At 71.2% G+C, this 56753-nt stretch carries 52 protein-coding genes and 3 tRNA genes (2 of these 55 only partly in view); 42 read left to right on the top strand and 13 right to left on the bottom strand.

All coding sequences use genetic code 11. The annotated features are described in order from the left end of the window. Window positions 1-356 carry the 3' portion of a TetR/AcrR family transcriptional regulator gene (locus tag JNB62_RS01170; RefSeq protein WP_220299041.1) on the top strand. The gene continues 283 nt to the left of window position 1, outside the view, so the window shows 356 of its 639 coding nt (coding positions 284-639); its start codon lies beyond the left edge, outside the window; the stop codon is at window positions 354-356. Window positions 357-508: 152 nt separating this feature from the next. Here JNB62_RS01170 and JNB62_RS01175 read toward each other — a convergent pair whose 3' ends face one another. After that, window positions 509-1510: an o-succinylbenzoate synthase gene (locus tag JNB62_RS01175; protein ID WP_308291692.1), complete on the bottom strand. Its 1002-nt coding sequence runs from the start codon at window positions 1508-1510 to the stop codon at window positions 509-511. A 138-nt stretch (window positions 1511-1648) separates the two neighbouring features. Between JNB62_RS01175 and JNB62_RS01180 the strand changes: the two genes are divergently transcribed. From JNB62_RS01180 to metH, 4 genes are all read left to right on the top strand, one after another. Beyond that, on the top strand, window positions 1649-1984 hold the full coding sequence (locus JNB62_RS01180; protein ID WP_220299043.1) for a PadR family transcriptional regulator: 336 nt from the start codon (window positions 1649-1651) through the stop codon (window positions 1982-1984). 17 nt (window positions 1985-2001) lie between these two features. Next, on the top strand, window positions 2002-2976 hold the full coding sequence (locus JNB62_RS01185; protein ID WP_220299044.1) for a permease prefix domain 1-containing protein: 975 nt from the start codon (window positions 2002-2004) through the stop codon (window positions 2974-2976). 103 nt (window positions 2977-3079) lie between these two features. Further along, a complete protein-coding gene (locus JNB62_RS01190) occupies window positions 3080-3880 on the top strand; it encodes an LLM class F420-dependent oxidoreductase (RefSeq protein WP_220299045.1) in 801 nt (266 codons plus the stop codon). A gap of 190 nt (window positions 3881-4070) precedes the next feature. Beyond that, the gene (gene metH / locus JNB62_RS01195; protein ID WP_220299046.1) at window positions 4071-7703 is read left to right on the top strand and encodes a methionine synthase; all 3633 of its coding nucleotides are present in this window, start codon (window positions 4071-4073) and stop codon (window positions 7701-7703) included. A 203-nt stretch (window positions 7704-7906) separates the two neighbouring features. On the opposite strand, the gene JNB62_RS01200 is transcribed toward metH, so the two are convergent. Together JNB62_RS01200 and JNB62_RS01205 are read right to left on the bottom strand one after the other, a co-directional pair. Next, window positions 7907-10915, bottom strand: a complete 3009-nt coding sequence (locus JNB62_RS01200; protein WP_220299047.1) for an ATP-binding cassette domain-containing protein — start codon at window positions 10913-10915, stop codon at window positions 7907-7909. Continuing rightward, complete coding sequence (locus JNB62_RS01205) at window positions 10912-11475, bottom strand: hypothetical protein (RefSeq protein ID WP_220299048.1); 564 nt, start codon at window positions 11473-11475, stop codon at window positions 10912-10914. The genes JNB62_RS01200 and JNB62_RS01205 overlap by 4 nt, the downstream gene beginning before the upstream one ends. An 87-nt stretch (window positions 11476-11562) precedes the next feature. Here JNB62_RS01205 and JNB62_RS01210 point away from each other — a divergent pair, with 87 nt between their 5' ends. Continuing rightward, window positions 11563-12468 carry a 1,4-dihydroxy-2-naphthoyl-CoA synthase gene (locus JNB62_RS01210; RefSeq protein ID WP_220299049.1) on the top strand — a complete coding sequence of 302 codons (906 nt, stop codon included), beginning with the start codon at window positions 11563-11565 and terminating at the stop codon, window positions 12466-12468. Window positions 12469-12562: 94 nt separating this feature from the next. Beyond that, window positions 12563-13717: an AMP-binding protein gene (locus tag JNB62_RS01215; RefSeq protein ID WP_220299050.1), complete on the top strand. Its 1155-nt coding sequence runs from the start codon at window positions 12563-12565 to the stop codon at window positions 13715-13717. 3 nt (window positions 13718-13720) lie between these two features. Here the strand turns inward: JNB62_RS01215 and JNB62_RS01220 are convergent, their stop codons facing one another. Next, entirely contained in the window at window positions 13721-14104 is a 384-nt protein-coding gene (locus JNB62_RS01220) for a VOC family protein (RefSeq protein ID WP_220299051.1), read from the bottom strand. 124 nt (window positions 14105-14228) lie between these two features. On the opposite strand from JNB62_RS01220, the gene JNB62_RS01225 reads away from it, so the two are divergent. Then, the gene (locus JNB62_RS01225) at window positions 14229-15212 is read left to right on the top strand and encodes a 1,4-dihydroxy-2-naphthoate polyprenyltransferase (RefSeq protein ID WP_220299052.1); all 984 of its coding nucleotides are present in this window, start codon (window positions 14229-14231) and stop codon (window positions 15210-15212) included. Between the two features lie 369 nt (window positions 15213-15581). Here the strand turns inward: JNB62_RS01225 and JNB62_RS01230 are convergent, their stop codons facing one another. Beyond that, entirely contained in the window at window positions 15582-15881 is a 300-nt protein-coding gene (locus JNB62_RS01230) for a DUF4229 domain-containing protein (RefSeq protein ID WP_220299053.1), read from the bottom strand. 75 nt (window positions 15882-15956) lie between these two features. Here JNB62_RS01230 and JNB62_RS01235 point away from each other — a divergent pair, with 75 nt between their 5' ends. From JNB62_RS01235 to JNB62_RS01270, 8 genes are all read left to right on the top strand, one after another. After that, window positions 15957-16439 (top strand): PLD nuclease N-terminal domain-containing protein, encoded by a 483-nt coding sequence (locus tag JNB62_RS01235; protein ID WP_220299054.1) that lies wholly within the window; start codon window positions 15957-15959, stop codon window positions 16437-16439. 1 nt (window position 16440) lies between these two features. Beyond that, window positions 16441-18264 (top strand): 2-succinyl-5-enolpyruvyl-6-hydroxy-3-cyclohexene-1-carboxylic-acid synthase, encoded by a 1824-nt coding sequence (gene menD, locus JNB62_RS01240; RefSeq protein WP_220299055.1) that lies wholly within the window; start codon window positions 16441-16443, stop codon window positions 18262-18264. Between the two features lie 127 nt (window positions 18265-18391). Beyond that, window positions 18392-19255: a polyphosphate kinase 2 family protein gene (locus tag JNB62_RS01245; protein ID WP_220299056.1), complete on the top strand. Its 864-nt coding sequence runs from the start codon at window positions 18392-18394 to the stop codon at window positions 19253-19255. 197 nt (window positions 19256-19452) lie between these two features. After that, window positions 19453-19806, top strand: coding sequence for a PadR family transcriptional regulator (locus JNB62_RS01250; protein WP_018172905.1), 354 nt, complete (start codon window positions 19453-19455; stop codon window positions 19804-19806). Then, on the top strand, window positions 19803-20705 hold the full coding sequence (locus JNB62_RS01255; RefSeq protein ID WP_220299057.1) for a permease prefix domain 1-containing protein: 903 nt from the start codon (window positions 19803-19805) through the stop codon (window positions 20703-20705). Before JNB62_RS01250 ends, JNB62_RS01255 begins: the two co-directional genes overlap by 4 nt. 142 nt (window positions 20706-20847) lie before the next feature. Next, window positions 20848-21861, top strand: coding sequence for an ABC transporter ATP-binding protein (locus JNB62_RS01260; RefSeq protein WP_220299058.1), 1014 nt, complete (start codon window positions 20848-20850; stop codon window positions 21859-21861). Beyond that, the gene (locus JNB62_RS01265; RefSeq protein WP_220299059.1) at window positions 21858-22673 is read left to right on the top strand and encodes an ABC transporter permease; all 816 of its coding nucleotides are present in this window, start codon (window positions 21858-21860) and stop codon (window positions 22671-22673) included. Before JNB62_RS01260 ends, JNB62_RS01265 begins: the two co-directional genes overlap by 4 nt. A 182-nt stretch (window positions 22674-22855) precedes the next feature. Next, window positions 22856-24514 (top strand): DUF885 domain-containing protein, encoded by a 1659-nt coding sequence (locus JNB62_RS01270; protein ID WP_220299060.1) that lies wholly within the window; start codon window positions 22856-22858, stop codon window positions 24512-24514. Window positions 24515-24771: 257 nt separating this feature from the next. Here JNB62_RS01270 and JNB62_RS01275 read toward each other — a convergent pair whose 3' ends face one another. Beyond that, the gene (locus JNB62_RS01275) at window positions 24772-26070 is read right to left on the bottom strand and encodes an isochorismate synthase (protein ID WP_308291693.1); all 1299 of its coding nucleotides are present in this window, start codon (window positions 26068-26070) and stop codon (window positions 24772-24774) included. Between the two features lie 22 nt (window positions 26071-26092). Here JNB62_RS01275 and JNB62_RS01280 point away from each other — a divergent pair, with 22 nt between their 5' ends. From JNB62_RS01280 to JNB62_RS01300, 5 genes are all read left to right on the top strand, one after another. Then, a complete protein-coding gene (locus JNB62_RS01280) occupies window positions 26093-26827 on the top strand; it encodes a DUF402 domain-containing protein (RefSeq protein ID WP_220299061.1) in 735 nt (244 codons plus the stop codon). A gap of 82 nt (window positions 26828-26909) precedes the next feature. Further along, window positions 26910-27632 carry a class I SAM-dependent methyltransferase gene (locus tag JNB62_RS01285; protein WP_374449983.1) on the top strand — a complete coding sequence of 241 codons (723 nt, stop codon included), beginning with the start codon at window positions 26910-26912 and terminating at the stop codon, window positions 27630-27632. Between the two features lie 9 nt (window positions 27633-27641). After that, complete coding sequence (locus JNB62_RS01290; RefSeq protein WP_220299063.1) at window positions 27642-28697, top strand: polyprenyl synthetase family protein; 1056 nt, start codon at window positions 27642-27644, stop codon at window positions 28695-28697. An 80-nt stretch (window positions 28698-28777) separates the two neighbouring features. Beyond that, entirely contained in the window at window positions 28778-30151 is a 1374-nt protein-coding gene (locus tag JNB62_RS01295; RefSeq protein ID WP_220299064.1) for an FAD-dependent oxidoreductase, read from the top strand. Between the two features lie 23 nt (window positions 30152-30174). Next, the gene (locus JNB62_RS01300; RefSeq protein WP_220299065.1) at window positions 30175-31179 is read left to right on the top strand and encodes an alpha/beta hydrolase; all 1005 of its coding nucleotides are present in this window, start codon (window positions 30175-30177) and stop codon (window positions 31177-31179) included. A gap of 261 nt (window positions 31180-31440) precedes the next feature. Here JNB62_RS01300 and JNB62_RS01305 read toward each other — a convergent pair whose 3' ends face one another. Beyond that, the gene (locus JNB62_RS01305) at window positions 31441-31932 is read right to left on the bottom strand and encodes a hypothetical protein (protein ID WP_220299066.1); all 492 of its coding nucleotides are present in this window, start codon (window positions 31930-31932) and stop codon (window positions 31441-31443) included. Window positions 31933-32170: 238 nt separating this feature from the next. Here JNB62_RS01305 and JNB62_RS19100 point away from each other — a divergent pair, with 238 nt between their 5' ends. Then, entirely contained in the window at window positions 32171-34258 is a 2088-nt protein-coding gene (locus tag JNB62_RS19100) for a LuxR C-terminal-related transcriptional regulator (protein WP_308291694.1), read from the top strand. 9 nt (window positions 34259-34267) lie between these two features. On the opposite strand, the gene JNB62_RS01315 is transcribed toward JNB62_RS19100, so the two are convergent. Next, on the bottom strand, window positions 34268-34597 hold the full coding sequence (locus JNB62_RS01315; protein ID WP_220299067.1) for a carboxymuconolactone decarboxylase family protein: 330 nt from the start codon (window positions 34595-34597) through the stop codon (window positions 34268-34270). Between the two features lie 218 nt (window positions 34598-34815). Between JNB62_RS01315 and JNB62_RS01320 the strand changes: the two genes are divergently transcribed. From JNB62_RS01320 to JNB62_RS01335, 4 genes are read left to right on the top strand one after another with little or no spacing between them, the layout of a single operon-like run. Beyond that, window positions 34816-35202, top strand: coding sequence for an SHOCT domain-containing protein (locus JNB62_RS01320; RefSeq protein WP_220299068.1), 387 nt, complete (start codon window positions 34816-34818; stop codon window positions 35200-35202). A gap of 33 nt (window positions 35203-35235) precedes the next feature. Then, on the top strand, window positions 35236-35649 hold the full coding sequence (locus JNB62_RS01325) for a DUF7144 family membrane protein (RefSeq protein ID WP_220299069.1): 414 nt from the start codon (window positions 35236-35238) through the stop codon (window positions 35647-35649). 11 nt (window positions 35650-35660) lie between these two features. Continuing rightward, window positions 35661-36110 (top strand): DUF6325 family protein, encoded by a 450-nt coding sequence (locus JNB62_RS01330; RefSeq protein ID WP_220299070.1) that lies wholly within the window; start codon window positions 35661-35663, stop codon window positions 36108-36110. Between the two features lie 2 nt (window positions 36111-36112). Next, window positions 36113-36262: a hypothetical protein gene (locus JNB62_RS01335; RefSeq protein WP_191169946.1), complete on the top strand. Its 150-nt coding sequence runs from the start codon at window positions 36113-36115 to the stop codon at window positions 36260-36262. A gap of 53 nt (window positions 36263-36315) precedes the next feature. Here JNB62_RS01335 and JNB62_RS01340 read toward each other — a convergent pair whose 3' ends face one another. Continuing rightward, window positions 36316-36792 (bottom strand): CinA family protein, encoded by a 477-nt coding sequence (locus JNB62_RS01340; RefSeq protein WP_220299071.1) that lies wholly within the window; start codon window positions 36790-36792, stop codon window positions 36316-36318. A 121-nt stretch (window positions 36793-36913) separates the two neighbouring features. Here JNB62_RS01340 and JNB62_RS01345 point away from each other — a divergent pair, with 121 nt between their 5' ends. Further along, entirely contained in the window at window positions 36914-37396 is a 483-nt protein-coding gene (locus tag JNB62_RS01345; protein ID WP_220299072.1) for a GNAT family N-acetyltransferase, read from the top strand. A 16-nt stretch (window positions 37397-37412) separates the two neighbouring features. Here the strand turns inward: JNB62_RS01345 and JNB62_RS01350 are convergent, their stop codons facing one another. From JNB62_RS01350 to JNB62_RS01360, 3 genes are all read right to left on the bottom strand, one after another. Further along, window positions 37413-38753 (bottom strand): cytochrome P450, encoded by a 1341-nt coding sequence (locus tag JNB62_RS01350; protein ID WP_308291695.1) that lies wholly within the window; start codon window positions 38751-38753, stop codon window positions 37413-37415. Next, on the bottom strand, window positions 38750-39925 hold the full coding sequence (locus JNB62_RS01355) for a zinc-dependent alcohol dehydrogenase (protein WP_220299074.1): 1176 nt from the start codon (window positions 39923-39925) through the stop codon (window positions 38750-38752). The genes JNB62_RS01350 and JNB62_RS01355 overlap by 4 nt, the downstream gene beginning before the upstream one ends. 147 nt (window positions 39926-40072) lie before the next feature. Beyond that, window positions 40073-40561: a YajQ family cyclic di-GMP-binding protein gene (locus tag JNB62_RS01360; protein WP_220299075.1), complete on the bottom strand. Its 489-nt coding sequence runs from the start codon at window positions 40559-40561 to the stop codon at window positions 40073-40075. 267 nt (window positions 40562-40828) lie between these two features. On the opposite strand from JNB62_RS01360, the gene JNB62_RS01365 reads away from it, so the two are divergent. From JNB62_RS01365 to JNB62_RS01395, 7 genes are all read left to right on the top strand, one after another. Further along, entirely contained in the window at window positions 40829-42055 is a 1227-nt protein-coding gene (locus tag JNB62_RS01365) for a sugar ABC transporter substrate-binding protein (RefSeq protein ID WP_220299076.1), read from the top strand. A gap of 81 nt (window positions 42056-42136) precedes the next feature. Further along, window positions 42137-43744, top strand: coding sequence for an ABC transporter permease subunit (locus JNB62_RS01370; protein WP_220299077.1), 1608 nt, complete (start codon window positions 42137-42139; stop codon window positions 43742-43744). A gap of 1 nt (window position 43745) precedes the next feature. Then, window positions 43746-44675, top strand: a complete 930-nt coding sequence (locus tag JNB62_RS01375; protein ID WP_220299078.1) for a sugar ABC transporter permease — start codon at window positions 43746-43748, stop codon at window positions 44673-44675. A 101-nt stretch (window positions 44676-44776) separates the two neighbouring features. Beyond that, the gene (locus JNB62_RS01380; protein ID WP_220299079.1) at window positions 44777-46666 is read left to right on the top strand and encodes an alpha-amylase family glycosyl hydrolase; all 1890 of its coding nucleotides are present in this window, start codon (window positions 44777-44779) and stop codon (window positions 46664-46666) included. Window positions 46667-46737: 71 nt separating this feature from the next. Further along, window positions 46738-47238 carry an FBP domain-containing protein gene (locus JNB62_RS01385; RefSeq protein ID WP_220299080.1) on the top strand — a complete coding sequence of 167 codons (501 nt, stop codon included), beginning with the start codon at window positions 46738-46740 and terminating at the stop codon, window positions 47236-47238. Beyond that, window positions 47235-48176 carry a PfkB family carbohydrate kinase gene (locus tag JNB62_RS01390; RefSeq protein WP_220299081.1) on the top strand — a complete coding sequence of 314 codons (942 nt, stop codon included), beginning with the start codon at window positions 47235-47237 and terminating at the stop codon, window positions 48174-48176. The genes JNB62_RS01385 and JNB62_RS01390 overlap by 4 nt, the downstream gene beginning before the upstream one ends. Window positions 48177-48265: 89 nt before the next feature. After that, window positions 48266-48350: transfer RNA gene (locus tag JNB62_RS01395), tRNA-Tyr, on the top strand. Window positions 48351-48698: 348 nt separating this feature from the next. On the opposite strand, the gene JNB62_RS01400 is transcribed toward JNB62_RS01395, so the two are convergent. Continuing rightward, window positions 48699-50297 (bottom strand): phytoene desaturase family protein, encoded by a 1599-nt coding sequence (locus JNB62_RS01400; RefSeq protein WP_220299082.1) that lies wholly within the window; start codon window positions 50295-50297, stop codon window positions 48699-48701. Window positions 50298-50446: 149 nt separating this feature from the next. Between JNB62_RS01400 and JNB62_RS01405 the strand changes: the two genes are divergently transcribed. The 8 genes from JNB62_RS01405 to JNB62_RS01440 all read left to right on the top strand — a co-directional run. Then, complete coding sequence (locus JNB62_RS01405) at window positions 50447-51487, top strand: hypothetical protein (protein ID WP_220299083.1); 1041 nt, start codon at window positions 50447-50449, stop codon at window positions 51485-51487. A gap of 35 nt (window positions 51488-51522) precedes the next feature. Further along, on the top strand, window positions 51523-52326 hold the full coding sequence (locus JNB62_RS01410; protein ID WP_220299084.1) for an inositol monophosphatase family protein: 804 nt from the start codon (window positions 51523-51525) through the stop codon (window positions 52324-52326). 380 nt (window positions 52327-52706) lie between these two features. Further along, entirely contained in the window at window positions 52707-54446 is a 1740-nt protein-coding gene (locus JNB62_RS19510) for a M23 family metallopeptidase (RefSeq protein WP_308291696.1), read from the top strand. Window positions 54447-54508: 62 nt separating this feature from the next. Beyond that, window positions 54509-54580: transfer RNA gene (locus tag JNB62_RS01420), tRNA-Thr, on the top strand. 34 nt (window positions 54581-54614) lie between these two features. Beyond that, window positions 54615-54688 (top strand) — tRNA-Met (locus tag JNB62_RS01425). A 120-nt stretch (window positions 54689-54808) separates the two neighbouring features. Continuing rightward, entirely contained in the window at window positions 54809-55468 is a 660-nt protein-coding gene (locus JNB62_RS01430) for a hypothetical protein (RefSeq protein WP_220299085.1), read from the top strand. A gap of 26 nt (window positions 55469-55494) precedes the next feature. Then, window positions 55495-56100, top strand: coding sequence for a hypothetical protein (locus tag JNB62_RS01435; RefSeq protein WP_220299086.1), 606 nt, complete (start codon window positions 55495-55497; stop codon window positions 56098-56100). A gap of 88 nt (window positions 56101-56188) precedes the next feature. Continuing rightward, on the top strand, window positions 56189-56753 hold the 5' portion of the coding sequence (locus JNB62_RS01440; protein WP_220299087.1) for a LacI family DNA-binding transcriptional regulator. It continues 455 nt past the right edge of the window; 565 of the gene's 1020 nt are visible here — the first part of the coding sequence; the start codon lies at window positions 56189-56191; the stop codon falls past the right edge of the window.

A 56753-nucleotide genomic window follows, 5' to 3' on the forward strand; every position in this document is an offset into this window, starting at 1 on the left:
TCGAACCGGGCGACCTCGTGCGACGGCTCCTCGATGCAGCCTTCGACAAGAAGCAGGGCATCCTGCTCACGAGCGAGATCCGCACGCGGGCCATGCGCGACCCGCGCCTCGCGAAGACCTACATCGAATGGCAGTCGGGCCTCGTGGAGCGCGTCGGCTCGTTCATCGAGAACCTCGCGCAGACGTACGGCTTCCGCCTGCGCGTGCCCGCGACCGAGTTCGCGGGTCTCATCCTGCAGACGTGGGAAGACACTGCGGCGTTCGCGGTGATGAGCGGCCTCGGCGCCGAAGAGACCCACACCCTCGTCAACGAGCGCACCGCGCGCCTCGCGACGGCTCTGGTCGATCCCGTCTGACGCCGCGTTTCGTCTTCGCGCGCCAGAGCGCGCTCCGCTCAACGACCGTTGCCCCCGGGTCGTCGAGCGCCCGACGAGCCACCTTCCCCGGTCGTTGAGCGAGCGACGAAGGAGCGAGACGAAACGCCCCCACCGCACGGTCGGCCCGGGTGTCAGCTCCCGCTGCTCAGCACCTCGTAGCACCGCGCCGCGCGGTCCAGCCACCACTGCCGGCGCTCGGCGCTCGCCGCGTGCTCGGCCAGCAGTGCCGCGTCGGGGGTGACCCGCCCGGCCGCCAGCATCCCGTTCCGCGGCGTGAGCGGCGGGTCGGCGACGTCGGCGGTGAACAGCGACGCGGTGCCCAGGCCGCAGTCGTAGTCGAGGCGGGGGAGGGATGCCGCCAGCGCGACGCCCATCGACAGTCCGACCGAGGTGTCCAACGCGCTGGAGACGACCGCCGGCAGTCCGGCCTCGGCGACGATCTGCAGCGCGCGCCGCACGCCGCCGAGGGGCTGCGCCTTCACGACGAGCAGGTCGGCGGCGCCGGCGCGCGCGACAGCGAGCGGGTCGGTGGCCTTGCGGACGCTCTCGTCTGCGGCGATGGGGATGTCCATGTACTTCACCTGTCGACGCAGCTCCGCGAGCTCGTCGACGGTCGCACAGGGCTGCTCGACGTACTCGAGGTCGAACTCGGCGAGGGCGTGCAGCGCCCGTTCGGCCTCGTCGACGTTCCAGGCGCCGTTCGCGTCGACGCGCACGCGGCCCTCGGCTCCCATGGCCTCGCGCACCGCCCGCACGCGCGCCACGTCGTCGATGAGGCGCTGACCGGCCTCGGCGACCTTGACCTTGGCGGTGCGGCATCCGTCGAACCGGGCCAGCACGCCCGGCACGGCCTCGGCGGCGACCGCGGGCACCGTCGCGTTGACACCGACCGTGTCGCGGACGGCCTCGGGCCGCGGCATCCACGCGTCCTCGATCGCGGCCGCCAGCCATGTGGACGACTCGATGTCGTCGTACTCGGCGAAGGGCGAGAACTCGGCCCACCCCTCCGGCCCCTCGAACACCAGCGCCTCGCGCACCTCGATACCCCGGAATCGTGTCGCGAGCGGCAGCGCCACGACGTGCGCCATGTCGAGGATCTCGCCGAGCGGAGGGAAGGGTGCGTCGCTGCTCACCTCCCCATCCTCCGCCTCCACCCGGTGACTTGCCTCAGATGTACGCGCCACGCCGGGCGTGTCGTGCATCTGAGGCAAGTCACGCGAACAACGATGTGCTGTTGACGATAGTGTGTGCCACACAGTACAGTGTGGGACATGAGCGAAACCGAGACCCTCGAGACGCACCTGCAGGAGCTGCGGCGCGGCACGGTCGTGCTGGCGTGCCTGCGGCTGCTCGAGACGCCCGGGTACGGCTACGGACTGCTCGAAGAGCTGGGGGAGCGCGGCTTCCCCACCGACGCCAACACCCTCTACCCCCTGCTGCGCCGCCTCGAGAAGCAGGGGTTCCTCACCAGCGAGTGGAACACCGACGAGGCGCGGCCCCGCAAGTTCTACCGCACGAGCGAGGCGGGCATCCGGCTCGCCGGCGCCCTGACCGCCGACTTCCGCGCGATCGCGACCGCGGTCGACGGACTCGACACCGAACTGTGAAACCCACGGAGAACGCCATGACCTTCACCGCCACCCTCACCGACCGCTACGTCGACGCCGCGATGCGCACCGTCCCCGAGGCGCAGCGCGACGACCTCGCCACCGAGCTGCGCGGGTCGATCGACGACCAGATCGAGGCGCGCATCGCCGACGGCGCCGACCCCGAGTCCGCCGAGCGCGCCGTACTCACCGATCTCGGCGACCCCGACGTGCTCGCCGCCGGGTACACGGGCCGGCAGCTGCACCTCATCGGTCCGCGCTACTACCTCGACTGGTGGCGTCTGCTCAAGCTGCTGCTGTGGATCGTTCTGCCCTGCGTCGCCTTCGCCGTCGCGCTCGCGCAGGTGCTCAACGGAGCGACCATCGGCGAGGTCATCGGGTCTGCCGTCGTCACGGTGCTGACGGCCGCCCTGCACATCGCCTTCTGGGTGACGCTGGTCTTCGTCGTGCTGGAGCGCACCGGCCACCAGACGATGACCTCCGGCCCGTGGACGCCCGAGCGACTGCCCGAGCCGCGCCAGCGCGGGGCCGGCCTCGGCGACATGATCGCCTCGATCGGGTTCCTCCTGATCATGGCCGGTGTCATCCTGTGGGACCACTTCATCGGCCTCGTGCCGACGCAGCGCGGGCTGTCGTTCCTGAACGAGGATCTGTGGCCGTGGTGGATCATGGCGCTGTTCCTGGTGATGGCCATGGAGGCTGTGCTGGCGATCGCGGTGTACGGCGTCGGACGCTGGACCGTGCCGCTGGCCGTGGCCAACGGCATCCTCAACCTCATCATCGCGGTGCCCGCGCTGTGGCTGCTCGCGGAGGGCCGCCTGATCAACCCGGACTTCTTCCCGTCGATCATCGACGGCGCCGAGGGCGAGACCGTGCAGACGATCATCGTCACGATCGTCGCGTTCGTGATCGTCGGCGTCGCGATCTGGGATACGACGGATGCCGCACTGAAGGCCGCCCGCTCGCGTAGCGCCGCGCACGCCCTCGTCTGAGGGCCGCAGCCGGGATGCGGATCCGATCGCGTGGTCGGGTCCGCATCTCAGCGCGTGTCCTCAAATGAGGATGCACGCCTCGGCGCGGCCCTAGTCTTTCCCCATGGCCCTCCTCGATACTCCCGTGCGCTTCGGCGTGCAGATCCAGCCCCAGCACACCCCGTACGACGGGATCCGCGACGCGGTCCGCCGGCTCGAAGACCTCGGCGTCGACATCCTGTTCAACTGGGACCACTTCTTCCCCCTGTCGGGCGAGCCCGACGGACTCCACTTCGAGTCGTGGACGATGCTCGGTGCGTGGGCCGAGCAGACCGAGCGCGTCGAGTTCGGCGCCCTCGTCAACTGCAACAGCTACCGGAATGCCGACCTGCAGGCCGACATGGCCCGCACGATCGACCACATCTCGGCGAAGGGCGGCGACACCGGCCGCTTCATCTTCGGCACCGGCGCGGGATGGTTCCAGCGCGACTACGACGAGTACGGGTATGAGTTCGGGACTCCCGGATCGCGGCTCGACGACCTGGCCGCCGGCCTGGAGCGCATCGAGGCCCGCTGGGCCAAGCTCAACCCCGCGCCGACGCGCAGGATCCCCGTGATGATCGGCGGCAAGGGCGAGCAGAAGACGCTGCGCCTCGTCGCGCGTCACGCCGACATCTGGCACAGCTTCGTCGCCCCCGACGAGATCGCCCGCAAGGTCGAGGTCATCGAGCGGTGGGCCGAGCGCGAGGAGCGCGACACCTCGAACCTCGTGATCTCGAACGAGGTGTACGGCCACGGCGTCGAGCACGCCGACGCGCTCTACGACGCCGGTGCGCGCCTCATCACCTTCGGCTTCCGCGGCCCGGACTTCGACTTCGACCTCGTCGAGTCCTGGCTGCGCTGGCGCGACAGCAAGAACGCCTGACCGCCGCCGGTCGCGCCCGGCGCCTCGCGCCCGGCCCTTCCTGACGCTGAGACCGGACCGGACGGACGAGACCGTGGGGTTCACCCAGGGTCTCGTCCGTCCCGACCGGCCTCAGTGTGAGATGGCGGCTGCGCGCGCTGCGTCCGTCACGAACGGGGTCGGCCCTGGACCCGGCGACTAAAATCGCGGGGTGACCGCCGTTTCCGCCGCGCCCCGCTTCGCCCTCGACATCGACGGCGTGCCGCGCCCGGAGCGTGCCCAGCGGCTGCTCGACGCGGTGCGCGATCGCGTGGTGATCGCCGACGGTGCGATGGGCACGATGCTGCAGCGCCACGACCTCACGATCGAGGGCGACTTCCAGGGGCTGGAGGGCTGCAACGAGATCCTCAACGTCTCGCGCCCCGACGTCGTCGGCGCCATCCACGACGCCTACCTCGAGGTGGGGGTGGATGCCGTCGAGACGAACACCTTCGGCGCCAACTGGTCGAACCTCGATGACTACGGCATCGTCGACCGCATCGCCGAGCTCGCCGAGGCCGGGGCGCGCATCGCGCGCGACCGTGTCGAGGCGGCCGAGGCGACGGACGGCCGCGAGCGCTGGGTGCTCGGCTCGATGGGACCGGGCACGAAGCTCCCGAGCCTCGGTCACACCACGTACGACAACCTCAAGCAGACGTTCGCGCTGCAGGCCGAGGGACTCATCGACGGCGGCGCCGACGCGTTCCTGGTCGAGACGAGCCAGGACCTGTTGCAGACCAAGGCCGCCATCAACGGCTGTCGCCAGGCGATCGTGAGCCGCGGCATCCGTCTTCCGATCTTCGTCGAGGTGACCGTCGAGACCACCGGCACCATGCTGATGGGATCCGAGATCGGCGCCGCGCTGACCGCCATCGAGCCGCTGGGCGTCGACGCCATCGGCCTCAACTGCGCCACCGGGCCGGCCGAGATGAGTGAGCACCTGCGGCACCTCTCCAAGCACGCCACGGTGCCGATCGCCTGCATGCCCAACGCCGGGCTGCCCGTCCTCGGCGCGGACGGCGCGCACTACCCGCTGTCGCCCGCAGAGCTCGCCACCGCGCATGAGCAGTTCGTGCGCGAGTTCGGTCTGGGGCTGATCGGCGGCTGCTGCGGCACGACGCCCGAGCACCTCGCTGCCGTCGTAGAGCGCCTGCGCCCGCTGCGCAGCGCGGGGGAGCGGCACCCGGCCGTGGAGCCCGGCGTCGCGTCCCTGTACCAGCACGTGTCGTTCCAGCAGGATGCCTCGTACCTCGCGATCGGCGAGCGCACCAACGCCAACGGCTCGAAGGCGTTCCGCGAGGCGATGCTCGAGGGTCGCTGGGACGACTGCGTCGAGATCGCCCGCGACCAGATCCGGGTCGGCGCCCACCTGCTCGACGTGTGCGTCGACTACGTGGGCCGCGACGGCGTCGCCGACATCCGCGAGGTCGTCTCGCGCTTCGCGTCCGCCTCGACGCTGCCGCTCGTCGTGGACTCCACGGAGCCTGCCGTCATCCGGGCCGGCCTGGAGCTCATCGGCGGACGTCCGGTCGTGAACTCCGTGAATTACGAGGACGGCGATGGTGCGGCATCCCGATTCGGTCGCATCATGCCGCTCGTCAAGGAGCACGGCACCGCCGTCATCGCCCTCACGATCGACGAGCAGGGGCAGGCGCGCACGGCCGACGACAAGGTGCGGATCGCCACGCGGCTCGTGGACGAGCTGGTGGGCGACTGGGGGATGCGGGTCAGCGACATCATCGTCGACTGCCTGACCTTCCCCATCGCGACCGGTCAGGAAGAGACCCGCCGCGACGCCATCGAGACGATCGAGGCCATCCGCCGCATCACCGCGAAGTACCCGGGCATCAACACGACCCTCGGCGTCTCCAACGTGTCGTTCGGCCTCAACCCCGCCGCCCGCAGCGTGCTGAACTCGGCGTTCCTCCACGAAGCGGTGGAAGCCGGGCTCACGAGCGGCATCATCGACGCCGCCAAGATCGTGCCGCTCGCGTCGATCTCGGACGAGCAGCGCAAGGTCGCGCTCGACCTCGTGTGGGACCGCCGCGAGTACGACGCCGACGGCAACGTCACGTACGACCCGCTGGCGCGCATGCTCGACCTGTTCGCCGGCGTCGACACGGCGGCCCTGCGCAACCAGCGCGCAGCCGAGCTCGCGGCGCTGCCGACGGGCGAGCGCCTGCAGCGGCGCATCATCGACGGCGAGGGCAAAGGCCTTGAGGCCGACCTCGACCTCGCGCGCGCCGAGGGCATGGCCCCGCTCGCCATCATCAACGACCACCTGCTCGAGGGCATGAAGGTCGTCGGCGAGCGGTTCGGCGCGGGCGAGATGCAGCTGCCGTTCGTGCTGCAGTCGGCCGAGGTCATGAAGAACGCCGTGGCGCTGCTCGAGCCTCACATGGAGAAGTCGGATGCCTCGGGCAAGGGTCGCATCGTGCTCGCGACCGTCCGCGGCGATGTGCACGACATCGGCAAGAACCTCGTCGACATCATCCTCACGAACAACGGCTACGAGGTGATCAACCTCGGCATCAAGCAGCCGATCGCCGACATCATCGCCGCCGCCGAGGAGCACGACGCGGACGTCATCGGCATGTCGGGCCTCCTCGTGAAGTCGACGGTCGTCATGAAGGAGAACCTCGAAGAGCTCACCGCCCGTGGTCTCGGCAAGAGGTGGCCGGTCATCCTCGGCGGCGCCGCGCTGACCCGCGCGTACGTCGAGGACGACCTCGCGTCGCTGTTCGACGGCGAGGTGCGCTACGCCCGCGACGCCTTCGAGGGGCTCGCGCTGATGGAGCCGCTCGTCAAGATCGCTCGCGGCGCCGATCCGGCGTCGGTGGGCCTTCCCGCGCTCAAGAAGCGCCGTCACGCGGCCGGCTCCAAGCTCACGCTGACCGAGCCCGAGGCCATGCCGGCACGGTCGGACGTGGCATCCGACAACCCTGTTCCAGCGCCGCCGTTCTGGGGCACCCGCATCGTTCGCGGCATCGCCCTGCACGACTACGCCGCCTTCCTCGACGAGCGTGCGACGTTCATGGGCCAGTGGGGCCTGAAGCCCGGCCGCGGCGAGGACGGGCTGTCGTACGAGCAGCTCGTCGAGACCGAGGGGCGCCCACGTCTGCGGTACTGGCTCGACCGCATCCTGGCCGAGGGCATGCTCGACGCGTCGGTCGCTTACGGCTACTTCCCCGTCGTGTCCGAGGGCGACGACGTCGTCGTGCTGCATCACGCCGACGATCCGACCGGGGTGCTGGGCGCGCCGGGTCTGCTCGCGCCCGACGGAGGCAGCGGTGGCCCGATCGGCACCGACCGGCTGCGCTTTCACTTCCCGCGCCAGCGCCGCGACCGCCATCTGAACCTCGCGGACTTCGTGCGCTCGCGCTCGTCGGGTGAGGTGGACGTCCTCCCGGTGCAGCTCGTGACCGCGGGAGCCGCGATCGACGGCGTCACCGCGAAGCTCTTCGCCGAAGACAGGTACCGCGACTACTACGAGCTCAACGGCCTCGTGATGCAGCTGACCGAGGCGCTCGCCGAGTTCTGGCACGCCCGCATCCGCTCCGAGCTCGGCTTCGCGGACGAAGACCCGGCCGACACAGCAGGCCTGTTCAAGCTGGAGTACCGCGGCGCCCGCTTCTCGCTCGGCTACCCCGCCTGCCCCGACATGGAGGATCGTCGCAAGGTCGTCGAGCTCCTCCGCCCCGAGCGCATGGGCGTCGAGCTCAGCGAGGAGCTGCAGCTGCATCCCGAGCAATCCACCGACGCCTTCGTCTTCCACCACCCCGAGGCGAAGTACTTCTCGGTCTGACGCGTCGACATCGGATGAGTGGATGCCGGGCGCCCGGCATCCACTCTCCCGCGGGGTTCGCGCCGTCGGCGGCGGGGCGGGTGCGCGCTGTCGATAATGGCTTCTGCGCCGGGCAAACCTCTCGCGCTGTCGATACCGTCATGCGCGGTCGTCTTGTTCTGGCGCGGATGCCGGTTTCGGCAGCGCGGACTGAGAGCCCAGTCTCAGCGGCGAACGGATGCCGGCGTCGTGACACGGCGCGCGACGGGCGTGCCCGTCCATGGCTGCTGCAGCGGCTTGGCGCGACGCAGCGCGGCGAGCACCGGCCGCCCGATGACCACCAGGCCGACGACCGTGGTGATGGCGCGCAGGGTGTCCCAGCTGAGGGTCGACGTGACGAGCGAGTACACCAGGAAGCTCGACAGGTTGACGCCCAGCGGTGCCGCCGCGTCATACGAGATGCCGGTGCCGTAGCCCACCACGAAGGGCCAGTACCAGAGGTTCATGAGCAGGCCGAAGCTGTACGACGCCACGACGCCGTAGACGGCGAGCATCGCGATCTCGCCAGCGCGCGAGCGCAGCCGGGGGAGCAGCCCGGCGCCTGCGCCCACCCACGCGCACGCGAACATCTGGAACGGCGTCCACGGGCCGAACGTGCCCGTCACGAGCGTCGACAGGGCGATCGAGGCCATGCCCAGCAGCATGCCGAATCGGGCACCGAAGGCGCGGCCGGCGAGGATCAGCAGCACGAAGACCGCCTCGACTCCGCCGACGCCCGTGCTCGCGATGCGCACCGCCGCGCCGATGGCCGCGAGGGTGCCGAGAAGCGCGAGCAGGTGCGCCGACCGCACCGTGCTGTCGAGCGTCGCGATCACGACGAGCACGGCGAGCGGCGCGATTGCGAGCGCGACGACCGGCACGGCCGCGTGCGCCTGCGCGGGCACGGCGGTCGCGACGAGCGGCCAGCAGAACGCGCCGAGCGCCACGAGGTTCGCCGCGACGAGCGCCGCAGCCGGCAGCAGGGTGCGGGATGCCGGCGGCCGGGCGGGCAGGGTCGAGTAATCGGGAGTTTCGGCTCGCGGCGCGGCGGCCGCTGCGGGAATCCGGGCCTCACGCACCGCCGGTGTGCGGATCTCCTGGATTCTCGACGCGACTGGCCGGTCTTGCAGCATCCCGTTCCGCATCGCGAGTACCCGGTCGGCGCCGGCGGCGATCTCGGGCTCGTGCGACGCGACGAGCACCGCGGTGCCCTCGTCGGCGAGTGACACGAGCGCTGCCCACACGACCGCGCGGGCCGCCGCGTCGAGGCCGCGCGTCGGCTCGTCGACCAGCATCACGCGGGGAGCGGTCGCGAGCTGGATCGCCAGCGCCAGGCAGCGGCGCTCGCCGGCGGAGAGATCGAGGGGATGCCGCGCCAGCCGCTCGGCCATCTCGGGGCCGTCGGGATCGAGGCCGAGGAACCCGGCGAGGCGCTCGGCGGTGCCGGGGTGCCCCGGATCGCCGGGGTTGCGCTTCGTCTCGCTCGTTCCTCGCTCGCTCAGCGTCCGGGTTCCGGGCTCGGGGGCGCTGAGGCTCCGGGCTGCGGCCTCCGGGTCGTTGAGGCTCCGGGGTGCGGGCTCACCGGGCCCGGGGTTCCGGTCGCTGAGCGAGCGCCAGCGAGACGAAGCGTGGCGCGTCGACCTGTGCCGGTCCGCGCGGGCGCACTCCGCCGCCACGGTGTCGTACACGAACAGGTCGTCGGAGGCGTCCGGGACGAGCGCCACCCGCCCGGCCGTCGCGACGTCCATGTCGCGCGCGGGGAGGGCGAGCGCCGCGAGCAGACTCGACTTGCCGGCGCCGTTGGGTCCCGTGAGCGCGACGATCTCGCCGGCGCGCAGCTCGAGGTCGGCACCGGCGACGGCCACCGTGTCACCGTGGGTGACGGTGATGCCGCGGGCTCGCAGCATCCACTCTCCAGCCGGCCGGGCCGCGCGCGCGACGGCGACGTCCGCGGCGCGCGTCGCCTCGACCGCCGGGCCGGGCCCGACGACGCCGTCGTCGATGCGCAGCACCCCGTCGGCCACCCCGGCGAGGGCGTCGACGCGGTGCTCGGCCACGACGACGCACATGCCCGCCTCGTGCGCGAGCGCGCCGAGCAGTTCTGCGATCCGCACGCGGGCGCCGGCGTCGAGGTCGGCGAGCGGCTCGTCCACGAGCAGCAGGATCGGGTGCTCGACGATCGCCGCGGCGATCGCCACGAGGGTCGCCTCGCCCGCCGACAGCCCGCGCGTGGTCCGGTCGAGCAGCGCGGTCACGCCCACCCGCTCGGCGGTCTCGGCGACGCGTGCGTCCACGATCACGCGGGCGACGCCGCGCAGCTCGAGCGCCAGGCCGATCTCGTCACGCACGCGCTCGGTCGCGAACGCCTCGCGAGGATGCTGCAGCACGACCCCCACGCGCTGCGCCAGATCGCGCGGTGCGACCGCGGCACGGTCGTGTCCGACCACCCGCAGCGCCCCGGCCAGCCATCCGCCGTCGGTGTGCGTGTGCAGGCCGGCGACCGCGCGCAGCAGCGTCGATTTGCCCGACCCGGTGGCGCCGGTCACGAGGGTGAGCGTGCCCGATTCAAGAGTGAGGACGGGGGGAAGATGGATGCCGCCGGCCGCGGCATCTCCGGCGACCGCGCCGAATCCCGCCGAGACTCCGTGCGCCTCGACCGGCGCCAGGCAGTCGCCGTCGAGGCCGCGCCCGGCGAAGCCGCGCAGCTCGAGCGCGGCCGCGACGTGTCCCGCCCGCTCCAGGGTGCGCTGCAGCAGGGGCAGCAGCAGGCGGACGCCGCCGCGTTCCCCGCGCAGCCGCTGCGCGAACCGCACGGCCCGGGCGCCGTCGGCGAGCGAGGGGAGCGTCGCCCATGCGATCGCGAGGGCTCGGGCGATCCCGCGCAGCGGGCCGCGCCGCGACGCGCGCGCGAACACGCGGTGCAGGTCGACGAACGCGTTCAGCACCCCGAACGCGAGGATCGCCAGAGCGATCGGGAGTGCGCTGGCCGCGGCATCCACGAGTCCGTCGGTCGTGACGGGACCGAGCAGCACGACGTGCGCGAACGGCGGGGCGAGGCGCACCTGCGGCAGCGGCAGCAGGACTGCTCCGGAACCGTCGGCCCCGTGGAACAGGACGCGGTAGACGACCCGGGCCGCCACGAAGCCGGCGGCGAGCACCGCCGCCGCCCGCAGGGGCCCGGGCCGGAGGATCATGACGCGGGCGCCGCCGGTTCGCCGTTGAGGGTGAACAGCAGCTCGACGGCGTCGCCGGGCTCGAGCTGCTGCGTCGCGAGGCCCTCCTGCGCGTACGCCCACTCGCCGCCGGCGGGCTTGACCCACAGCGCCCAGTACGCGAAGGCGGCGGGCATGGACTCGCACTTCTCGAAGTAGTCCGAGCCGTCCTCGGCGGGGAGCGCGTCGTCCTCGGCGGGCACGCCGTTGACGCGGCACACGACCTGGTCGCCGTACTGGTCGGTGCCCTCGGTGGTGACGTTCGCGGCGAGCAGGGCGTCCGCCGCGACGATCGCCTCGTCCGTGCTCACGCACCAGGTGTCCGACACGTCGTCGGCGTCGCCGAGCGCGGTCGCGTCGACGACGACGGTCACGCCCTCGTCGCCCTCGCACGGGCTGTTCACGGCGACCGACGCCACAGCGTCCTCGGTCGCGGTCGCGGTCGCGGTCGGGTCGGGAGTCGGCGTCGAGCAGGCGGAGAGGGTGATCAGCAGAGCGGCGGATGCCGCGGCCACGGCCAGGGTGCGAAGAGTCGAGGTCACCGGTCAAGGGTAGTCGGCGGCATCCACTGTCCGGTTCTCGATGACGCCCAGATGACGTCTGCTTCCGGCCCGCCGTAGGCTGGGCGCGTGAGTGTCTCGGAACTGTTCGACGAAGACGAGTGGATGCCGGCACCCGGCGCCCCCGACGGCGGTTACACCGACATCACCTCACACGTCTCGAAGGACGGCCGCATCGCCCGCATCGCGTTCGACCGGCCGGAGGTGCGCAACGCGTTCCGTCCGCACACGGTCGACGAGCTCTACCGGGCGCTCGACATCGCGCGGCAGGACCCGCGCATCGGCGTCGTGCTGCTGACCGGCAACGGCCCGAGTCCGAAGGACGGCGGCTGGGCGTTCTGCTCGGGCGGAGACCAGCGCATCCGCGGACGCGACGGGTACAAGTATTCCGAGACCGATGCCGTCACGGATCCCGCCCGTGCCGGGCGCCTGCACATCCTCGAGGTGCAGCGGCTGATCCGGTTCATGCCGAAGGTCGTGATCGCCGTCATCCCCGGGTGGGCGGCCGGCGGCGGGCACTCGCTGCACGTCGTGTGCGACCTGTCCATCGCCTCGGCCGAGCACGGCCGGTTCAAGCAGACCGACGCCGACGTGGGCTCGTTCGACGCCGGCTACGGCTCCGCCTACTTCGCGCGGCAGATCGGGCAGAAGTTCGCGCGCGAGGTGTTCTTCCTCGCGGAGGAGTACTCGGCGCAGCGCGCGTACGAGATGGGCGCCGTCAACCGCGTGGTGCCGCACGCCGACCTGGAGACTGAGGCGGTGGCGATGGCGCGCACGATCCTCACCAAGTCGCCGACCGCGATCCGCATGCTGAAGTTCGCCTTCAACGCCGTCGACGACGGCATGGTGGGCCAGCAGGTGTTCGCAGGCGAGGCCACGCGCCTCGCCTACGGCACCGACGAGGCGGTCGAGGGCCGCGACGCCTTTCTCGAGAAGCGCGACCCCGACTGGTCGCCGTACCCCTGGCACTACTGATGCGCACGTCCGGCTGGCGGGATCGTATCCTTTCGCGGCGCCCGAGCCCCGGGAACCGCGAAAGGATATGTCTCCACCGAACCGGGGGCGCAGCATGAAGCTCGAACCGGTCGTCGGCGACGATCCGCGCCAGATCCTGCGGGCACTGCGCAGCGCCCTGCACGGCGCAGGTCCGGCCCTCGGCCTCGGCATGGTGCACGGATTCCCGTCCGAGGTGCGACCCGGCACGGCCGTGGTGGTCACGACGTCCGGATCCACGGGCGTGCCCAAGAGCGTCGTGCTGAGCCGCGACGCCCTGACCGCGAGCGCCCTGGCGACCGCCGACCGCATCGGCGACGGCGCGTGGCTGCTCGCACTGCCGGCCAGCTACGTCGCCGGCCTGCAGGTGCTGGTGCGCTCGCTCGTGGCCGACCGCGAGCCCGCGATCCTGTCGGGCTCGTTCACGCCGCAGGCGTTCTCGGCGGCGGCGCTGACGATGACCTCGTCGGTGGGCGGACAACGCGTGCCCACATACACGTCCCTGGTGCCCGCGCAGCTGTCGAAGCTGCTGGACGCGGCCGACCACGACCCCCAGGTCCTGGCCGCGCTGCGCTCGTTCGAGCGCATCCTCGTCGGCGGTCAGGCGCTGCCGGCGGCGACGCTCGAGCGTGCCGAAGCCGCGGGAGCCCGCATCGCCCGCACGTACGGCTCCACCGAGACCAGCGGCGGCTGCGTGTACGACGGCGTGCCGTTGCGCGGGGTCCAGGTGCGCATCGTCCGCGGCGAGGTGCAGATCTCGGGGCCGACGCTCGCCGACGGCTACCTCGGCGATCGGGAGTCGACGGATGCCGTCTTCCTGCGCGAACCCGACGGCACCCGCTGGTACCGCACGGGCGACGCGGGCCTGTTCGAGGACGGCGTGCTGCGTGTCCGGGGCCGCATCGACAACGTCATCGTCTCGGGCGGGATCAACATCTCGCTCGACCGCGTCGAGCGCATCGTGCGGTCGGTTCCCGGCCTCGACACCGCCGTCGTCGTGGGCGTTCCGGACGAGCGCTGGGGCGAGGCATCCGTCATCGTCGCCTCACGCGGAGAGGCCCTCCGCCGCAGCGAGGCCGTGCAGCTGGACGAGGCGCGCGCCGCCGTGCAGGCCGAGATCGGGCCGCACGCCCGCCCGACGCGGCTCGTGCTGGTCGACGAGCTGGCGACGCTGCCGTCGGGCAAACCCGACCGCGAGGCGATCCGCCGCGCCGTCGCCGCGCTGCACTGACGCTCAGGCCGCAGGATACGGACCCGTCTGCACGACGCAGAAGCGGTTGCCCTCGGTGTCTTCGAGCACGATCCAGTCGGCGTCATCGGGGTAGTGGTCCCAGTCGACCTCACGCGCGCCGAGGCCGAGCAGCCGCTGTACCTCGGCGGCCTGATCCTCGGCGTACAGGTCGAGGTGGATGCGCGGCGGGTAGTGCTGCGGATACCCCGTCACCGACAGTGCGAGGCTTGCACCGGGCGCCGCCCAGTGCGCCTTGCCCGGCGGATCCAGGATCCCCCAGTCCTCGCTCGGCTCGCGCCGGTTGACGTACCCGAGCGCGGCGCGCCAGAAGTCGCCGGCGCGCCCGATGTCTTCGACGGTCAGGACGGTCGATCCGATGCTCAGCATGCCGCCCATCCTGCGCGTGGCCGCCGACACGCACCACGGGGTTGCGCGGGCCGCTGATCCATGAGGCGCCGCACCCGCGTGCGGGCGCCACGTCCCATCACGGCGCCCTCTAGGATGTGCTCTCGTGGCAGGAACCCCGAGCAAGAAGCGCAAGACCGCGGGCCCGAAGAAGCAGCGCCCGCGCGGCAACCCGCAGAAGTCGCACATCTCGCGCGATCCCGCGCACGTCGAGAAGGCGACGGCGCGCGACTGGATCGGCGCCGCCCGCCTGCGCACGCTGCCGCTCGCGATCACTCCCATCCTGATCGGCACGGGTGCGGCGATCATCGTGACGGACGTGTTCCACTGGGTGATCGCGCTGTTCTGCCTCATCGTGTCGGTGTCGCTGCAGATCGGCGTCAACTACGCCAACGACTACAGCGACGGCATCCGCGGCACCGACGACTTCCGCGTCGGGCCGTCGCGCCTCACCGCGAGCCGCCGCGCGAAGCCGCGCACAGTCCTGCTCGTCGCGCTGGCGTTCTTCGCGATCGCCGCGCTCGCGGGCCTCGCGATCACGATCCGCACGCAGCAGTGGTGGCTCATCGCCGTCGGCGCGGTGTGCATCATCGCCGCCTGGTTCTACACGGGCGGCAAGCGCCCGTACGGGTACTACGGCCTCGGCGAGCTGTTCGTCTTTGTCTTCTTCGGTCTCGTCGCCACCCTCGGCACGACGTGGGTGCAGGCGCTCGCGCTTCCGCAGGAGGCCTGGTTCGGCGCCGTCGGCGCCGGCCTCATCGCGTGCGCCGTGCTGCTCGCGAACAACCTGCGCGACATCGATCAGGACCGCGCCGCCGGCAAGAAGACCCTCACGGTGCTGATCGGTCGCCGCGCGACGCAGGTGCTGTTCACGGTGTTCCTCGTCGTGGCCTTCCTCATCGCGGTGTTCCTCGCGTGGATCGGCTACCCGATCGCGTGGCTCACGCTCCTGGCGCTGCTGGCGGGGCTTCCCGCGATGCTCATCGTCTGGACCTACCGCGCCCCGCGCGAGCTTGTCATCGCCCTCGGCCTCACGTCGCTGACGTCGGTCGCCTACGGCGCGTTCCTCATGTGGGCCTTCATCGGCTGACACCCGCGTGATGTGGATGCCGCGGCCGCCGGCATCCCGTCATCACGGGCTCGTGAGCTCACTGCGGCGATCCGAATATCGGAGTTCTGCGGGTTTTCCGGAGTCTTCGGGGCGGATGGTCCGGAAAGGGCGGGATTGTCCGATTTCCGGAGTCGCGGGAGGGAGCGGGTGGATGCGTGGATGCCGGGCGCCCGGCATCCCGTCATCACCGGTTCGTGCGCTCTGCGGCGATCCGAATATCGGGGTTTCGCGGGCTTTCCGGACTCTGCTGCGCACGAGGTCCGGAAAGCGCGGGATTGTCCGATCTTCGGAGTCGCGGGACGGGTGGATGCCGCGGCCGCCGGCATCCCGGCGGTCCGAGGGCGGGCGTCAGGCCTTGGGAGCCTCGGGGGAGTCCGTGCCGGCGGCGGCGTCGGCCGCGGCATCCTCGGCGTCCTCGTCCGAGACCGATGTGCGCGCCTTGGCGCGGCGGTCGGCGAGGCCCGACGTGACGTCGTCGAGCGGCTTGCGCAGGAACAGCACCGACAGGCTGAGGCCGATGAGCGCGGCGAAGATCGCGGCGAGCCAGTAGTACTCGCGCATGATCGGGAACAGCATCATGATGCCGAAGGGCACGAGGAACGCCAGCAGTCGCAGGACCGAGTAGACGATGGCGGAGCGTGCTTTCACCCGTCCATCCTACGTTTGCGTCACGGAGCGACCCCTCGCCGCCCGGATCGGCCCCGTCCCGCCTAGGATGGAGGCATGGCTCGTGGGCTGCTCATTCTGGCCCTGGTGGCGACAGTGTTCTGGGTCTTCACCATCGTCGACTGCGCCATCCAGCCTCCGATCCGCCACCGCGGTGTGAGCAAGCCCGTATGGGTGGCCATCGTGGTGCTGCTGCCGGTGCTCGGCGGCATCCTGTGGCTCGCGGTGGGCCGTGCCCGCGGCTCCGTCGCGGTGCTGCGCCGCGCGCCCGATGACGACCCCGAGTTCCTCGGCACCCTCGGCTCGATCAGCGACCAGGACGAGCGCATCCGCCGTCTGGAAGAGGAGCTCGCGGCGCTGGACTCCGAGGACGACGACCCGAAGTGGAACCCGCCGGCCCGGCCGGCGGCATCCGACGATCCCGCCGCTTCCGGAACCGCGACGCCCGGCAGTGCCGCCGCCGGCGGAACGCCTCCCACGCCGCCGGCCCGCCCCGAGGGGGACGACGACGCCCGCGGTCAGCGCGGAGCCATCGGCTGACGTGACCGACCCGCACCGCGCCGAGGGCGCCGACGACTTCGCGCCCGCCACCGACGCCGCCGCCGCTCTGCTCTGCCGGCTGGTCGAACTCGGCGTCCGGCACATCGTGGTGAGCCCCGGCTCGCGGTCGCAGGCGCTCGCCCTCGTCGCCGCCGAACTCGAACGCCGCGGTGCGATCCGCCTCCACGTGCGCATCGACGAGCGTGTCGCGGGCTTCACGGCGCTCGGCATCGGGCGGGAGTCCGGGATGCCGGCGGCCGTCGTCTGCACGTCCGGCACCGCCGTCGCCAACCTGGTGCCGGCCGCACTCGAGGCGCACCACGCCGGCGTGCCGCTGCTGCTGCTGACCGCCGACCGGCCGCCCGAGCTGCGCGGCGTCGGGGCCAACCAGACCACCCGGCAGCCCGGCCTGTTCGCGCCGACGGTGCGGTTCGAGGCCGACCTGCCCGTGCCCGAGGCACTCGACCCCGACGGTGCGCACGAACAGAGTGTGATGCTGCGCGCGGTCGCCGAGTCGGCCGTCGCCGCCGCGCTCGGGGAGGGTACGTGGTCGCCCGGGCCCGTGCACCTGAACCTGCCGTACCGCGAGCCGCTCGCCGGCGCGGTGCCGGCGTGGTTCGGCGTTCCGGCCGCCGAGCTGCGCACGGCGCCCGAGACCGACCCCGATGGACCCCCGGCCGATGGGGAACCGGAGGACGAGGCATCCGGCGCCCTGTATCAAGGCGGGGGAGGCATCGGCGAGTCCGACGTCCCGACTGAGCCGGAGGACGCGCCGTACGTGCTCGAGCGCGGACCGCGCACCGTCGTGCTCGCCGGCGCCGACGCCGGACCGGACGCAGAGGCCCTCGCTCACGCGGGCGGCTGGCCGCTCGTCGCCGAGATCGTCAGCGGCGCGCGCTTCGGCCGACAGCTCGTCCACGGCTACCGCGCGCTGCTGCGCGACCCCGAGCTGGGCGGACGCATCGAGCGCGTCGTCGTGCTCGGGCATCCGACGCTCAGCCGTGAGGCGGCGCGCCTGCTGTCGGACCCCGACGTCGAGGTCGTCGCGGTGCGCGGACCCGGCGAGCCGCTCAACCTCAACGGCGCGACCATCCCGGTCGACCGCATCGCCGTCGCGACGGGCGCCGCGGATCGGGAGTGGCTCGGCGAGTGGATGCTGGCGTCCCGTGCCGCGGCCGTCGACCTCACTCCTCCGGCGCCCGACGCCGACGGACTGTCGTCCGCCGAGCCTGCCGAGCGGCTCGGGGCCATCGCGGCCGAGCTGCAGGTGATCCGCGCACCACTGGACCGGATCGCCCTCGTCGACGCGGTGTGGCGCGCGACCTGGCCGCACGACCGGCTCGTGTTCGGGTCGTCGCGTCTGGTCCGCGTCGCCGACGAGGTGCTCCCCGGCAAGAAGGTGCCGGTGCACGCCAACCGCGGACTCGCCGGCATCGACGGCACGATCGCCACGGCCACCGGCATCGCCCTCGCGAGCCAGGCCGGTACCGGCGCCGGGGTCACCCGCGTGCTGCTCGGCGACCTCGCGCTGCTGCACGACGTCGGGGCACTGCTGCTGCCGCCGCACGAGGACGAGCCCCGCATTCAGCTCATCGTCGGCAACGACGGAGGCGGCACGATCTTCGACGGGCTCGAGGTGGCCGGCGTCGCCGGCGCCGACGCCATGGATCGGGTGCTGTACACCCCGCACGCCGTGCGACTGGAACAGCTCGCCCTCGCCTACGGCTGGGAGTACCACCGGGTCACCACGCGCTCCGCGCTCGACCAGGCGCTCACGTCGCCCGTCGGCGGCCGCCAGCTCATCGAGGTTCCGCTGGAGCGCTGAGCGCCGGCATCCGGATCTCCGTCGCAAGGGCGCCACGTCGCTGCTGGGCACCGCAGATCGCGTGCGCCGCAACGGCGAACTGGCGCCGCAACGATGCGCGCCGCCGGATCTGGGCCATGATGGGCGCATGATCGCCACGAGTCAGAAGCACTGGAGCGGCGATGTCGCCGACCTCCTGCGCGTCGGTGACGGGTTCGTCCTGGCCGACGTCGACCCCCGCTCCACGCCCGGATACGAGCACGACAAGCACGCCGCCGCCGAGGACCTGAAGGCCGGGGCGCAGCAGCTGGACGAGTTCCAGGAGCGCCTGTTCGCGCAGAGCCGCGTGGACGCGACGGATGCCTCGGTGCTGCTCGTGCTGCAGGCCATGGACTCCGCCGGCAAGGGCGGGATCATCCGGCACGTGGTCGGGTCGACCGACCCGCAGGGCATCGCGCTCGCCGCGTTCAAGAAGCCCACCGCGGAGGAACTCGAGCACGACTTCCTGTGGCGGGTCGAGAAGCGGCTGCCCGAGCCCGGACTCATCGGGGTGTTCGACCGGTCGCACTACGAGGACGTGCTCATCGGCCGGGTGCGCTCGCTCGCACCCGCCGAAGAGATCGAGCGCCGGTACGGCGCCATCAACGACTTCGAGAAGCGGGTGGCCGAGTCCGGCACGCGCATCATCAAGGTCATGCTGCACATCTCGCCCGATGAGCAGAAGGAGCGGCTCATGGAGCGGCTCGACCGCCCCGACAAGCACTGGAAGTACAACCCCGGCGACGTCGACGAGCGCGAGCTGTGGCCGTCGTACATGGCCGCGTACCAGACGGTGTTCGAACGCACCTCGACCGACCACGCCCCGTGGTACGTCGTGCCCGCTGACCGCAAGTGGTACGCGCGGCTCGCTGTGCAGCACCTGCTGCTCGAGACGCTGGAGTCGATCGATCCGCATTGGCCGGCCGCGACCTTCGACGTCGCCGCCGAGAAGGTGCGGCTCGCGGCGAGCTGAGCGCGCGCCCCGCTGCTCGTTGAGCGAGCGGAGCGAGTCGAAACGCAGTGAGCCGCTCTCCGGAATCAGCCGCCTCGGCTCACTGCGTTTCGTCTTCGCTCGTTCCTCGCTCCGCTAAACGACCGGCGGGGTGCGATGTTCTCGATCTGTCCGAGTAGTTGATGCTCGTGGGTACTTGATGTGATACAGTACTTGACATGACACAAGACGACGCGTTCGCGGCCGATCTGCTGCGCGGGCACACCGACACGATCGTGCTCGGCGTTCTCCGGCGCGGCGATGCGTACGGCTTCGAGATCTACAAGGCGATCCGCGACGCGACCGGGGGCCAGTACGAGATCAAGGAGGCGACGCTGTACGCCACGTACCGCCGTCTCGAGAAGGACGGCCTGGCCGAGTCCTACTGGGGCGACGAGTCGCAGGGCGGCCGCCGCAAGTACTACCGCATCACCGACGCCGGCAGAGCGGTGTACCGCGGCAATGTCGCGGCCTGGACCGCGACCCGGCGCATCATCGACGAACTGCTCGACGTGAAGGAGAGCCAGCAATGAACACCGACATCCATCGCCTTCTCGACGAGGCGTTCCAGGGCATCGAGATGACGCCCGAGGCGCAGGACCTGAAAGAAGAGGTGCGCGCCAACCTGATGTCGCGCGCCGACGAGCTCGAAGCTGCCGGAGTGGCGCCGGGCGACGCCGCGCGACAGGCGATCGCCGAGCTCGGCGACGTGCGCGCGCTGCTCGAAGAGACGGGGGATGCCGCACCCCAGCGCTCGACCGACGCCTATGTCGCGCTCGTCCAGCGCCATCGCGTGCGCCCGAAGCCGGGCTTCGTGGTGCGGGTCGTGGTGTGGTCGATCGTCGCCGTCGTGGGGATCACGCTCGGGATCCTCGGGGCGAGCGGGGTGCTGCAGATCCCGCTCGGTGCGCAGATCGGGCTCTTCGGCCTCGCCTCGACGGGCATCGCGCTGCTCGTGGGCGACTCGCTCTCGCAAGACACGACGACGAACCATCCGATGCCGCAGAACAGGGCGGCCGGGTACTTCCTCGCGACGCTGCTCGGAGCGTTCGGACTCGGCTTCGTCGCCCTCGTCGCGTTCGGGTCGATGCCGATGTGGGGCGTCGTGTTCGCGGCGCTCGGCATCATCGCCTCCATCATCCTGTTCTCGTTCCTCGGCGCGACGCAGACCAACCGCCACAAGGCGTGGACGCGTCAGCTCGCCGCGGCCACCCCGCCCAACCGGTTCGAGCGCGAGCCCGAGACCGCCGCACGATTCGGCGTGTACACCGCCGCCATCTGGCTCGTCACCTTCGCCGTCATCGCGGTGCTGGTGTTCACGGTCGGCTGGTGGTGGGCGCCGATCGCCTTCGTGGGCGGGTTCGCGCTCATGATGCTGCTCCTCGCGCGCATGATGTTCGCGCCCGAGAAGTCCGACACCCCCGGTCGTTGAGCGAAGGGCGCTCTCGCGCCCGAAGACGAAACGCCAGAGCACTGCGCAAGGTCAGGCGCGTTTCGTCTTCGCTCGTTCCTTGCTCCGCTCAACGAGCGGGACACGACATATTCACCCCATTCGAAGGAAGGGATGCTTCGCCATGCCTGAAAACAACGCCATCGTCGCCCGTGACCTCGTGAAGGTCTACCCGGGCCGCGGCCGCCGACCCGCTGTGCGGGCATTGGACGGCCTCGGGTTCGAGGTCCCCGCGGGCCGCGTGTTCGGCCTGCTCGGCCCGAACGGCGCCGGCAAGTCCACCACCACCAAGATCCTCACGACCCTCTCGCGCCCGACGAGCGGCACGGCGATCGTCGCCGGCCACGACGTCGCCGCCCACCCGGCTGCCGTCCGCGCCTCGATCGGCTACGTGTCGCAGGGTGCGAGCACGGATCCGCTCCTCACCGCCCGCGAGAACCTCGAGATCGCGGCCCGCCTGCGCGGGGTGAGCGCGGGGGATGCCCGCGGCCGCGCGAAGCGCCTGCTCGACGAGTTCGGGCTGGCCGAGGCATCCACTCGCCCCGTCGGATCGTTCTCGGGCGGCATGCGCCGAAGGCTCGACGTGGCAGCAGCGCTCGTGCACCGGCCGCGCGTGCTGTTCCTCGACGAGCCCACGACGGGTCTCGACCCCGAGGCGCGCGCGGCGATGTGGGCCGAGATCCGACGGCTCTCTGGCGAGGAGGCTCTCACCGTCGTGCTGACCACGCACTACATGGAGGAGGCCGACCGTCTGGCCGACGAGCTGCTGCTCGTGAACAAGGGCCGCGCCGTCGTGCAGGGCACGCCCGACGAGCTCAAGGCGGCGCTGCACGGCGACTCGCTGAGGGTCTCGCTCGTCGAACCCGACGCGGCCGCCGTCCGCACCGCGATCGGCCGCGTGCCCGGACTGCGCGACGTCGTCATCGAGGCCTCCGGCGTCGACGGCGTCCTCGCCGCGCGCACCGACGACGCCTCCGCCGCGGTCGGGGCCGTCATCGGGGCGCTGGATGCCGCGGGCATCCGCTTCGGCCAGGTCGCGGCATCCCACCCCACCCTCGACGACGTGTACCTGCACTTCGTCGGCCACACTTTCGGCGACGCAACCGCGGACGCCGCCACGGAAGGAGTCGCAGCATGACCTCTCTCGCACTCGCCGTCACCACGGCCGCGCCGTCGCGCGCCGGCTGGTTCACGCAGGCCGGCCAGGTGCTGCGCCGCTGGCTCATCGCCACCCTGCGTCAGGTGTGGGGACCGGTGATGTCGCTCATCCAGCCCGTCATCTGGATCGTGCTGTTCGGGCAGGTGTTCCACTCGCTGGGTGCGCTGCCCCAGTTCGGCGGCGCCGGGTACATCGACTACCTCGTGCCGGGCATCCTCATGATGACGGTGCTGTACTCCGGCGCGTGGGCGGGCACCGGCTACATCGACGACATCAACTCCGGTGTCATGGACCAGTACCTCACGTCGCCGGTGTCGCGCTCGGCCATCATCACAGGGCAGCTGGTGCAGCAGCTCGTCATCAACCTCGCGCAGTCGCTCGTCGTGCTGGGCATCGGGTGGCTCGCCGGAGCCCGCTACCCGGGCGGTCTGGGCGGCATGCTCGCGGCGCTCGGCGTCGCGACGGTGCTCGCCACGATCTTCTGCTGCGCGTCGACGGCCGTCGCCCTCACCGCGCGCAGCCAGATCGCGCTCATCAGCCTGTCGCAGCTCATCGTGCTGCCGGCGACGTTCCTGTCGACCACGATGATGCCCGCCGACCTCATGCCCCAGTGGGTGCAGGACGTCTCGCGCTGGAACCCGATGACGTGGGCCGTCGAACTCGGCCGCGGCGGCCTGAACGGGACGTTCCCCGAGAACGGCTGGTGGCAGCTCGCCGGCCTGGCCGTCCTCGCGGTGCTCGCGTTCCTGTGGGCGATGCGGTCGATCCGCGCCTACCAGCGCTCGGTGTGAGCATGCCTGCTCCCGGTCGTTGAGCGAGCGAAGCGAGACGAAACGCCGCGAGCCGCCAGGCGGACCCGGCCACCCCGCATCGGATGCGAGGGGCTGAGCGCCGAGAGCGTCTTGCGGCGTTTCGTCTCGCTCGTTCCCTCGCTCGCTCAACGGGCGGCACCGCGCGTCCTAGGGTGGAGCGGGTGAGCGCCCCCGATCCCGTCCGCGTCGTCGCCGACGCCTACGTCCGCGAACTGGCCCGCCACGAGCCCGACGCCGCGCTGGCGCTCGGGCTCGAGGCGCGTCCGCTGCCCGATCTGTCGCCCGAGTGGCTCGTCGCCAAGTACGAGCTGCAGGGCTCGACGCTCGCCGACCTCGACGCCGCCGGGTCCGGCGACGAGGTCCTGCGTGCAGCGCTGCGCGAGCGTCTCGAGCGCGAGCGGCTGCTGTTCGACACCGGGTTCACGCCGCGCCTCGTCGCACCGCTGGCGACGCCCGTGCACGCGGTCCGCTACGCGTTCGAGGGAACGACCGTCACGAGCGATGCCGCCGGCCGGGCCGTGCTCGCGAAGCTCGAGGCCGCGCCGGCAGCGGTGCGCGAGTACATCGCCGCCCTGCGCTGGGCGCGCGACAACACCGCCCGCTTCACCGGCGGCGGCGTGGCGCCCGTCCGTCAGCTCGACACGCTGGCGGCACAGGTCGCGACGTGGGTCGACACGGACTGGTTCGGTTCGCTGCCGATCGCGGATGACGTGGATGCCGCCACCCGCGCCCGCGCGCGGGCCGCGGCCGACGAGACCGCCGTCGCGCTCGCCGAGCTGGTCGCGGTGCTGCGCGACGAGCTGCGGCCGGTGGCGCCGACGTCCGATGCCGTCGGGGATGCCGTGTACGCCGACCTGGCGGCCGGCATGCTCGGCGCCCGCATCGACCTCGACGACACGTACGCGTACGGCTGGTCCGAGCTGGAGCGTCTGGTCACGGAGGCTCAGGAGCTCGCCCGGGAGCTGGGCGGCTCGGGGGACGACGCGGTGCGGTCGGCGGCATCCCTTCTCGACGTCGATCCGCGCTACCGGCTGGACGGCGTCGCGGCGATCCGGACGTGGCTGACGCAGCGCGTCGGAGAGACCATCGACGCCGTCGCGGCGGCGTTCGACCTGCCTGCGTCGGTGCGCGACGTCGAGTGCCTCGTGTCGGAGGCTGCGACCGGCGTCGTCTTCTACAGCCCGGGCGCGCCGGACGGCTCGACGCCCGGCAAGGTCGTCTGGACCATCCCCAGCGGCGTGCCCGTCGCCGCGACGTGGCAGGAGGTCACGAGCGTGCACCACGAGGGCGTGCCCGGTCATCACCTGCAGTTCGTGCTGACCGCGTCGTACCCCGAGCTCCACCCGTGGCAGCGCCACCTGTGTCACATCCACGGGTACGCCGAGGGCTGGGCGCACTACGCGGAACAGTTGGCCGACGAGCTCGGGCTCATCCGCGACCACGCCGAGCGTCTCGGGCTGCTCCTCGGCCAGATCTGGCGCTCGGTGCGGATCGTGGCCGACATTGGCCTGCACACCGGGCGCCCGATCCCGCCGAACGCGTTCGTGGCACAGGGGGAGTGGACGCCCGAGCTCGCGCGCGACCTACTCGTCGACCTGGCGCTCGTCGAGCCCGCGCTCGCCGGCTTCGAGGTCGACCGCTACCTGGGCTGGCCCGGCCAGGCGCTCGCGTTCAAGGTCGGCGCGCGGCTGTGGAACGACGCCCGCACCGCGCACCGCGAGCGTCTCGGCGGCGCGTTCTCGCTGAGGGACTTCCACCGCGTCGCGCTCGCCCTCGGTCCGATGGGCCTCGACCCGCTGCGCGCACTCCTGGCCCGCTGACCGGGTGGAGGGTGGATGCCGGGCGCCCGGCATCCCTCACCCCAGTTGTGCCGATCCGAATATCGGACGATCGCCGCCTTTCCGGACCGGAACGCGCGAATGCTCCGGAAACACGGCCAAACTCCGATATTCGGAGCGCGGTGAATGGGGCGCAATGACCACGGTTCGGCCGGGTGCGGACCGCCGGAGTGTCGGGCGAGGGCGTCGGGTCGCCCGTTAGGCCGGCGCGGCCGGCCGCGCACACCCGCGATGTCGGCTCACGCCAGGGCGTCGACGATCGGGCGGAACTTGACGCGGGTCTCGAGCAGCTCGGACTCCGGGTCGCTCGCGGCGACGATGCCGGCCCCGGCGTGCGCCACGACGGGGATCGTGTCGGAGTACTCCGCAGAGCGCCGGACGAGGGCTGCGCCGATCTGCGCGCAGCGCAGCGCGATCGCCCATTCGCCGTTGCCGTCGCCGTCGACCCAGCCGACCGGGCCGGCATAGCGGCCGCGGTCGAACGGCTCGAGGCGGCGGATCGCGTCGAGTGCGGCATCCGTCGGCGTTCCCGCGACCGCGGCGGTCGGGTGCAGCGCGGCGACGAGGTCGAGCGACGACGCGTGGTCGGCCAGGTCGCCGGCGACGTCGGTGGCGAGGTGCCACAGGTTCGGGAGCTTGAGGGTGAACGGCTCGGGGTCGGCGCGCAGGTGCCGCGTGTGCGGGCCGAGGGCATCGAGCACGCTCTGCACGGCGAAGCGGTGCTCGCCGAGGTCCTTGTCGCTGTGCGAGAGGGCGGTGGATGCCGCGGTGTCGTCGTGCGCGTCCGTCCCGCGTGGGATCGTCCCGGCGAGCACACGGGCGGTCACGACGCCGCGGGACGCCGTGACGAGCGTCTCGGGGCTCGCGCCGATGAGGCCGTCGACGGCGAACGTCCACGTGTCGGGGTAGTCGTGGGCGAGGGCGCGCACGAGACGCCGCAGGTCGGCGCCGGCCGGGATCGTGCCGACGAGGTCGCGGGCCAGCACGACCTTGTCGAGCTCGCCGGCGCGGATGGCGTCGACGGCGGCGCGCACGGCGGCCTGGTAGCCGGCGGGGTCGAGGGTGCCCGGCCCGAGGGTGCCCGACCAGTGCGGGCCGTACGGCCGGGGCTGGACGGGCGGCTCCGCCAGGTCGACGCCGACCGAGCGGACGCGTGTGACCCATGAGCGTCCGCGGTGGCGGCCCACGACGACCTGCGGCACGATGAGGCGGCTCGTGCCCGACGAGCGCGCGTCGAACACGAGCGTGCCGAAGGCGACCAGCCCGGTGCCGGGGAGCCCGACCGGGTCGTCGACCTCTGCCGTGGCCGCGATCTGCCGCCACGCCTCCGCGGGCGACGGGAGGAGCTCGCGGTCGATCCCCGACGGCAGGGCGGGACCGTTCTCGTACCCGCCGACGGTGCCGATGCCGACGATGCCGTCACCGCGGCGCAGCCACGCGAGCGGCTCGTCGGGCGAGGCGTAGGCGAGCAGGTCGTCGACGTGCTCGATCTCGCGGGTCTCGACCACCAGCTGCGGCGGGCGGCGCGAAGGTGTCACCCCTCCAGCCTAGACTCGCGAGGTGACCGACGCCGCCGCCGCTCAGCCCCGCCCGCACCGTCCCGACCGGCCGGAGGTCGGCACCGTGCTGCAGTTCCGCTGGCGCAAATGGGACGGCGGGCCGCACTGGGTCAACGACGAGGTCTACCTCGGCAGTGACCGGTGGGGCGACTGGCTCGGCCAGCGCGCGGGCTGGCGCAATGTGCGCCCGGGTCGCGCCTTCCCGGCCGAGCACGACAGCGTCACGCTGCTGCCGCCGACGGGCGACTTCGCGTACACGCACAACGCGGCGCCCCACCCGACGCGCGTCTACATCGACGTCGCGTGGGACGTGCGGTGGGATGCCGGCGTCCCGACCGGCATCGACATGGACCTCGACGTCGTCCGGCGTGAGCCGGCAGAGCCGTACGTCGACCGGGAGGGCGTGCTGCGCAGCCCCGGCGACGTCTACATCGAAGACCGCGACGAGTGGGACGACCACCGCGTCGCCTACGGCTACCCGCTCGACCTCGTCGAGAGGCTCGAGGCCGTCGCCGTCGACCTCGAGCACCGGGTGCGCGCCGGCGAGGCACCGTTCGACGATGCGACCGCCGCGCACTGGCTCTCGCGGCTGGCCGCGCTTCCGCCCACCGCACCGCCCGCGCCCGTGACGTTCCCCGCGTCCGAGAGCGCCAGGGATCACGACGACTCCACGGCCGCCGACCCCGAGGACCCCGCCGACGCGGCCGCCCTCGGCGCGCCGGGCCCCGCGGCCTAGACTCGAGACCGTGGCTCCGCACCCCTCCGATCACGAATCCCACCGCGCCGACCTGCACAAGGACCCCTCGCGCGTGAGCGACATGTTCGACCAGGTCGCGGCGGGCTATGACCGTACCAACACCGTGCTGAGCCTCGGCAACGACCGGTTCTGGCGGGCCGCCATGGTGCGCGCGGTGAACCCGCGTCGCGGGGAGCGCATCCTCGATCTCGCCGCCGGCACCGCGATGTCGAGCGCTGCGCTCGCGGGACGCGGCGCCGAGGTCGTCGCCGCCGACTTCTCGCCCGGCATGCTCGCCGAAGGCGAGAAGCGCTACGGTCCGAAGGCGCCGGGTGGCGGCATCCCGAATCTGTCGTTCGTCGAGGCGAACGCGACCGACCTGCCGTTCGGCGACGACGAGTTCGACGCCGTGACGATCTCGTACGGGCTGCGCAACGTCGACGACCCGAAGAAGGCGCTGCGCGAGCTGCTGCGCGTGACCAAGCCCGGCGGGCGGCTGGTCGTGTGCGAGTTCTCGCAGCCGCCGTCGAAGGTCTTCAACGGGCTCTACCGCTTCTACAACGACCGCGTGCTGCCGGTCGCGGCGCGGGCGGTCAGCTCGAACGCCGAGGCCTACGACTACCTCAACGAGTCCATCCGGGACTGGCCCGACCAGCGGCGGCTGTCGGCTTGGATCCGCGAGGCGGGCTGGACCGAGGTCGCGTACCGCAACCTGTCGCTCGGGATCGTCGCCCTGCACCGCGCCGTGAAGCCTCTCCCGGTCGTTGAGCGAGCGACGAAGGAGCGAGACGAAACGCCCCGGTAGGCTGGCAGGGTGACACCGACCGTGCCGGGCTCGCGCATCGCGGGCAAGCTGGGCTTGACCGACCGCGTCTTCGCGGGCGCGCGTTCGCGCGGCCTGCGCAAGACGGTCGAGGCGGGCCTGCAGCGCGTCGACCTCGCCCTCCAGGCCGAGCTGCATGCGACCGACGCCCTGGCCGACGCCACCAGCCGCTACCTGTACGACGCCGGCGGCAAGCGCGTCCGCCCCATGCTGGCGCTGCTGACGGCCCAACTCGGCGACGGTGCGACCGACGAGGTGATCCAGGCGGCCACGGCCCTGGAGATCACGCACCTCGGCTCGCTGTACCACGATGACGTGATGGATGCCGCCGACAAGCGCCGCGGCGTGCCCAGCGCCCATGCGGTGTGGGGCAACAGCATCGCGATCCTCACCGGCGACCTGCTGTTCTCGCGCGCCAGCCAGATCATGGCCAGCCAGGGCGACCGCGCCATCCGGCTGCAGGCCGACACCTTCGAACGGCTCGTGCTCGGGCAGATGCACGAGACCGTGGGGCCGACGGACGCGGACGATCCCGTCGAGTTCTACCTGCAGGTGCTGTCGGACAAGACCGGCTCGCTGATCGCAGCCGCGGCTCAGGCGGGCGTCATCTTCTCGAACGGGCCTGAAGAGTTCGAGAAGCCGATGGTGACCTTCGGCGAGAAGGCCGGTGTGGCGTTCCAGCTGCTGGACGACGTCATCGACCTGTCGGCCGATCCCGACGAGACGGGCAAGGTGCCGGGCACCGACCTGCGGGCCGGTGTGCCCACGATGCCGTACCTCGTGCTCGCGCAGCGCACCGACGCCGACGCGCAGGCGCTGCGGGCCCGCATCGACGAGGGCGTCGCGCAGATCGCGGACGGGGCCGACCCCGTGCTCCTCGACGAGCCGCTCGCGCAGCTGCGCGATCACGAGGCCACACAGGCCACCCTCGACCTCGCGCACGCGTGGTCGCACGAGGCGATCGAGGCGCTGGCGCCGCTGCCCGACGGCGCGGTGCGCGAGGCGCTGACGCGGTTCGCGCAGGCCGTCGCCGACCGCTCCAGTTAGACGCTCGCGCGTTTCGTCTCGCTTCGCTCGCTCAACGACCGGGGCATCCGAGGCGGGACCGGCACGTGAAAGGACCACCCATGACCAAGCTCCGACTGGCGATCGTCGGTGCCGGACCGGCGGGCATCTACGCCGCCGACATCCTGCTGAAGGCCGAGCGCAAGTTCGACGTGTCGATCGACCTCTTCGAGCAGCTGCCCGCGCCGTACGGGCTGGTCCGCTACGGCGTCGCCCCCGACCACCCCCGCATCAAGGGCATCATCACGGCTCTGCGGGAGGTGCTCGACCGCGGCGACATCCGCATCTTCGGCAACGTGCGCTTCGGTGAGGACATCACGCTCGACGACCTCAAGCACCACTACAACGCCGTCATCTTCGCGACGGGCGCGATCCGCGACACCGACCTCGACATCCCCGGCATCGACGCCATCGGCTCGTACGGCGCCGCCGACTTCGTCAGCTGGTTCGACGGCCACCCCGACGTGCCCCGCGAGTGGCCGCTGGATGCGGCATCCGTCGGCGTCATCGGCAACGGCAACGTCGCGCTCGACGTCGCGCGCATGCTCGCCAAGCACGCCGAGGACCTGCTGCCCACCGAGATCCCCGACAACGTGCACGCGGGCCTTGCCGCCTCGCAGGTCACCGACGTGCACGTGTTCGGCCGCCGCGGCCCCGCGAACGTGAAGTTCACCCCGCTCGAGCTGCGCGAGCTCGGCGAGCTGCGCGATGTCGACATGGTCGTCTACGACGAGGACTTCGACTACGACGAGGCCGCGCAGGCGGCCATCGCGAGCAACAAGCAGGTCATGGTGATCGACCGGGTGCTGCAGTCGTGGCGCAAGCGTCCGTCGGTCAACAACGCCGGGGGGACGGCATCCCGTCGTCTTCACCTGCACTTCTACGCCAAGCCCGTCGAGGTCAAGACCGACGACCAGGGCCGGGTGTCGGCATTCGTGTACGAGCGCACGCGCCCCGACGGCGAGGGCGGCGTCGTCGGCACGGGAGAGCTGCGCGAGATCCCGCTGCAGTCGCTGTACCGCGCCGTGGGCTACTTCGGCTCGCCGCTGCCCGGCGTGCCGTTCGACAAGAAGCACGGCGTGATCCCCAACCGCGAGGGCCAGGTGCTCAGCAAGGACTCCAACCAGCGCGTCAACGGCGTGTACGCGACCGGCTGGATCAAGCGCGGTCCGGTCGGCCTCATCGGCCACACCAAGTCCGACGCGATGGAGACCGTCCGCCACATCATCAACGACCAGGGCACGTGGTGGCAGCCGGTCGATCCGTCCGAGGAGGCGATCCCGGCGCTCCTCGCCGAACGCGGCGTGCGCTGGACCGACCTCGAGGGCTGGCACCGGCTCGACGAGCACGAGATCGCGCTCGGCGCTCCGCACGAGCGGGCGCGCATCAAGGTCGTGCCCCGTGACGAGATGGTGGCGATCTCCCGCGGGGAGTGATGACGTCGCCCTAGGCTGAGCCCATGGCCGGGCCGTCGCGTGCGTGGGTCCCCGACATCCTGGGGAAGCCGTTCGAGCAGCTCACGATGCCGCTCGGCGTCGAGGGTGCGCAGGGCGAGCTCGTCGCGACGCTGGTGCGCAGCATCCCGAACCCGCTGCTGGCGCTGTTCGCGCCGCTGCGCGACGTCGACGTGCTGTACGTGCACGGCTGGTCGGACTACTTCTTCCAGCGTGACGTGGCGCAGTTCTGGACGAGTCGCGGCGCCCGCTTCTACGCCCTGGATCTGCGGCGCTACGGACGCAGCCTGCGCGAGGGCATGACTCCCGGCTACATCGACCGCCTCGAGGACTACGACATCGACCTCGCGGCCGCGCTCGAGGCGATGGGGCAGGGGAGCGCGGATGCCGCGTCGACGCGCCGGCTCGTGCTCATGGGCCACTCGACAGGGGGTCTGATCCTGACGCTGTGGGCGTCGCGGCACGCCGGCCGGGCGGACGCGATCGTGCTCAACAGCCCGTGGCTCGAGCTGCAGCTGGGCGCGATCGGACGTCACGCGCTCGCGCCGCTCGTCGAGATGCGAGCCCGGTGGGACCCGCGGGGTGCGCAGCCTGAGGTGGACTTCGGGTTCTACACGCGTGCCCAGCAAGAGATCGGCTCGCTCCCTGCCGATGCGCAGCGCGCGACGTGGCGCCCCGACCGCGGGTTCCCGACGGCGCCCGGATGGCTCGCCGCCGTGATGGACGGCCACCGCGCCGTGGCGGCGGGCATCGAGGTCGGCTGCCCCGCGTTCGTCCTGCTGTCGGCCCGCTCGACGCCGCCCCTGTCGTGGAAGGAGTCGATGACGACGAGCGACTCCGTGCTGTGGGTGGACGACATCGCGCGAGCGGCGACGCGCATCGGCCGCACTGTCACGCTGGCTCGCATCGACGGTGCGATCCACGACGTCTTCCTGTCGCGTCCGGAGCCTCGCGCCGAGGCGTTCGCGGCGCTGCGGCGCTGGTCGGACGGCTATGTCGGCCATCGCTGACGCGTGCAGTCTTGTCCCCCGAAGAGGGGACAGACTTGGTTGTACCAATCGGGTTAAGCTTGTCGCGAGGCGTCCCCAGCGCCTCAGGGAAGGGACCTCCCCAAGAAACCTTCCCACCGTCGCAGGTGCCGTTCGCCGGGGGGTGGACGAGCGTGAATGCCAGCGACGACAGGCCCCGGGCGTCCCCAGCGCCCGGGGCCTTCTACGTGGTGTGCGACGGCCGTGAGGTCCAGGATGCCGCGGCCTCCGGCATCCCGTTGCTCAGCGCTTGGCGGGCTTGGGCTCGGGCCGGACGAGGGCGCGGATGATGAGCGTGTACACGGCGAGCGACAGCACATACCCGAGCACGTACACGGTGACCTCCTGCACCAGGAAGCGGCTGTAGTCGAGCTCGCCGTCGACGATGGCCGGAGAGGCCACGCCGACGAAATAGGCCGCGGTCTGTCCTGCGGCGAAGACTGCCAGCAGCGCCACCACCGCCAGGAGCGCGAACCAGATGCGGGTGCGCCACACGCGTCCAGTGGCCGCCATCGCCGTGGAGGCGGTCCAGTCGGGCACCTGCGGGTCGAGCGCCCCGTTGATCTTCGGGATCAGGATGATGGCGGCGAGGAACAGCGCGTTGAGCCAGGGGCCGCCGAGGGCGGCCAGACCCGGGTCGCCCGCTCCGCCGTGCACGAACTGCGGGATCAGCAGCAGGACGAGCACCGGCAGGATGGCCGCGGCAGCCGACAGGACGGCACGGAGAAAGCGCATGGCCCCGAGCTTAGAGCGCCGATCCGCGGCCGATCGGCGGGGCGGTTGTCACCGTTCACCGCGACCCCCTAGCATGCGGTGAGTGGCGGAGATGCTCCGCGACTCGGTCCTGGGGGAACGAGATCTGCAAACGGTCCTGCTTGCGAGCAAGACCGAAATCCCGCATCCCAAGTCGAGCGCTGTCAGAAGAACGCGTCAGATCAGCGACGCGCGCAGCAGTGGTGCGCGCGTCGTGTCGGTGGCTGCGCCCGCCGGCTACGGCAAGTCGACCATGCTCACGGAGTGGGCGGCGACCGAGAGCCGGCAGGTCGCATGGGTCTCGCTGGATCGCACCGACGACGATCCCGCGATGCTGCTGCCTCTCATCGCCGCGGCCTGCGCGCCGTTCTCACCCCTGGCGGACGCGGTGATGGCAGACATGCGCGGCGTCGGCGCGAACGCCCTAGGAAGATCCGCGCCGATGCTGGCCGCAGCGCTCGCATCGACACCGGACAGCTTCGTGCTGTTCATCGACGACGCGCACCTGGTCGCCTCCGAGGAATGCCAGGACGCGCTCGAGATCGTGCTGTCGCGCATCGCGCCCGGGTCGCAGGTCGTGCTGGCCAGCCGGCAGGAGTCGCCCCTCATCGCCCGGCTGCGCAGCACCGGAGACGCCTGGGACGTGTCGGCCGCAGACCTGGTGTTCGACCACACGGAGGCACGGGCCGTCTTCGCCGCCGCCGGTGCGACCGAGGTGGACGACGACGCGCTGGCCGAGGTCGTCGCCCGGTGCGAGGGCTGGCCCACGGGGCTCTTCCTGTGCGCACTGGTGGCCAGGTCGTCGGCCGAGCCGGTGTCGGCCGCCGGCAGCGACCGCTACCTCGCCGACTACCTCTACCGTGAGTGCCTGGCGCGACTCCCCGAGGACCTGCAGGCGTTCCTCCGCCGCAGCTCGGTGCTGGAGCAGCTCTCGCCCGAGATCTGCAATGCGGTGCTCGACATCGAGGACGCGCGCGCCATGATCCACCGGGTCGAGACCGGCAACCTGTTCCTCGTCCGTACGGACCGGAACGGCGAATGGTTCAGATTCCACGCGCTGTTCCGCGAGTTCCTCCTCGCCGAACTGGAGCGCGCCGAGGGTGCCGCCGCCGTCGCGGGGCTGCATCGGCGCGCGGCAGCGTGGCACGAAGCCCATGAGGCGCCGATCCTCGCCGTCGAGCACTGGATCCAGGCCCGCGAGTTCGAGCGCGCGAGCGGTCTCGTCGCTGAGCTCGGACTGGGGATGTACGGGACGGGACAGGTCAGCACGGTGCGCCGATGGCTGCACGAGCTGGGCGATGACGTCCTGCTGGCACATCCTGCCCTGGTCATCTCGATGACCTGGACGGCGATCCTGCTGGGCGATGTCCGCGCGGGCGAACGCTGGGCCGCGGCCCTGGACGACCTCCGCGCGGAGGACCTGCCGGAGGACGATCGGGTGCTCTTCGAATCCGCGCGGGCGATGGTCCGCGCGACGATGTGTGAGCACGGCTACACGAAGGCCCGCGCGGACGCCGCGTTCGCCTTCGCCCACGAGCCGGCGAGGAGCCCCTGGCGGGATCAGGCGCTGCACCTGTACGGCATCACGGCGCTGCTCGCCGGTGATGAGCAGACCGCCCGTGTCGCCTTCGCCCAGGCCGTTCCGCTCGCGACGGCGATGGGCAATCCCGACACCGTGATCCTGAGCGAGCCCGAGCTGGCGCTGATCGCGATCGACGAGGGTCGCTGGTCCGTTGCCGCCGAGCACGCGCACCGGGGAGTGGAGGCGATCGACGCGAGCCACATGGAGGGCTACCCCACCACGGCGCTGGCCCTCGCCGTCGCGGCCCGGGTCGCCGTGCACGCCGGCGACCACGCCGCAGGCATGCGGCTGCTGGCGCGAGGGATGCGCGCTCGCATCGGCTGCACCCACCTCATGCCGTACCTGTCGGTCCGCGTGCGGGTCCAGCTCGCGAGGGCGCATCTGATGCTGGGGGACCGCGCGGCCGCAGCGCATCTGCTGCGCGAGTGCGACGACATCATGCGGATCCGGTCCGACCTGGGAACGGCGGGTGCGCAGGTCGAGGAGCTTCGCATGGGCCTGGCCGTGGAGCCGATGACGGGCGGATCCATCCCCCTCACGCCCGCGGAGCTGAGGCTGCTGCCCTACCTTCAGACGCATCTCACGATCGCCGAGATCGGCAAGCGGCTCTTCGTCTCTCGCAACACCGTCAGCTCGCAGCTGGGCTCCATCTACCGCAAGCTCTCGGCGACGTCGCGCAGCCAGGCTGTCGAGAGAGCCGACGCGCTGGGGCTGCTGGGGGACTGAACGGCGGTCTCAGTCGTCGGCGACGCGGAGGTCGTCCCCGTCGCCGTAGCCCAGGGCGACGGCGATCCGGGGAGCCTGCGCGACGACGCGGGGCAAACCGACGATGCCGACGAGACCGTCGAGGACGGCGATGATCTCGTCGGGTTCGACGCCCGCTGCGATGGCGTCGTCGACGGCGGTGCGCATGGAGGCGTCCGGGGCCCCGACGGCGATGAGCGCAGAGATCCGCACCAGAGCGGCCGTCCTCCACTCCAGTCGCATCGCCGGAGGATCCGCGTCGTTGGCCGCCAGCCGGGGATCGTTGATGCAGTAGCGCCGCAGCAGCTCTGGTGCGTCCATGGGCTCATGTCTCTTCCGGTCGCGGGGGTGATGGCATCCTTGCCATTCCACGGCGGAAATCCTGATCCCGCACCACACAGAGTGAGTGATCCGGTGCGGGGTCACCCCGGGGGTGAGGCGATCATGCGATTCGGGTGATGCGACGCCGAAGAGGCCCTCGATAGCGTGACCGCGGCGGCAGTTGGCCGCATGGCGACTTCTGAGAAAAGGAACCTCTCATGGGCTTCTTCGACTTCCTGCTGTGGATGCTGTGGATCTATCTGGTCATCGTCTGCATCTGGATCTTCATCTGGATCTTCATCGACATCTTCCGTGACCACACCCTCAACGGCTGGGCGAAGGCGCTGTGGATCATCCTGCTCGTCGTGCTGCCGTTCCTCGGTGCGATCATCTACCTGATCGCGCGCGGCGGATCGATGGCCAAGCGACAGGCCCAGGATGCGCAGGCCGCGGCGCAGGCGAACGCCGACTACATCCGCAGCGTCGCCGGCACGTCGGCCTCGTCACCCGCGACCGAGATCGAGCGCGCCCAGGGCCTGCTCGCCTCGGGGGCGATCACGCAGGAAGAGTTCGACGCGCTGAAGGCCAAGGCGCTCGCGGGCTGACCGGGCCATCCGGCCGCACTGAAAGGAAAAACCATGAGCAACAACGACACCACCGTCACGGGCTGGGTCGGCTGGGGCGTCTTCGCCGCAATCGTCCTGCTGATCGGCGGCTTCATCGACCTGTTCCACGGTCTTCAGGCCCTGATCGGCCCCGACACGGCCTACTTCCTGGCCGAATCCGGGCTGTTCTCGATCGACGTCCAGGGCTGGGGATGGTGGCACCTCATCTCGGGCCTCCTGCTCCTCCTCGTAGGGTTCGCCCTCCTCGCGGGGGCGACGTGGGCTCGGGTCGTCGCCGTCATCCTGGTGAGCCTCAACGCGATCGGCCAGCTGACCCTGATGGCCGCGCAGCCGTGGCTGTCGATCACGGTGCTCGTGCTCGACATCCTCGTGATCTACGCGCTCACCGTCCACGGACGCGAACTCCGCGCCCGCAACAGCGCCTGAACGGAGACGTGATGACAGACATCGACGACCGCCCCGACGACGAACTCGGGCCGATCGACTACATCGTGGTCGAGTTCCCCGCGGGGCAGACCCGTCTGACGGGCGAGGCCGCCGCAGAACTCGCGGCGCTCGCCGCGAGCAACACGATCCGCGTGCTCGACCTGATGATCGTCTACAAGGGCGAGGATGGCTCGATCGACGTCGACGAGGTCGAGGACATCGACGATCTCGGCGACCTCGCCCAGATCGAGACGACGCTCGCGGAGGTGCTCGCCGAACAGGATCTGCTCGACATCGCCGCCGCCATGGAGCCGGGCAGCGCGGCGGCCGTTCTGGTGTGGGAGAACACCTGGGCCGCTCCGTTCGCGGTTGCCGTGCGCCGTGGCGGCGGCCAGCTGATCGCGTCGGGCCGCATCCCCACTCAGGCGCTGATCGCGTCGATGACGAACGAAGGAGAGTGACGATGCCCATCGGAATCGGACGAGTCGGACGGGTCGGGATGATCGGTCGCCCGGTGGCACGCACCGCCGCCGTCGTCGGGACGGCGAAGGTCGTGTCGAACGGCGTGGACCGCCGCCAGGACCGCAGGCAGGATCGGCGCGAGCGCCGCTGACAGCACGCCTGGCCGAGGGTCGCGCTCCCGCCGCACGGGAGGGCGACCCCCGCTCATTTACCGGTCGCCGTCGTCGACGAGACCCGGTCGAGCAGCAGTCCCAGCGCGGCGTCGACGGTCTGCTGCAGCACGGCCTCCGGATCGCCGGTCAGCCGCAGCAGGTGTGCACCGGCGTCGGTCTCGGTGGACCAGCCCAGGTAGACCGTTCCGGGCGGGTGGCCGTCTTCCGGGTCCGGCCCACCGACCCCCGTCGTGGACACCGCGATGTCGGCACCGAGCAGCTCACGGGCGCCCGCGGCGAGCTGTGTCGCGCATACGTCGGAGCACGGGTCGACGCCGGGTGGCAGGCCGAGCAGCCGCTCCTTCACCTCGGTGCGGTACGCGACGATGCCGCCGCAGAACCACTCCTGCGCATCGGGTCCGCTTCCCACGGCGCTGGCGAGCATGCCCGACGTGAGGGACTCCGCGACCGCGATCCGCAGACCGCTGCGACTGCACGCGTGCGCCAGGCGTTCGGCATCCGTCGTCATCGTTCCTCCGATCCTCCGCGTCAGCCGACGTTACCTTCGACGCCGCGTTCTGGGACGCCGATTGTGACGGCGGATCGGCTGTGCTATCTGCGCAGGCGCACCGTGCGGTTGACTGGGTGCCATGCCGGTACGCGCCGAGGACGTCACCATCCGCCCCATCGAGGTCTCGGACGCGGGGGAGGTGCTGACCCTGCAGCGCGCCGCGTTCGTTCAGGAGGCCCTGATCTACGACACCGTGCGAATGCCGGCGTTGACCCAGTCGCTCGACGAGCTCGAGGCCGAGCTCGTCGACAACCTCGGGTGCGTCGCGCGGGCGCAGCACCGCACGGTGGGCGCGGTGCGTGCGCAGCGCGACGGTGAGCTGCTGCTCGTCGGTCGTCTCGTGATCGCGCCGGACGTGCAGGGCGCGGGAATCGGATCCCGGCTGCTCGAGGCTGTCGAGCAGCGGGGGAGGGACAGGGGATGCCGGACGGCCGAGCTCTTCACGGGCTCCCTCAGCCAGGCCAACCTGCGCCTGTACACCCGGCTCGGCTACCGCGAGACGCAGCGCGTGGACGGCGACGACGGGATCCAGCAGGTCTTCCTGCGCAAGCCGCTCGACTGACGGCGTGCCGCGTGGCTCAGTGGAACGGGCAGCGCGAGGCTGCGCCGGCGCCACGGATGCGCACTCCCGACCGGGGCTTCGTCGGCAGTCTGCGCCGGTTCACTCCGAGCCCGGCATCGTCGATGTCGAGCCGCGGGTCGGCCAGCGCGGCGATCGCGGAGGCGAGCCCTGCGATGGCCAGTTTCTCGCCCGGGCACCGGTGACCCGTCCGGACGTCGGCGCCGCCGTGGGGGATGAACGCGGGCAGCGCCTCGTAGTCGTCGACACCGACGAACCGCGTCGGGTCGAAGCTGTCGGCATCCGGCCACGACGACGCATCGGTGTCGGTGCCGAGGATGTCGAGCACGACGCGGCCGCCCGCGGCCAAGTGCACACCATCGAGCTCGACGTCCGCCGTCGCCCAGCCCGGGAGCATCGGCACGAACGGGGCCGTGCGCCGGACCTCCTGCGCGAACGCGACGGCCAGCGGGCCCGGCGCTGCGGATCCGGGTTCGGTCGCGGCGGGGTGGGCGGCGTCGGCGGCTTCGGACGCGATCCGTGTGCGCCACTGGGGGCGATCGTGCAGCTCCTTGGCCGCGAAAGCGACGAACCTCGCCACGGCGATCATCGGGCGCAGGGTGTTCTGCAGCTCGATGCCCGCGAGCCGAGCGTCGAGCATCCGGCCCGAGGCGTCCTCGTGCCACGCCCACGCGTGCAGGGCCGTGCCGGGTGCCGGCGCGAGACGTCCGGTGCGCACGGCTTCGATGAGCCGCTGCGCGTGGCGGTCGGACCAGCTGCGGTTGACGACGGCGAGGGCGTACTGGGGCGAGTACGGCGACCCGAAGCCGTCGACGATCTGCGCGAGCCGCGCGGCCCAGCGCGTGCGCGCCGCCGCCGTTCCCGGAAGACCTGCCCACCGCATGACGGCACGGCCGAACACTCCCACGGCCGCGTCGTACGCAGATCGCCGTCCACCCGCCAGCCACGCGTCCGTCTCGCGAGCCCACTCCTCGCGGAGGAGAGGGCGCAGGCGAGCGACCTGCTCGTCCTCGTACGCGGCATCCACGAACGTCGCCTTGCGGTGACGATGCGCGTCGCCGTCCAGGCTGTGGACCGAGCCGTGCCCGAACAGCGTCTCCTGCACGATGGCGGGCATGGCGCCGTGGCGGGCGATGAGCCCGTCGTCGTAGAACAGCGCCACGCCTTCGGCCCCGCGCACGAGCATCGCATCGCGGAACAGGAACCGCATCGGTGCGGATCGCGCGCCCGGGCGCACCCGTCGCCAGATGCGCGCACCGAAGTCGTAGCCGTGCGTGAGCAGGGCGGGAGCATCGTCGAGCAGGGGAGACCGACGGCGCTCGCGGGAGGCGTCCGTCACGGCTTGAGCACCACCTTGATGCATCCGTCCTCCTTCTTCTGGAACGTCTCGTACAGAGCCGGCGCCTCCTCGAGGGGCACGCGATGGGTGACGAGATCCATCACGCCGAGAGGGTCGGCAGGGTCCTCGACCAGTGGCAGGAGCCGATCCGTCCACCGCTTCACGTTGCACTGGCCCATGCGCAGCGTCACCTGCTTGTCGAACAGCGTCTTCATCGGCATGAGGTCGGCATCGCCGGCGTACACGCCGCTGAGCGACACGGTCCCTCCGCGGCGCACCAGGTCGATCGCTGCGTACAGCGCCGCGAGGCGGTCCATGCCGGCGGTCTCCATGACCTTCTGCGCGAGAGGGTCGGGCAGCAGTCCGACGGCCTGCTGCGCGAACTTGACCACCCCGTTGCCGTGCGCTTCGAGTCCGACGGCATCCACGACGGCATCCGGTCCGCGTCCGTCGGTGAGATCGCGCAGCCGCTCGACGACGTCGTCCGTCAGTTCGAACGCGTCGACGCCGTGGCGCTCGGCCATGGCGCGCCGCTCGGGGACCGGGTCGACCGCGAGGACGCGGCATCCGCGATGCACCCCGATGCGGCTCACGAACTGGCCCACCGGGCCGAGCCCCAGGACGGCCAGCGTGCCGCCCTCCGGCAGGTGCGCGTACTCCACGCCCTGCCAGGCCGTCGGGAGGATGTCGCTGAGAAAGAGGTACCGCTCGTCGGGCAGGTCTTCAGCGACCCGCACCGTGTTGTACTCGGCGAGCGGCACACGCAGCAGTTCGGCCTGGCCGCCGGGCACCTGGCCGTAGAGCTTCGTGTATCCGAACAGGGCAGCGCCGCTGCCGTACTCGGTCACCTGGGTGGTCTCGCACTGCGACTGCAGGCCGTGCCGGCACATGAAGCAATGGCCGCACGCGATGTTGAACGGCACCACGACGCGGTCGCCGACGGCCAGCGTCGTCACCTCGGAGCCCACCGCCTCGACGACGCCCATGGACTCGTGGCCGAGGATGTCGCCGGCGTCGAGGAACGGCCCGAACAGCTCGTACAGGTGCAGGTCCGACCCGCAGATCGCCGTCGACGTGATGCGCACGATGGCGTCCGTCGGGTCCTGGATCGTCGGATCCGGCACGGTCTCGACACTGATGCGCCGCTTGCCCTGCCATGTCACCGCTCGCATGACGTCGCCCCGTTCGTTCGGTCTCGCGTGAGCCGGAACGCTCACGCATGCCCGAACGTACGCTCCGCGGGCGGCGGTGGGGCGTGGGTTGACGGGACCGCGGGGGGATGCAACCATGACCCGCCGCACAGCCGCGGCGGGCCCGCGTCAGCGGTAGTTGACGAACTGGAGGTCGACGTCGAGGTCGGCCGCCTTGAGCAGGCGCTGGACCTCCTGCAGGTCGTCGCGGGACTTCGACTGCACGCGCAGCTCGTCGCCCTGGATCTGCGCCTTGACCGACTTGGGGCCCTCGTCGCGGATGATCTTCGAGATCTTCTTGGCGTTCTCGGACGAGATGCCGTCCTTGATCGTCGAGGTGATGCGGTACTCCTTGGAGCCTGCGACCGGGTCGCCCGTCTCGAGGCTCTTGAGCGAGATGCCGCGCTTGATGAGCTTCGACTGGAACACGTCGAGCACAGCCTTGGCGCGCTCCTCGGTGCTGGCCTTGATCAGCACGGCCTCGCCGCTCCACTCGATCGAGGCGCCGGTGCCCTTGAAGTCGTAGCGCTGCTCGACCTCCTTGCGGGCCTGGTTCAGGGCGTTGTCGGCCTCCTGGTGGTCGACTTTCGAGACGATGTCAAAGGAGCTGTCAGCCATGCCGGGCAGTCTATCCGCGGCCGTCGCGCCGTGTGGAGAAGTGGATGCCGCTGCAAGCGGTTCCAGGGATGGACAGGCGTGCAAGCGGTTCCATGATGGCCTGTCAAAGTCACAGCGCGATATCGATCAGGAGCCGGTGTTGCCATATATCGACTGCCGTTGCAGAATGTAAGCGCTTGCAATCGCAGCGAAACGAGTCGAACCCGCACTGTCGCGCCCCGGCAGCGCGGCCGGACTCACTCAGTACTCCAGAGAGGCACTGCACCGATGAAGGTGAACAAGAAGAGCTGGCTCGCGGTCGGCGGTATCGCCGTCGCGTCGATCATCCTGGCGGGCTGCTCGAGCAGCAACGCTTCGGGCGACAGCAAGGACGACTCGAGCGCGAGCACGCTCACCGTCTGGGTCGACACCGAGCGCGTGGACGCCATGAAGGGCGCCGTCGAGGCGTACGAGGACAAGACCGGCGTCACGGTCAAGCTCGTCGGCAAGGACAACGCCAAGATCAAGGACGACTTCATCCAGCAGGTGCCGACCGGCAAGGGTCCTGACGTCGTCATGGGTGCGCACGACTGGCTCGGCGAGCTCTCGACCAACGGCGTCGTCGCCCCGATCGAGCTCGGCGACTCGGCTGACGGCTACCTCCCGGTCGCGCTGCAGGCGTCGACCTACGAGGGCACGACGTACATGCTCCCCTACGCGGTGGAGAACATCGCGATCCTGCGCAACGCCGACCTGATCCCCGAGCCCGCCACGAGCTTCGACGACATGATCGCCAAGGGCACGGCCGCGGGCCTTGCCACCCCGTTCGTCGTCGAGCAGGGCGTGGAGGGCAACCCGTACCACCTGTACCCGTTCCAGACTGCGTTCGGCGCCCCCGTCTTCGGCACTGACGCCGAGGGCAACTACGACCCCGCCGACCTGCAGATCGGCAACGAGGGCGGCTTCGAGTTCGCCAACTGGCTCGGCGCGCAGGGCGCTGCGGGCACCCTCAACACCGACGTCGACGGCGACATCGCCAAGACCAAGTTCACGAGCGGCGAGGCGGCCTTCTGGCTCACCGGTCCGTGGAACGTCGGCGCCGCGACCGACGCGGGCATCAACGTCGCGATCGACCAGATCCCCAGCCCGACCGGCGAGGTCGCATCGCCGTTCGCCGGAGTGAAGGGCTTCTTCGTGAGCTCCGAGTCGAAGAACAAGGTGGCCGCGAACGACTTCCTCGTCAACTACATCGGCACCGAGGACGTGCAGCTCGACCTGTTCAAGGCCGGCAACGTGCTGCCCGCACTGAAGGTCGCCGCTGACACCGCGGCCGCCGACCCGATCATCGCCGGCTTCCAGAAGGTCGGCGAGGACGCGGTGCCGATGCCCGCGATCCCGGCCATGGGCTCGGTGTGGCAGTACTGGGGCATCGCGGAGGCCGCCATCATCAACGGCGCCGACCCGACGACCACGTGGCAGAAGCTCACGGACGACGTGGCTGCCGCCATCAAGTGATCACCTGCGGTCACACGACCGCGAACGCGACCGGGACGGATGCCGCGGCATCCGTCCCGGTCCCGATGATGAGGACGCTCCATGACCGACACCATCACCACCGAGACGGGTGAGGCGGCACCCCCGCAGACGCCGAAGCAGCGCAGCGCCGCCCGCATCGCGGACGCCGCCGGCGGCAAGACCCGCTGGCTCATGCTCAAGATCGCGCTGCTCGCGATCGTCGACGCGATCGCCCTGTACGCCGTCTTCGTGCTCTTCATGCACAACGAGTGGCTGGTCCTCGGACTCGTCGTGGCGGTCACGATCCTCGTCAACTGGATCTACTTCTCGCGCAAGCGGATCCCCGCCAAGTACCTCACGCCGGGCATCATCCTGCTCGTCGTCTTCCAGATCTTCACGCTCCTCTACACGGCGTACATCGGCTTCACCAACTACGGCACCGGACACAACGGCACGAAGGACCAGGCGATCGCATCGCTCATGCGCTCGTCGCTGGTACGCGTCGAGGACTCGCCGACGTACGACGTGACCGTCGTGGAGCGCCTCAACGAACTCGGGCTGCTCGTCACCGACCCGACCGACGGCGACGTGTCGGTCGGCACCAACACGCAGCCACTCGAGCCGGTCGACGTCTCGGCCGACGGCACCGTCGAGGGCTGGACGACCCTCACGTTCGCCGACGTGCTGCAGCGCAGCGACGAGGTCGAGGCGCTCGCCGTCCCCTACAGCGACGACCCCAACGACGGGGCGATCCGCACGCAGGACGGCCAGAAGGGCTACCTCTACGTCTCGACCCTCGACTACGACCCGGTCGCCGACACGATGACCGACACGACCACGGGGACGGTCTATGCCGACACCGGCGACGGCGCGTTCACGTCAGAGTCGGGCGAGCAGCTGCTGCCCGGCTGGCAGGTCTTCGTCGGCTTCGACAACTTCGTCCGCGCCCTCACCGACACGTCGATCCGCGGTCCGCTGCTGGCCGTCACGGCCTGGACGTTCGTGTTCGCGGCGGTGTCTGTCGCATCCACCTTCTTCCTCGGTCTGCTGCTCGCGCTGGTCTTCCAGAACAAGCGCATGAGGTTCAAGAACGGCTACCGGATCATGCTGATCCTGCCGTACGCGTTCCCCGCGTTCCTGTCAGCCCTCATCTGGGCGGGCATGATGAACAAGAGCTTCGGGTTCATCAACCAGGTGCTGCTCGGCGGCGCTGAGATCCCCTGGCTGACCGACCCGTGGCTCGCGAAGATCTCCGTGCTGATCGTCAACCTCTGGCTCGGCTTCCCGTACATGTTCCTCGTGTGCATGGGGGCACTGCAGGGCATCCCCGAAGAGGTCAACGAGGCCGGCGTGATGGACGGCGCCAACCCCTGGCAGATCTTCCGCCGCATCAAGCTGCCGCTGCTGCTGGTCACGGTCACGCCCCTGCTGATCGCGTCCTTCGCGTTCAACTTCAACAACTTCAACCTGATCTACATGCTCACCGGCGGTGGGCCACGTTTCACCGACGTGTCGATACCCGTCGGGCAGACCGACATCCTCATCTCGATGGTCTACAAGGTGGCCTTCACCGGCCAGAACCGCGATTACGGCCTTGCCTCCGCCTTCACCATCCTGATCTTCATCGTGGTGGCCGTGATCTCGATCATCAGCTTCCGCAAGACCAAGGCCCTCGAGGAGCTGAACTGACATGGCACAGACCGCTCTGACCGAAGCCCCTGCCGACGCACCGGCGGCGGCCGCCGCATCCGCGCCGCGCCGCCGCTCGTTCGGCAAGTGGTTCGCCGACACCGGCTGGCGCCACGTCGTCGCGATCGTCGTCTCGATCTTCGCGATCTTCCCGCTGCTGTACGTGCTGTCGGCGTCGCTGAACTCCAACGGCACGCTCATCGGCAGCAACCAGCTGTTCTCGCAGATCAGCCTCGACAGCTATGTGCGCATGCTGACGAATCCTGATGTGCCCTACCCGATGTGGTTCCTCAACACGATGGTCGTGGCCGCCGTGACGGGTTTCACGATGGTGTTCATCGGGGCGCTCGCGGCGTATGCCTTCTCGCGCATGCGCTTCGCGGGGCGCCGTGTCGGCCTCATCACGATCGTGGTCGTGCAGATGTTCCCGCAGCTGCTCGCCGTGGTCGCCATCTTCCTCATGATGAGCGCGATCGGCGACTGGTTCCCCGCCATCGGGCTGAACACGCTGAGCGGCCTGATCCTCATCTACCTGGGCGGCGCGCTGGGCGTGAACACGTACCTCATGTACGGCTTCTTCAACACGATCCCCAAGGAGCTCGACGAGGCCGCCAAGATCGATGGCGCCGGGCATGCCCGGATCTTCTTCACGATCATCCTGCGACTGGTGGCCCCGATCCTCGCGGTCGTCGGTCTGCTGTCGTTCATCGGCATCGTGAACGAGTACGTGATCGCGAGCGTCATGCTCATCGACCCCGAGAAGAAGACGCTCGTCGTCGGACTCACCCAGCTCGTCTCGAACCCCCGCTACGCGGACTGGTCGGCGTTCTCGGCCGGCGCCGTGATGGCCGCCATCCCGGTCGTGGTGCTGTTCCTGCTGCTGCAGAAGTACATCGTCGGCGGTCTCACCGCCGGAGCGACGAAGGGCTGATCGATCGGATGCCGCACCCTGGGCGCTCCCGTGCGCGCGGGGTGCGGCATCCCTCGTCGTAGCATGAGCGCGGACGCGCCCGACCGTCGAAAGGCCCGAGCATGACGATCCTCACTCCTCACCACGACGGCTCGCCGCTGTACGTGTCCGACGATGCGCCCGCCCTCGGGGACGTCGTGCGGGTGCGTCTGCGCGTACCCGCCGGCTACGGTCCGCTCGCCGCGGTGCGCACGCGCTCGAACCCCGACCACGAACCGGAGTGGACGGATGCCGTCCTGCTCGGCTCGGCCGCGGGCTGGGACTGGTGGGAGGCCCCGGTCACGGTGCGCAATCCGCGGCACGGGTACCGGTGGATGCTGCTGCACGACAGCGGGCTCGTGGAGTGGCTGAACCAGACCGGGCTGCACGACATCGAGACGCTCGACGCGGAGGACTTCGCGCTCGTGGCGACCCCCGCGCCGCCCGCCTGGCTGCACCACGCCGTGATGTACCAGGTGTTCCCCGATCGGTTCGCGCGCTCGGCCGCAGCGGATGCGCGTCCTGCTCCGGAGTGGGCGATCCCGGCGAGGTGGGACGAGCCGGTGAATCCGGTCGTGCCCGCCCGGTCGCAGCAGTTCTACGGGGGCGACCTCGGCGGCATCATCGAGAAGCTCGACCATCTCGTCGAGCTCGGCGTGGACCTGCTGTACCTGACCCCGATCTTCCCGGCCGCCTCGAACCACCGATACGACGCGTCGAGCTTCGACAGAGTCGACGAGCTGCTGGGCGGCGACGAGGCGTATCTGCGACTGATCGAGGCGGCGCATGCTCGCGGCATCCGCATCATCGGCGACCTCACCAGCAACCATTCGGGCGATCGGCACGAGTGGTTCCGCGCGGCGTACGGGCACCCCGGCGCGCCGGAGCAGGAGTTCTACTACTTCACGAACGAGGAGAACACGGCCTACGAGTCCTGGCTCGGGCATCAGACGCTGCCGAAGTTCGACTGGTCTTCGCAGGAGCTGCGCCGCCGGTTCGTCGAAGCGCCCGACTCTGTCGTCGCGAAGTGGCTGAAGCCGCCGTACTCGATCGACGGGTGGCGCATCGACGTCGCCAACATGACCGGGCGCCTGGGCGCCGTCGACCTCAACGCCGAGGTGCGTGCGCTCCTGCGCCGTCGCATGCACGAGATCAACCCCGACGCGATCCTGCTCGGCGAGTCGACGAACGACGCCGCAAGCGACCTGCAGGGCGACGGCTGGCACGGCGCCATGACGTATCCGTCGTTCACGCGTCCGGTGTGGGGCTGGCTGTCCGAGCCGACGCACGCACCCTACGTCGCATGGGACGGGTCGACGCAGACCGAGCCGTGGTTCTTCACCCAGCCGATCGGCGGCATCCCGCGGTACACCGCGCGGCAGTTCGTCGATGCAGTCGTCCGCTTCACCGCCGGCATCCCATGGCGCGTCCGCCTGGGCAACATGCAGCCGCTCGACACGCATGACACCGGCCGCTTCGCCACCAACGCGGCGCCCGGGACCGTGCCCGTCGCCGCGGGGCTCATGATGACGCTGCCGGGCCTGCCGGTGGTGTTCGCGGGCGACGAGTTCGGCCTCGTCGGCGTCGACGGCGAGGCCAGCCGCACGCCGATGCCGTGGGGCGCCGAGTCCTCGCCGGAGGTCGCGGACCGCCTGGCCCTCTACCGCGAGCTCATCGCGCTGCGCCGCGCCCACCCCGCCCTGTCGACGGGCGGCCTGCGGTGGGTCCACATCGACGATGACGCCGTGGTGTTCGTGCGCGAGTCCGCCGACGAGACGGTGCTGGTGCTGGCCGCGAAGGGCGACGTGGATGCCGTCGTCCCCGCCGGCGGGCTGCCCGGTGCAGCAGCGGCCGAGGCCGTGTACGGCGACGCGACGCTCGGTGTCTCGGCCGACGGCTCGGTCGTGCTGTCGGCCGACGGCCCCGCGTTCGCCGTGTGGACGCTGCCCGGCGTGGCGGTGCCCGGCGCCTGAGCGCGCCGCCATCCCGCAGAAGGGTGGCGGCGGCATCCACTGTTCGTAGACTGGGGCGGCGAGGAGGTGCCATGCGCCCGCTGACCGAAGAAGACGTGCGTTCGTCATTCGTGAACGCCTCACCCGATGAGCTGAGACTCGTCGCCCTGCCCGCCGATTTCGTCCTGACCGACTGGGATCACCTCGACTTCCTGGCGTGGCGTGACCCGCGCACGCGTGGTCGCGGGTACGTGGTCGCGGAGGTCGACGGGCGCCCCGCGGGCATCGTGATGCGTGCCGCCGAAGGGTCGTCGCACGCGCGCGCGGCGATGTGCAACGTCTGCCACACGATGCAGCCCGCCGACCAGGTCGTCATGTACACGGCGCGGAGGGCGGGGGATGCCGGCGCCCACGGCGACAGCGTCGGGAACTACCTCTGCGCCGACCTGTCGTGCCACGAGAACGTGCGCCTGGCCGCACCGCTCGCGCCCAACGAGGTGCGGGCGAGCGTCGACCTCAAGATCGACGGCACGCGCCGGCGCATGGAGTCCTTCGTCGGCCGAGTGCTCGAGACGGCGGGCGTGCGCCGATGAACGTGGTGGTCGTCGGCGACGCGCTCATCGACGAGCTGCGCGACGACCACGGCGTGCGCGAGTTCGTCGGGGGAGCGGCGCTCAATGTCGCGGTCGGCCTCGCACGCCTGGGCGTTCCCGCCACGCTCATCGCGATGCTCGGCGACGACGAGCCCGCCTCGCGGGTGCGGCGCTACCTCGACGACTACGGTGTGGGGCTCCTCGTGACGCCGTCGCTGCTCGGCACCGCGCGGGCCGTGTCGACACGCACCGGGGGCGGCGAGCCGAGCTACGTCTTCAACGAAGCCGCACAGCGGCGCCGGATCCGGTTCGGCGAGGACGAGCGCGCCGCCATGGCCGGCGCCGACCTCATCGTGGTGAGCTGCGTCGCCCTCGACGACGCCGAGCAGGCGGCGGAGCTGTCGGACGCGATCGCGGGTGCCGCAGCGCGAGCGCGGAGCGAGGGACGAGACGAAGTGTCCCTGGCCCTCGACCCCAACCCTCGCACGGGCATGATGAACGACAAGGCCGCGTTCGTGCGCGGCTTCGAAGCTCTCGCTGCGCGGGCCGCCCTCGTCAAGGTCGGCGAGGACGACGCTCGGCTGCTGTACGGCGAGCCGATCGACGCCCTGCGCGCGCGCCTCATCGACCTCGGCGCGCGGGCGGTGCTGGCTACCGAGGGCGCCGGGGGCGCCACCATCGAGGCGGGCGGTGTCGTGGTGACGCGTCCGATCTCGCCGCTGCCCGGCCGCATCGTCGACACCATGGGCGCGGGCGATGCCGCGTTCGCGGCGGCGGTCGCCGCACTGGTCGCGGGCACCCCGCACGGCGAGGAGGCGTGGGAGGCGGTGCTGCAGACCGCGATGGATGCCGCCGCCGCGACCTGCCGGTTCGAAGGCGCTCTGCTGCGCACTCCGGACGCGCTCACCGGCATGGATCCGGACCGCATCGGCACGTGAGGGGCGTCGATTTCTGACCTCGCGCAACTACGCGTAAGATGGTGGATCGCGCCTCCGATCGACTGGAAAAGCCGGGCGGGTGCGCACTTGGCGAGTTACCCAAGCGGCCAAAGGGATCTGACTGTAAATCAGCCGTCTTAGACTTCGGGGGTTCGAATCCCTCACTCGCCACCAGCAGAAACGCCCCGCGAGTCTTCGGACTGGCGGGGCGTTCTTCGTCGGTTGCCACGCTTCGGTGGCGATCGACGAGCGGCGTCCCATCGGGGTCCGAGGTCGCACCGTTCGGGTGCGCCACCTGTGGCGCGTATTGTGTCCCTCACCCTGGGGAGGGGGATCAGTACGTGGATGTATGGGTATGGGTGATCGTCGTGGTCGTCGTGTGGATCGCTGTGAGCATCCCGTTGGCGATTCTCGTCGGACGGATGATCGCACGCGGCCGTGGCCCCGATGTGAGACCCGAAGAGGCCGCCGAGCCGCGCGCAGAGGACCCGCCCGCCGCCTAGCGCGGAAGGGGCTCGGACCTCAGTGCCGGAGCAGCTCGAGCGCCGCCATCGCGGCGTTGTGACCGCCGATGCCGCTCACGGCGCCGCCGCGTCGGGCGCTGGAGCCGCACATCAGGATGCGGTCGTGCCCGGTCGCGACGCCCCATCTGCGGGCGGGGGAGTCGAGCGGATCGTCGTCGTCCGCCCACGGCCACTCCAGTCCGCCATGGAAGATGTCGCCACCGGCCATGCCGAGCGACCGTTCGAGATCGAGGGTCGTGCGCGCCTCGATGCACGGCTCGCCCTCGGGCGTGCGGAACAGCACATCGCGGATCGGCTCGGCGAGCACGGCGTCGAGGCTCGCCTCGGCCGCCGCGAGCAGCTCGGCGCGGCGCGCGTCCGGGTCGGCGCCGGCGATCAGGCGATGCGGCACCTGCAGGCCGAACAGGGTGAGGGTCTGGGCTCCCGATGCCCGCAGGCTCTCGCCGAGGATCGACGGGTCGGTGAGGGAATGGCAGTACACCTCCGCCGGCAGCGGGTCGGGGATGCCTCCCGCCACCGCCTCGTCGTGGGCGCGGTCGAGCTGGGTCATGGTCTCGTTGATGTGGAACGTGCCCGCGAACGCGGCGGCCGGGTCCACCGCGGCGTCGTTCAGACGAGGCAGGCGCGACAGCAGCATGTTGACCTTGAGCTGAGCGCCTTCGGGCCGGGAGGAGCGAGCAGGGGATGCCGTCGCGCCGGGGTCGGCGGCATCCACGAGTCCTCTCAGCACCGCCTCGCCGACGCCGCTCAGCACGAGGCGGGCCTGGACGACGATCTCGCCGTCGCCGACGGTGACGCGGCCGTCGGGACTGATGGCGGTGACCTCGGTGCTCGTCAGGAGCTCGGCGCCGGCGCGCAGCGCAGCGTCCCGCAGCGACGCCGAGACGTGTCCCATACCGCCGACCGGGACGTCCCAGTCGCCCGTGCCGCCGCCGATGACGTGGTACAGGAAGCACCGGTTCTGCCGCAGCGAAGGGTCGTCGGACGTTGCGAAAGTGCCGATCAGGGCGTCCGTGAGGGCGACGCCGCGGGCCAGATCCGTGCGCAGCGAGGCGCGCAGATGCGCGCCGAGAGGCTCGTCCACGATGGCCGACCACAGGCCGTCGTCGGCGACGGCGGCGCGCACCTCTGCGGCACGCGGCAGCGGATCGGTCATGGTGGGAAAGAGGGTGCGGGCCAGGGGCCCGAGCCGTTCGTAGAACGCGGCGAAACGCGCGGCCTCGCGCTCGTCGCCGGTGGCGCGCGCGAACGAGTCCGCCGTGGCGCGGGCGTCGCCCGTGTCGACGAGCAGCCCGCGCTCGGGCGCGGCCGGGTCGGGCGTGTAGGACGAGATCCGCCGCCGCCGCAGCCGCACGTCGAGGCCCAGGTCGTCGATGATGCGGCGAGGGAGCAGGCTCACGAGGTAGGAGTAGCGCGACACACGCGCGTCGACGCCGGCCCACGGACGCTCCGACACCGCGGCGCCGCCGACATGCGGCAGGCGCTCCAGCACGACAACGCGACGGCCGGCACGGGCGAGGTAGGCGGCGGCGACCAGGGCGTTGTGCCCGCCGCCCACGATCGCGACATCGACGTCGCGCGACGGTGCGCTGTGCATCGGCTCATGCTAGCTGCGGGGCAGGGGCGAGGCATCCCTCGCCCTCAAGGGGTGCGGCACCGCACGCGTCGTGTCGAGCCTCGGCACAGGGCGCGCCGGCGTGTCAGGATGGGCATGCGGGGGTCCGCCCGCGTCACGAGAGGAACGCCATGACCGCGCCTGATCCGTATGCGACGGCCCCGTACACGCCGCCTCAGCCCGCTCGCACGGAGGGGTCGATCTCGCCGCTGCTGCGTGCCGCGATCTGGGTCGCGATCGGCGCCCTCATCGCCGCCGCACTCGTGTGCGTCGTGTGGGTGCTCGTCGGATCGCAGAACGGCATCGTCGGTCGCGCGTTCCTGACGATCCTGCTGCTCGTCGCGTTCGCGGGGGTCGCGATCCTCGATGCGCATCTGGCGCCGTCGCGTCCGGCGTGGTTCGCGCTCGCGAGCCTCGGCAGCTGGATCGTCGCGCTGCTGCTGGGCGCCATCATGATCTGGATGCCCGACCGCTTCCCGTGGCTGGGGTTCTCGCGGTTCGTCTCGTTCCTGCTGATCGTGCTCATCCTGCAACTCGTGCTGCTGCACGTTCGCCTCTTCGTCAAGGCCTACCAGCGCTACGAGACGACGTTCACCCGCGTCGTCACGATCGCCACGATCTCGCTCGTCGTCGCGCTCGCCGCGCTGCTGATCATCCCGCTCGCGTTCGGCGAATGGCTCAACCTCGCCGACCTGTACTGGCGCATCGTCGTCGCCATCGCGATCCTGGCGGCCGTCGGTACGGCCCTCGTGCCGCTCATCAACGTGCTCTTCGCCCCGAAGCGGCCGCGTGCGCACGCGCCGGCGTACGGAACGCAGCCGGCCGCCCAGCAGGAACTCCTGCCGTGGCCGACGTACGTCGACGCCGTCACCCCGCTGCCGATGCTCCCCGACGGCTCACCCGACTGGAACGCGTACTACACGGGCTACCCCACGCCGGGCGCCCACGTGTTCACGCCGCAGCAGCCCCAGGCCGAGGCACAGGGCGGGTGGCCCGCGCCGCAGGGTCCTCAGCCGCAGCAGGGAGGGGATGCCGCCGCCCAGGGTGCACCCGTCCCGCCCGCCACGCAGGCTCCGGCCGCTGCGCCGTCGCAGCCCGCGCCGCCGGCTCCGTCCACGGGATCCGGATACGCGGGCTACCCGCCGCCGCCTCCGCTGCCGCCGCAGCCGTGATCCGCACCCCCCGCGCGGAGCAATAGCGTGGAGGCATGACGCTCGCCTCAGACCTCGAAGCCCTCGCCGTCGACATCGCCCAGGAGGCCGGTCACCTGGCCCGCGTGCGGCGCGAGGCGGGCGTCGCCATCGCCGCGACCAAGTCCGCGCTCGCCGACATTGTCACGGAGGCCGATCGCGAGGTCGAGGCGCTCATCCGCTCGCGCCTCGCGGCCGAGCGTCCCGAGGACGGGTTCCTCGGCGAAGAGAGCGGCGCCGAGCGGGGGGCCTCGGGCATCACGTGGGTCGTCGACCCCATCGACGGGACGGTCAACTACGCGTACGGCATCCCGCACTACTCGGTCAGCGTCGCAGCCGTGACCGGCGAGCCCATGCCCGAGCGGTGGGAGGTACAGGCAGGCGCCGTCTACGCACCCGTGGCGGGAGAGATGTTCCACGCGGCGCGCGGCGAGGGCGCCTGGCTCGGCGACACGCGCCTCGCGGTCAACGCCGAGGTCGGGCCCGCGGGCGCGCTGCTGGCCACCGGCTTCGGGTACGACCCGGCGACCCGCCCCGGTGACCTCGAGCTCATCGCGCACGTGATGCCGCTGCTGGCACGGGACCTGCGCCGCGGCGGATCGGCCGCGCTCGACCACGCCTACGTCGCCGCCGGGCGCCTGGACGGGTACTTCGAGCGGGGGCTCTCGCCGTGGGACCTCGCGGCCGGCTCGCTGCTGGTGACCGAGGCCGGCGGGCGCTACGGCCGCAACCAGCCCGACGGCTCACCGCGTTCCCCGCTCGTCGTCGCCGCGGGCCCGGGCATCTTCGACCGTCTCGCCGAGGCGGCCGGTCTGGTCTGACGACGCGTCTCATCGGATCCTCACGAAGCGAAACCGCCAAATTCCGAGCCGCACATGGCATTCCCAGGGCACCCGGTGTAGCGTTTACCCGATCGTTACCTTCGCCGCCCGAACGGCGAGGGTGGTCACAGCCCGAAAGACCGCCTTGCCGCGCCCCCCCTCGCGGCACGACCCGAGAGCCCCCCGCCGCTTTGCCTTTTGACGCTTCCCAGGCTGACTCTGCGCCGACGCGCCGTTCCAGCCGCACTGCCGCAACGCCTGTGCAGGCGTCGACGGAGACCCTGGGAACCGCGGGTCGCGCCGACGCGCGACGCCAGGCGGCAGGCAGCGCGCCCGAGCGTCCGGCGGTCGTCTGGGGCCGTGTCGCCGAGGTGAAGCGGGTGGATGCCGCAACCCCGCCGACCGCGAAGCCCGAGGCCGTCACGCCTGTCGCCCCGGCAGCGCCCACCGCCCCTGCCGCGCGGGTCGTCGAGACGCCGGCCCCTGCGCCGTCCTCGGTCGGTCGGCCCGTCGCCTCGAGTCCCGTCGTCGAGCCGATCGCCCCCGCGACCCGCGTGCGCTCTTCGGCGTCCGCGGCGCGCCCGGCCGTCGCGGCCCCTGCCGCCGAGCAGCTCAGCCGCCGGTCGCGCCGAGCGCAGACCGGTGAGCAGCCGGTCGTCGTGCCGCCCATCGCGCCGGTCGCCCCCGAGGCTCCCGCGCGGGCCGCGGCCGCATTCGAGGCCGACCTGCCCTCGCGCGACGAGCCGGCGCCGCTGCGCGACACCGTGCTCGCGCCCGCTGAGCCCTTCGAACTCCTCGCTCCCGTCGTCGACGCGGAACGCGCCGCCACTCCCGCACCCGCCGCGCAGGCACCCGCCGAGCCCTCGGAGCCCGCCGCGGCGCACTCCCCGTCCGACTGGATGGCAGAGACCCTCGCGCGGCTCATGGCCGCGGAGGCGGCCGCCGCTCCGGCCCCGGCCCCGGCGGTCGTCGAGCCGGTCGCCCCGCCGCGTTCCGCCGCTCCGGCGGGTGACGTGCGCGCGGCCGAGTCGATTCGTGCAGCCGAGCCGGTACGCGCGGAGGAGCAGGTGCGCGCGGCCGGGTCCGTCCCCGCGGCCGAGCCGGTGCGTGCGTCGCAGCGCCCGACCGAGACGGTGATCCCCGCACCGGAGCCCGCCGCCGAGCGCCCCCGCACCGAGCGTCCGCGCACCGAGCGCGTCGAGCCGCTGACCGGCCCCATCCCCGCCCCCGCCGCCCCGGGCGTCGACGAGTTCGAGGCGGCCGCGCGGCTGTTCTCGTTCACGGGCGAGACCCCGACGCAGCGTCCGGCCCCGGCCGCGGAGGAGGCCTCCGACGCGCCGGCCGCTCACACCGCCACGCGTCGCGTCCAGACGCGCCGTGGCTCCGCCTTCCGCCGCGTCGCCACCACGTCCTTCTCCATCGGCGTGTTCGGCGTCGTCGGGCTCATCGCGGTCGGCATGACGACGCCGGTCGAGGCGGTCGCGGCCGTCCGCGGCACCGACGCGCTCTCGGTCATCGCGCCCGGCGATGTGGGAGGCGGGCTCGACGACTCCGAGATCCAGGCGTACGTGGCTCCGGGCGACGCGCAGAGCGACCCGCTCGACCGCACCGAGAACTACGCGATCACGACGACCGCGCAGCTCGCCTCGGAAGCCGGCATCCGCAACTTCTCGAACCTGTTCCACAACGACCCGAACTCGAACATCCAGTGGCCCTTCGCGGTCGGCGTGACGATGTCGTACGGGTTCGGGATGCGGTCGGGCCGCATGCACGAGGGCATCGACTTCACGCCCGGCGCCGGCTCGCCCGTCCAGGCGATCGCCGACGGCACGGTGCGCATCGCCTCGGAATCCGGTGGCGCCTACGGTGTGCATGTCGTGATCGATCACATCGTCGACGGCCAGCTGGTGTCGAGCCACTACGCGCACATGCAGTACGGCTCGCTCAAGGTCGTCGCGGGTCAGCACGTCACGGTGGGCACCGTCATCGGCCGCACCGGCAACACCGGTCGCTCGTTCGGCGCCCACACGCACTTCGAGATCTGGAAGAACGGCACCACGCCGATCGACCCGTGGCCGTGGCTGCAGACGTACACCGACGGAACCCACACGGTGGGTTGAGCGGTTCGGAGGAGGGCTTCGGCTCTGGTATCCTCTTCTAGTTGCCTGCTTGCGGGCAGCACGCCCCGATAGCTCAGTGGCAGAGCACTTCCATGGTAAGGAAGGGGTCGTCAGTTCAATCCTGACTCGGGGCTCGCAGCATCCACATCCACGACCGCGGATGCGTGCGGCAGGGTAGCTCAGTTGGTGAGAGCGCACGACTCATAATCGTGAGGTCGCGGGTTCAAGCCCCGCTCCTGCTACAGATCAAATCCTCGGCACTGCCGGGGATTTTTTCGTTGCGGCCTGTCACCTGGAGTTCGCAGCGTGTGGGCCGACACGAGCGACCGCGAAGGTCTTCGGCTGTTGGTAGCGTCGCTCACGTGATGTCTGCTCCACGCACGACCGCAGAGGTGAGCCCGGCGGTAGCGCGTCACCTCGGTGTCTGGATCGTGCTCGCGGGCGGGCTCTCCGCGCTGCCCTTCGGCTCGACGGCGTTGTCACTTGTGCGTGAGCAGCTGCACATCGGCTGCGGCATGGGAGCACCGGGCTCGGAAGGCGCTGACACCTGGACCTGCAGCGACGGCATCGGATACCTCGGCATCGCCATGACTCTTGGCGGGATGTGGCTCCTTGCGGTGCTGCTCGGGGCCCTTGCGGCAGGAGCTGTTCGCCGAGACGACGCAGCAAGAGCGGTGCTCGTGCTGGTCGCCGGGGCGTCGACCGCATGGGTCCTGGGGTTCACCTGGTACGGGTCGAGCGAGCTCGTCCAGGACGAGTACGCACCGATGGACGGCCAGGCCTACTGGCAGGCGGCGGTGGGCCCGGCCGCCATCGTCGCCGCGGCGAGCATTGTGATCGCCGTCGTCGGCCTCTGTGTTCGGGGACGACTGAGCCAGGCCGCTCATGCCGCTGCAGCCGTGGGCATCGTCGTGGCCACGGCGCTCCAACCTGGCCTCGGCGTCAACACGATCCCGGCGGCGGCGCTGCTCGCTGCTGCCGCTGTACGGGCCACAGGAGTCATCCGTCAGGCCGGATCTTGATGATGCCGTGGCCAGAACGGAGGACCGTGGGCGAGAACGGTCACCCCGGGTACGACGACGTGTTGAGGGACACCCGCCAACTGATCGCCGAGCTGGATCGGCCGCCTGTGGTCGCGATCGGCGGTCATGGTGGGGCGGGCAAGTCCACGCTCGCGCTGCGGCTGGCCGCAGACCTCGGGATCAGCCCGTCGCAGGTCGTTCCGACCGACCGGCTGTACGCGGCCGTCGACACCCGGCGAGCCGGCCTCTTCGAGATCCAAGACTGGCCGGCGACCTTCGATCTGCTCCGTCGAGTGAGAACGGGCGGGGAGGCGCGACTGCGCTACGCGCGTCGTGGATACGACGGGCAAGAAGGCCTTGTCGACGAGGCCATGCCGGTGGCTGTCATCGTCGAAGGCATCCGCATCCTTCGGCCGGAGACGGCGTCGCTCATCGACCTCGCCGTCTGGATCGACCTGGACCCCCGGATCGCAGGTGAGCGTGCGAAGGCGCGGAACCGGGATCAGGGCGACGACGAGGCCGAGATCGTGCTCTGGGACACGAAGTGGATCCCCGAGGGCGTCGAGTACGAACGCGTCGTACGCCCGCAGCAGCTCGCGCACCTCGTGCTGCGCCCGGCCGATCTCGAGTGACCGGGGCGGCAGGGGCGTGCGCACCATGCCAACCGGTCGATTCCTACAACGTTCTAGATCACGCTAAGGTTTCCGACGAGGGGGATGAATGGCATCGACACTGCACGACGTGGCGCGGCTCGCGGGCGTATCGATGCAGACGGTCTCGAACGTCATCAATGACTACCCGCATATTCGTCCGGCGACGCGTGCGAAGGTCGAGGAGGCCATCGCCCAGCTGGGCTACACCCCCAATCTGACCGCACGGAATCTGCGCTCCGGGCGCACGGGCGCCATCGCGCTCGCCGTGCCCGATCTCGCATTGAGCTACTTCGCCGAGCTTGCGGCGGAAGTCATCGCCGAGGCGGAGCGCGCCGGTGTCGGTGTGTTCGTCGAGCAGACCGGCGGCGACAGGGACCGCGAGCTGGAGCTGTTGAGCAGTCCCCGGCTCAAGCTCACCGACGGACTCGTCTTCAGTGCTCTCGGGATGGGGCAGGAGGACGTCGCACGGCTGGACGTGCCCTATCCCATGGTGCTGCTCGGCGAGCGCATCTTCGACGGCGCCCTCGACCACGTCACCATGCAGAATGTCGAGGCCGCGCGCGCCGTCACGGACTACCTGCTGGCCTCCGGGCGCCGTCGTATCGCTGTCATCGGCGCCCACGAGGGTGAGG

This window comes from Microbacterium jejuense, from assembly GCF_019511665.1.
GTDB lineage: Bacteria > Actinomycetota > Actinomycetes > Actinomycetales > Microbacteriaceae > Microbacterium > Microbacterium jejuense_A.

Coding starts and splice junctions, on each gene's coding strand:
- JNB62_RS01180 (WP_220299043.1), top strand. CDS start 1,649: ATGAGCGAAACCGAGACCCTCGAGACGCACCTGCAGGAGCTGCGGCGC.
- JNB62_RS01185 (WP_220299044.1), top strand. CDS start 2,002: ATGACCTTCACCGCCACCCTCACCGACCGCTACGTCGACGCCGCGATG.
- JNB62_RS01190 (WP_220299045.1), top strand. CDS start 3,080: ATGGCCCTCCTCGATACTCCCGTGCGCTTCGGCGTGCAGATCCAGCCC.
- JNB62_RS01200 (WP_220299047.1), bottom strand. CDS start 10,915: ATGATCCTCCGGCCCGGGCCCCTGCGGGCGGCGGCGGTGCTCGCCGCC.
- JNB62_RS01215 (WP_220299050.1), top strand. CDS start 12,563: ATGAAGCTCGAACCGGTCGTCGGCGACGATCCGCGCCAGATCCTGCGG.
- JNB62_RS01220 (WP_220299051.1), bottom strand. CDS start 14,104: ATGCTGAGCATCGGATCGACCGTCCTGACCGTCGAAGACATCGGGCGC.
- JNB62_RS01235 (WP_220299054.1), top strand. CDS start 15,957: ATGGCTCGTGGGCTGCTCATTCTGGCCCTGGTGGCGACAGTGTTCTGG.
- JNB62_RS01245 (WP_220299056.1), top strand. CDS start 18,392: ATGATCGCCACGAGTCAGAAGCACTGGAGCGGCGATGTCGCCGACCTC.
- JNB62_RS01250 (WP_018172905.1), top strand. CDS start 19,453: ATGACACAAGACGACGCGTTCGCGGCCGATCTGCTGCGCGGGCACACC.
- JNB62_RS01255 (WP_220299057.1), top strand. CDS start 19,803: ATGAACACCGACATCCATCGCCTTCTCGACGAGGCGTTCCAGGGCATC.
- JNB62_RS01260 (WP_220299058.1), top strand. CDS start 20,848: ATGCCTGAAAACAACGCCATCGTCGCCCGTGACCTCGTGAAGGTCTAC.
- JNB62_RS01265 (WP_220299059.1), top strand. CDS start 21,858: ATGACCTCTCTCGCACTCGCCGTCACCACGGCCGCGCCGTCGCGCGCC.
- JNB62_RS01285 (WP_374449983.1), top strand. CDS start 26,910: ATGTTCGACCAGGTCGCGGCGGGCTATGACCGTACCAACACCGTGCTG.
- JNB62_RS01295 (WP_220299064.1), top strand. CDS start 28,778: ATGACCAAGCTCCGACTGGCGATCGTCGGTGCCGGACCGGCGGGCATC.
- JNB62_RS01300 (WP_220299065.1), top strand. CDS start 30,175: ATGGCCGGGCCGTCGCGTGCGTGGGTCCCCGACATCCTGGGGAAGCCG.
- JNB62_RS01305 (WP_220299066.1), bottom strand. CDS start 31,932: ATGCGCTTTCTCCGTGCCGTCCTGTCGGCTGCCGCGGCCATCCTGCCG.
- JNB62_RS01315 (WP_220299067.1), bottom strand. CDS start 34,597: ATGGACGCACCAGAGCTGCTGCGGCGCTACTGCATCAACGATCCCCGG.
- JNB62_RS01320 (WP_220299068.1), top strand. CDS start 34,816: ATGGGCTTCTTCGACTTCCTGCTGTGGATGCTGTGGATCTATCTGGTC.
- JNB62_RS01325 (WP_220299069.1), top strand. CDS start 35,236: ATGAGCAACAACGACACCACCGTCACGGGCTGGGTCGGCTGGGGCGTC.
- JNB62_RS01330 (WP_220299070.1), top strand. CDS start 35,661: ATGACAGACATCGACGACCGCCCCGACGACGAACTCGGGCCGATCGAC.
- JNB62_RS01335 (WP_191169946.1), top strand. CDS start 36,113: ATGCCCATCGGAATCGGACGAGTCGGACGGGTCGGGATGATCGGTCGC.
- JNB62_RS01340 (WP_220299071.1), bottom strand. CDS start 36,792: ATGACGACGGATGCCGAACGCCTGGCGCACGCGTGCAGTCGCAGCGGT.
- JNB62_RS01345 (WP_220299072.1), top strand. CDS start 36,914: ATGCCGGTACGCGCCGAGGACGTCACCATCCGCCCCATCGAGGTCTCG.
- JNB62_RS01355 (WP_220299074.1), bottom strand. CDS start 39,925: ATGCGAGCGGTGACATGGCAGGGCAAGCGGCGCATCAGTGTCGAGACC.
- JNB62_RS01360 (WP_220299075.1), bottom strand. CDS start 40,561: ATGGCTGACAGCTCCTTTGACATCGTCTCGAAAGTCGACCACCAGGAG.
- JNB62_RS01365 (WP_220299076.1), top strand. CDS start 40,829: ATGAAGGTGAACAAGAAGAGCTGGCTCGCGGTCGGCGGTATCGCCGTC.
- JNB62_RS01370 (WP_220299077.1), top strand. CDS start 42,137: ATGACCGACACCATCACCACCGAGACGGGTGAGGCGGCACCCCCGCAG.
- JNB62_RS01375 (WP_220299078.1), top strand. CDS start 43,746: ATGGCACAGACCGCTCTGACCGAAGCCCCTGCCGACGCACCGGCGGCG.
- JNB62_RS01380 (WP_220299079.1), top strand. CDS start 44,777: ATGACGATCCTCACTCCTCACCACGACGGCTCGCCGCTGTACGTGTCC.
- JNB62_RS01385 (WP_220299080.1), top strand. CDS start 46,738: ATGCGCCCGCTGACCGAAGAAGACGTGCGTTCGTCATTCGTGAACGCC.
- JNB62_RS01390 (WP_220299081.1), top strand. CDS start 47,235: ATGAACGTGGTGGTCGTCGGCGACGCGCTCATCGACGAGCTGCGCGAC.
- JNB62_RS01400 (WP_220299082.1), bottom strand. CDS start 50,297: ATGCACAGCGCACCGTCGCGCGACGTCGATGTCGCGATCGTGGGCGGC.
- JNB62_RS01405 (WP_220299083.1), top strand. CDS start 50,447: ATGACCGCGCCTGATCCGTATGCGACGGCCCCGTACACGCCGCCTCAG.
- JNB62_RS01410 (WP_220299084.1), top strand. CDS start 51,523: ATGACGCTCGCCTCAGACCTCGAAGCCCTCGCCGTCGACATCGCCCAG.